We start from the raw sequence: 56463 nt of genomic DNA, 5'->3' as shown, positions 1-56463 counted from the left end.
GGAACTTCGGCGATCAGGCAGTCACCCGCGGGCCCGTAGACCCGGTAGCGCATGGTGATGACGGTCCGGGTCATCTTCCCTTCCCGCTCCTGGCGCTGCCCGGCGATGGTCGGCAGGACGAACACGCCGTGCGCCCGCATCGGGCCGGCCATCGCGCTCATGACGTCGTCGATGCCACGGAAGGCGTAGTTCTGCTGGGCGTTCTTCTGGTTCTTCCCCACGGGCATCGTGTCCCGCATCACCGAATTGATCGCGGCGAACACCCGCGGGGCGTCGGCCGGCGCACCCTCGGGGGCGGGCTCGTAGGTCGTGGGAGCGGGGGCCGGGAGCGCGACCGGACCGGTCACGGCCTCGATCAGGCGGGCGGCGAGCTCCGGCGAGACGCGGGGGTCGGTGAGCGGCGTGGGCAGAGTCGTCACGGTCACGGGCGCGGGTTCCTGTTCCGGGTGAGGCGGACATGAGCGGCGAACTTGGTGAGTCGGGTGGCGTAGGTGATCGCGTCGTCCGGGTCGAGGTAGGCGTCGACCTGCTCGGCCGCGGGCACCTCGTCGAGCAGGGCGTCGCGGCTTCCGTCGGCCTCGGCCGCGCGAATGCAGCGCTCGTACTCCGGCATGTCGGTGCTGTGCTGCGCGAAGTCGAGGCGCTCGACGTTGGCGGCGTGCGCGGCGAGCAGCCGGCCGACCTCGTCGGGGTGCTCGGCGTAGGCGACGGCGAGCTCGTCGACCAGGGGCGCGAGGCGGGCGGCGAGCGCCCACCGGATCCGGCCGTCCGGGGTGATCTGCGGGTGGATCATCGGCCGGCCCCGTCCGTGAGTTCACGGGGGCCGAACGGCGTCGCCAGGGGCACCAGACGGCCCGTGCGGACGTCGTAGCGGCGTTGGCACGTCCAGTCGGTGAGGGTGAACTGTTGGCGCAGCAGGGCGAGCGCGGCGCGGTGCGTCGCACGGTCCGCGGCGACGGGGCGGCCGTGCTCGTCGTCGAGGGTGACCAGCGTGGCCGTGCGAGGGCGGCCCGAAAAGTCGCTGTAGACGGGTGTGGTGCGCACGGTGGCGATGGCGGGGGACAGTGCAGCGAGGGCGCGGGCAAGGTGCACGGTGCGCACGGCGACGGTGGCGCGAGGGGCGCGGCGCGGCTGCGGGGTAGCGTTGGGGGACACGTCCAGTCCTTTCATGTGGTGGGCGTGTGGGCCGTCCCGGGTCAGCTCCGGGGCGGCCCGTCGTCGTCTTAGGCGGCGCGGCGCGCGGGTACGGCGCGGTGGGCGCGGTCGGTGGTGATGGCGGCGACCAGTTCGGCGAGCGAGGGACCGCCGGCGACGTGGCAGGCGCGGGCCGCGGCCTCGACGCTCATGCGGTCCATGGCCTCGCATCCCGTCCACCAGGTCCGGGCGGCGGCGCGTACGGCGTGCCGGCGGGTGAGATTGGGCGTGGTCACGCTGCATCCGCCATGGGCGTGATGAGTTGACGTGCTGTCACGCCGTAGTGCCGTTCAACTACCGCGGCCAGGGCGCCGGAAGGGACGTTGTGTCCGTTCCAGAGACGCCATGCGGTAGTTCGTGCAACCTTCATGCGCCTTGCGATGTCTGAGGGGGTGTGATCTCCCGCGGTGCGGGCCGCGGCGACGAGAACAGAGCGGTCATACACAGCGTCAACATCCTTCCGTGAGTGGATCGTTTCCGTCCACGAGTGGAACGTTAACACGATGATCTGACATCGGCGTGTCGGTTTTCGAGGTGTTCCGATTCGAACTAACCGCGTTGACAGTTGGCATATGCCCGGCAACAATCGGTCACCTGTTCGAGGTCAAGGGGGGCCGATTCGGATGATTCGGGCGGAGCGTGTCCTGATTCCAGCGTTCGTGTATGACGTACCGTCCACGCGCGGTATGTTCCACCCATGGAACGAAGCACAAGGGCCACACCTGCGCAGTTCGCCGAGTGGCTACGGCAGCAGCTCACCGCACGGGGATACGACCTCCGACCTCGCGGCGGCGGGCAGACCAAATTCGCCGACGACTCCGGCATCGGGCGCGCCACGATCAGCCGCATTCTCGGCGGCCACGGAGCCACGGACACCCGCGTTCTCGCCCTGCTCGCCGAAGCCCTTGGGTCACCGCTGAGCGAGGTACTCGTACGCGCCGGCATCCTCGACGCGACCGAGCTAGACGCCGTCCAGAACCCGGGCACAACCGGCCGCCGCATCACGCCTGAACAGGCAGCGGACGAGCTAGGCATCAGGGACGAGCAGGCCCGCAGGGTCTTCCTGTCCATGACTGCGACGTTGCAACGGGAGACACCCCGAAAGAACGGCGAGGGGAACCTCGCATAGAACCAACCTGCACGGAGGCAAAGTGTTCAGCCGGTACCTGCCCGCAACGTCCCTCGCGCTTTTCAGCGTCGGAATCGCCGCGGGCATCCTCGGCATGCTCCGCAACCACGACAACCTGATGCGTACCGCGATCTTCCTGGTCCTGCTCGCCATGCCTCTGATCGTCGTCCGCACCATCCGCCAGGCACACGAAGTCAGTGCCGAACAGCTCGCCGACGCCGAGAACACCGGTTACCGCCGAGCGCTCGATCACGTCGCTCGCGGTCTGCTCGACCAGGACACCGCGCCGTGCCCCAGCCCCGGGGTACGCAAAGGCGTCGAGCCGGCCGCGGGCAACGTGATCCGCATTCGCCCGCTCCCCGACGGAGAGGAACGGAAGGCATTGTGACCATCACGCAGACACCTGCCACGTTCCAGGGCTCGCGAGGCAATCGCGAGCCCTGGGTCGGTTACATCAGGGTCAGCACCTACTACGAAGACAAGATCAGCCCCGACATTCAGCGCGCGGCCATCAAGGCATGGGCCGACCGTACGAACCGGTATATCGCCGAGTGGGTCGAAGACCTCGACGTCAGCGGCCGGACGTTCAAGCGCAAAATCATGATCGGCATCAAGACCGTCGAGGAGAAGCGCGCGCGCGGCATCGCCGTATGGCGATACTCCCGATTCGGCCGCTCCCGTCACGGCAACGCGGTGAACCTCGCCAGGCTCGAACAGGTCGGGGGGCGACTGGAGTCCGCGACCGAGTCGGCTGACACAACCACCGCATTCGGACGCCTGCAAATGGGCATGGCGTTCAAGTTCGCCGAGTTCGAAAGCGACCGCATCGGCGAGCAGTGGGCCGAGACCCGCGAGCACCGCCGCGCCCACGGCCTACCGGCCACAGGCGGACGACGCTGGGGCTTCATCTGGCACAGGCGCCGCCTCGACGAGGAAGGGGTCATCCACCCGGAGACCTACGAGCCGGCCGAAGACCTGGGCCTGGTCGTTGGGGATCTCTACGAGCGAGCGGCCGACGGACAGAGCATGAACTCGCTCACCCAGTGGCTCGGGCGCAACGGCTACATCGGCACGAAGGGGAAGCCCTGGCACCAGACCGGACTCAGCAAGTACATGGACAGCGGCTTTCCTGCCGGGTGGCTCCGGTACCACCCGGACGACTGTGACTGTCCCCCCGCCGATCCGGACGGCAACGCGCACCGGTCCGCCCTGTGCGTGAAGAAGGTGTTCATGCCCGGGGCGCAAACCCTGATCGTGAAAGAGGACGTGTGGGAGGAGTACCAGCGCAAGCGCAAGCTTGCCCAGGACCGGCCTGCCCGCAACCGCGCCGCGGTCTACCCGTCATCAGGGCTGGCCGTCTGCGGACGCTGCGGAGGCGCCACCACCGCAGGGAACAGCAGCACCAGGGGCGCCGGCGGAGTGCTCATCAGCAAGCCCGGATATCTGTTCCGGTGCAGCGCCCGGAAGGATAACGGCACCTGCGATGGCGTCTACATCCTCCGGTCGATCGTCGAGGCCGCGATCCTCGAACGACTTGGCGAGCTCGAAGTCGAGATCGAGACGGAGGCGGCCAAGATCGCCGAGGAAGCAGCCAAGCAACCGAAGAAGAGAGGCGAGGAGCCGGCCACCACCGCCGGACGTCTGGAGCAAGCACGCAAGCAGCACGGGGCACGTCTCGCCCAGATTCAGCAAGAGCTCGACACCCAGACGAGCTTGGTCTCGCGCGGCATCATCCCCGAGGACTCCTACGTACGCGAGCGCAACCGGCTCACGGCCGAACAAGAGTCGGTCGCGGCCGAGCTCGCCGAGCTCGACAACAACGCAGGGAAGCAAGAAGCGGACCGAGGCGAGTACCTGCCCGTAATCCGCGGACTCATCACCCGATGGGCCATCACGCCTGTGGCCACACGCCGGGCCCTGCTGCGCACGTTGCTGCGCGGAGTGTGGGCGTACCCGGAGGGAACCGGCCCGAAGGCTGACGCGAGCGGGGCGTACGCCGTCGCTGTCGCCATCTGGGAAGAGGCGCCGGCCCCGGTCGGGCGCCGCGCCGCGGCATAGCCGCAGGTCAAAGGACGAGCGTCCTTCTATCGCCTAGCTGAGCAGATTGGCCAGGCTTTCATTGCTCACGACATCTCCCTTTCCCAGGGTGTCCGTTGTGTCCCCGGGCATAGCTCATCAGTCGGCGGCCCGGGTGGCAAGGGGCAGCCGGGAATTGGTTTAGACCTATATCACGGCCGGACCCACGTACGAGTGGCCCCCTCTCGCCGCAGGGAGCGAGAAGGGGCCACTTCGTGGCACGGATATCGGAGGGTATCGGTTCAGCCGGGCATGTGATCCGGGACGGGGTGCGCGGGAGGTTCAGACGCGCTGACCGACGCTGTCGAAGACGCGGCAGTCGAAGAAGTCCTCGCCCTCCGAGAGCAGATACGCCTGCGCCTCGCCCACGTGGAAGTACATGCCGTGCAGTTCCAGAGTGCCCTCGGCGAGCCGGCGGGCGACCGATTCGTGCGCCCGCAGGTGCTCCAACTGCTGCACCACGTTGGTCAGACACAACTGTTCCACGGCGTCGGCCGGGAGCCGGCCCGCGATCCGGGCCCACGCGTGATGACGGCTGGCCATCCGCTCCAGGCTGGGCAGGCCGTGCCGCAACCAGCGGCGCAGCGGGGTCATGGGAGTGCCGGGGTGGGAGTTCAGCAGGGCCTGCATGGCCCCGCAGCCCGAGTGGCCGCACACCGTGATGCTGTCCACCTGGAGCACGTCCACGGCGTACTCGATCGCCGCGGCGACCGAATCGTCCGTGGACTCGGCGCCGGGCAACGGCACCAGGTTGCCGACGTTGCGCACGGTGAACAGGTCGCCGGGGCCGCTGGCCGTGATCATGCTGGTCACCAGGCGGGAATCCGCGCAGGTGAGGAAGAGCTGCGTTGGCCGCTGCCCCTCGCGCGCCAGTCGAGCCAGTTCATCACGGACATGGGGGGCGGTGTCGCGCTGGAACGCGCTGATGCCGTTGGCCAGCCGGCCCGCTCCGCGCCGCCGGGGCTCGACCGCGGAACCGGCCGTGCCGGCGCCGGGGCTCGTACGCTCCTGCGCGCCCGTGGATTCGCCCGAACCGATGTCGGCCCGATGGTCGCAGTGGTTCTGCCAGGGGGTCCAGGGGCGGCAGCACTGGTGGGTTCCGCGCTGGCCCGTACCGGGGCCCTTGCCTCGGTCCGCCATGCCGCGGTCGGTCTCGGGGGTCCGGTTGTGGGAGCGGCCGGTGACCTCCACCGAACCGCCGTGCGCCCGATGGGAGTCCTGCCAGTCGTGCAGGGTCTCGTAGGCCGCGTGGTCCATGAACGAGCCGTCCAACTCGATCACCGCGGGCCGGTCGTGCGGGATCTGGTTCAGCACCCGACTCAACCGGGGTACCGCGAGGAAGGTCAACTGGCCTCGTGCCCATACGCGATGGACCCCGTCGATCACCTCCACCGTGATCCGGGTCCGCGCGAGACGGTGCAGGGCCAGGCCCACGGCCACCGCCACGCCGACGGCGACCCCCTCCAGCACCCCACCGAGCACCACGGCCACGATCGTCGTCGCGTAGACCAGGACTTCACGGTGTCGGGTGACGGTGCGCAGGTGCGTGATGCTGACCATCTGAACGCCCACCGCCATCACCAGGGCGGCCAGCGCGGCGAGCGGGATCAAGTCGAGGACCGGGACGAGCAGCGCGGCCGCGATCAGTACCCAGAGGCCGTGCATCATCGAGGAATTGCGGCTGGTGGCACCGGCTTTGACGTTGGCGACGCTACGGACCGCCACGCCCGTGACGGGCAGCCCGCCCAGCGCCCCGGACACGATGTTCGCCGCGCCCTGTCCGCGCAGTTCACGGTTGAGGTCGACGCGCGGCGGACGGTTGTCCGTACCCCGCTCGGAGGCGATCAGCTTGTCCGTGGCGACCGCGGACAGCAGCGACTCCACGCTGCCGACCAACGTGATGGTCAGCACCGCGGCGAGGAGGCCGAGGACCGGGCCCTCGGGCAGCTCGGGCAGTGCGTGGCTGCGCCAGGACGGCAGGTCCACCCGGGGCAGGCTGAGGCCGGCCAGGGCGGCGAACGCGGTGGCCGTGGCGACGGCCGCGAGCGCGGCGGGAACCCTGCGCACGTTCCGGCCGATCCGGCCCGGCAGCCGCGGCCAACCGAGCAGGACGACCAGGGTGAGCGCGCTGATCCCCAGCGCGACCGGATGCAGGTCGGCCAACTGGCCGGGCAGACCCCGGACGTTGGCCACGGCGGAGCTCTGCGGGGTGCCGCCGAGAACGATGTGCAACTGCGCCAGCGCGATGGTCACGCCGATGCCGGCGAGCATGCCGTGCACGATCGCCGGGCTCACCATCAGCGCGGACCGGGCCGTACGCAGGAAGGCGAGCCCGAGCTGGCAGCAGCCGGCGAGCACGGTGATGGCGCAGGTGGTGCGCCATCCGTAGCGCTGGATCAGTTCGGCGGTGACCACCGTGAGGCCTGCGGCGGGGCCGCTGACCTGAAGCGGCGCGCCCCCGAGCCGGCCGGCCACGATCCCGCCGACGGCCGCGGCCACCAGCCCCGCCTGGAGCGGGGCGCCCGTGGCCAGGGCGATGCCCAGGGAAAGCGGCAGGGCGATCAGGAAGACGGCGATGGAGGCGGACAGGTCCGCCGGGAAGCTCTTGACGGAAACGGGAGGTACGGGAGGTCGGGTGGACGCTGGGGGCGAGAGGGCGGCGCCCGGGGAGTCTTCGGCGGCGCCTTCAGTGGTGGCTGTCATGGGTTCCCGTCTCCTCTGAGGAGGGATGAAGCGGCGGGAGTCTCAACACTCGGTAAATGAACGGTAATGGAGAGTAAAGAGAGGTGGTGAGAAATGGGAGTAAATGGCCTAGGAATTAGCTCCCAGGAGTGATTAAGCATTTTGTCCGGCTTGTCATACCTTCCTCAAACCTGACCGCATGGGACGTTGCGGCGCGGAAGTCCTGCGATGGAACTGCGAGGGAGAGGTGTGCGGATGATCGCCGCCACGAAGAAGATCGCCGGCGGCCTGGTCGCCACGGCCCTGGTCCTGGGCGCTGCCGGGTGCTCCTCGGAACCCGCCAAGCCCGCGCCCGGTGGCCAGAACGCCAGGAAGGGCGCCGCCGCACCGGAGGCCCCGGGCAGTGTGAAGCGGCTCATCGGGGACGGCTCGACCGCGTACACCGGCCTCCAGCCGAACGTCGTGAAGCCGCAGCGGATGAAGCCCGGTGAGAAGCCCCCGCAGTTCGTCGTCTTCTCGTGGGACGGCGCCGGCGAGGACAGCCAGAAGCTCTTCTCGCACTTCCGTGAGGTCGGCAAGGAGTACAACGCCCGAATGACCTACTTCCTCAGCGGCGTGTACATGCTGCCGGAGGAGAAGGCCTCGCTCTACACCGCTCCGCAGCACTCGCCGGGGCGTTCCGACATCGGTTTCGGCGACCTCCAGGGCATCAAGGACACCGCCACCCAGGTCCGCGCGGCCTGGCAGGAGGGCAACGAGATCGGCACCCACTTCAACGGCCACTTCTGCGGCCCCGAAGGCGGTGTCGGCACCTGGTCCGTCGAGGAGTGGAAGAGCGAGATCAACCAGGCCAAGTCGTTCGTCAAGAACTGGAAGACGAACACCCCGGCGCTGAAGGGTCTGGAGCCGCTCCCGTTCGACTACGAGAAGGAGTTGATCGGCGCCCGCACCCCCTGCCTCGAAGGCCAGAAGAACTTCATGCTGGCGGCCAAGGACATGGGCTTCCGCTACGACTCCAGCGGCATCAGCAAGCAGATCTGGCCCAAGAAGACCGACGGGCTCTGGGACCTTCCCCTGCAACTGGTGCCCATGCCGGGGCGTGCCTTCGACACCCTGAGCATGGACTACAACTACATGGTCAACCAGTCCGGGACGACCACCCAGGGAGACCCCTCGCAGCACGCCTACTGGGGCGAGCAGATGCGCGACGGCCTTCAGAAGGCCTTCGACCGGGTCTACCAGGGCAACCGGGCACCGCTGATCATCGGCAACCACTTCGAGTCCTGGAACGGCGGCACCTATATGAAGGCCGTCGAGGACTCCATCAAGTCCATGTGCACCCAGAAGGAGGTCCGCTGCGTGCCGTTCCGCGAGCTGGCCGACTGGCTGGACGCCCAGGAACCGAAGACGCTGGCGTGGATGCGCGGCCTCGACGTCGGTGAGGCCCCGAAGGCCGGCTGGAGCAAGTTCCTCACCGCGGGGCCGCCGGCAGCGCCGGCCGCCCCCGGTTCCCCGGCCGGGGTCAAGCCGGCTGCGGAGTCGGCCGAGTCAGGGTCGGACGAGGGCTGACCACCTCCGCGCTCGGGGTCTCGCGGAGGACGAAATCGGGGTCGACCTGTTCCGCCAGGTCGACCCCGGTCTTCGCGTTCCCCCAGCTCTCGGCGTTCCGCAGGTGGAAGTGGACCATCTGCTCCGTGTACCGGGCCCAGTCGCGGTCGGCGTACGAGTCCTCGGCGGCGTCCTGGAGCGCCTGCAGCGCGAGCCGGTTGGTCGCCTCCAGCAGCTCGAACCGGGCGGGGCGTCCCTTTTCCATCGACCGCACCCAGTCCGAATGCCCGACGGTGACCAGCAGGTCGTCGCCGACCTCGTCCTGGAGGAACTCGATGTCCTCCGGCCCCTGCACCTTGTTGCCGATCACCTTGAGCGCGATCCCGAAGTCCCGGGCGTACTCCTTGTACTGGCGGTAGACGGAGACGCCCTTGCGGGTCGGCTCGGCCACCAGGAAGGTCATGTCGAAGCGGGTGAACATGCCCGACGCGAAGGAGTCCGAACCCGCGGTCATGTCGACGACCACGTACTCGTCCGGACCGTCGACCAGATGATTGAGGCAGAGTTCGACCGCCCCGACCTTCGAGTGGTAGCAGGCCACGCCCAGGTCCGCCTCGGTGAACGGCCCGGTGGCCATGAGGCGGACGGGCTCGCCGTCGAGCATCAGCGTGCGCGCGCACGCCTCGTACACCGGGTTGTCCTCGGTGACCCGCAACAGGCGCGACCCGGTCCCGGGCGGAGTGGTCTTGATCATGGCGTCGGCGGACGCGATGCGCGGGTTCGATCCGCGCAGGTAGTCCTTGATGAGCGACAGGTGCGCGCCCAGGGCGGGCAGCTCGGCGGCCTCGTCCTCGCCGAGCCCGAGGGCCGCGCCGAGATGCTGGTTGATGTCGGCGTCCACCGCGACGACGGGGGCTTCATTGGCGGCAAGGTGGCGGATGAAGAGGGAGGACAGCGTGGTCTTGCCGCTGCCGCCCTTTCCCACGAAAGCGATCTTCATGTTCACCAAGCGTAGTGGGTTGATAGCGCTAAGTGGTCTACCTGAGTGAAGAAGACCACTCCAAGGAGGGGTCGGTGCTATGCGCGCGCAGTGCGTAGGCTCCCTACTTATGAGTAGCGCTGCTGACCCGCTGGCCCCACTGGCCGGGCTGCCGGGTGTCTCCGATTCCGTGGATTCCGTACGCAAGGCCGTGGACCGGGTCTACGGGCACCGGGTGATGCGTCGCCGCAGCGGGGAGATCGCCTCGGAGGCGGCGCTGCGCGGCGCGCGCGGGAGCGCGGCCCTGTCGGGCGCCGACTGGGCCCTGGAAGAGGTGCGTCGCCGGACCGACTTCGGTTCGGAGTCGCAGGCGCGGGCGGTGGGTGCGGCTTTGCGCCTGACGGCCGAGGCCGGGCAGCTCCTGAGCATCTGGCGGCAGTCCCCGATGCGTGTCCTCGCGCGCCTGCACCTGGTCGCGTCGGGTTCGACGGCGGCGGCTCCGGACGCGTCCGCGCCGCCGGCGGTGGAGGGCGACACGGTGGGGCGGCCTCGTCTGGCGGGTGAACCGGTGGACGAGCCGCTGATCGACCTGCCGCTTCCGAGTGCCGAGGAGGTCGCGGGCCGGCTGGACGGGCTGTCGCGGCTGATCATCGCGGGAGGCTCTTCGCCGGCGCTGATCACGGCATCGGTGGTGCACGGCGAACTGCTGGCCCTGCGCCCCTTCGGGACCTACAACGGTCTGGTGGCGCGGGCGGCCGAACGGATCGTGCTGATCAACAGCGGGCTCGACCCGAAGGCCATCTGCCCGGCCGAGGTCGGGCACGCGGAGCAGGGTGCGCAGGCGTACGTCGCGGCTTTCGAGGGGTACGTGTCCGGAACCGCGGAGGGCATGGCCGCCTGGATCGCACACTGCGGCCGGGCGATCGAGCTGGGTTCCCGGGAATCGATGGCGGTCTGCGAGGCGCTCCAGCGCGGCGCGGCCTGAACGCGGGTTGCGGCGACACCGTCTTGCCTTGGTGTCGCCGCTGGCACTCGCGCCCAGTTACCAAGCGTCCTCGAATGTATGCCCATCAGGTCGGGAACTTTGCCCGTCACCTGGTGCGGCTGGCCCGTAATCGACGGGTCGACGTCGCGTGGGTGCTCGGCGTTCATGCTTCGGTCCGTGGGCCTTACTGCGTTTTAAAGATGATCCTCTCGGATGTTCTTTGGTCTCGCGGGCCGTTGACTCCTTTGTACTCCGCTTCGGAGACAAGCGAAACCCCTGGCTCCACTTCTTTACTTTTCCGGGCGAGCGTGGACGATCCGGACATTCGATTTCCAGGCGCGGTGTTGTTCCGACGCGGCCGTGCAGCGCCGCAGCGCGGGCCGCGGAGCGGGTCCTGGAGCGGGTCCTGGAGCGGCGGGGGCTCGCGGGACTACACGGCGGAGGTGCCCGCCCGCCGCCGGCTCGCGTACCAGACGAGCCCGGCCGTGGCGGCGGCCGCGCCGACCGCCGCGGCGGCCACCAGGGCCGGTCGGGACGTCATGGACCCCGGCAGCCGCTGCTTCAGCCGCACGGGCCTGTTGAACACCAGCACCGGCCACTCCCGCGCGACCGCCTCGCGGCGCAACGCCCGGTCGGGATTGACGGCATGGGGGTGTCCCACCGCCTCCAGCATCGGCACGTCGGTGATCGAGTCGCTGTACGCGTAACACCGCGCGAGGTCGTACCCCTCCGACTCGGCGAGCTCGCGTACGGCCTCCGCCTTCGTGGGTCCGTAGGCGTAGTACTCGATCTCGCCCGTGAAGCAGCCGTCGTCGCCGACCACCATCCGGGTGGCCACGACACGGTCCGCGCCGAGCATCTCGCCGATCGGCTCGACCACTTCGGCGCCGGAGGTCGACACGATCACCACGTCACGGCCGGCCGTGTGGTGGGCCTCGATGAGGGACGCGGCCTCGTCGTAGATGATCGGGTCGATGAGGTCGTGCAGCGCTTCGGCGACGATCTCGCGCACCTGCTGGACGTTCCACCCCTTGCAGAGGGCGGACAGGTACTCCCGCATCCGCTCCATCTGATCGTGGTCGGCGCCGCCGACCAAGAAGAAGAACTGGGTGTAAGCGGTGCGCAGTACGGCCCGCCGGTTGATCAGGCCACCCTGGTAGAAGGACTTGCTGAACGTCAGAGTGCTCGACTTCGCAATGACCGTCTTGTCCAGGTCGAAGAAGGCAGCGGTCCGAGGCGAGGAGTGCGGCAAGGGCTGATTTTCCACGCCCCGAGCATATGCGCCCACCATTCGGCGTAAGGTGTGGCGCGTGGGTTTGCCTGAGAGGGCTCTCGGGTACACCATGGAAGTCACGGATCGTTCGCGACCGTGCTAACCCGGTCTGGCTCCTCCCCCCCCGAGTCGGACCGTGGGGACGACCCCCGCTCTCCCCCCCGGCGGGGGTCGTCGCATGTCCGGACGCGGTTTGCGTCCCTTGCCTTCGGCCCGTGGTGACCATTTCCCCGGCCCCTCCTCTTCGGCGGCCTTGCGTCGCGAAGGCCCTCACCTCCTTGAACTCGTGACTGTGTGTAGTGGTTCCGCCGCGCTCTGAACTCACACGATGGGGTGGCGGAGTTATTCACAGAGGGCTTCTTGTCCACAGTTTTCGAGCAAGATCCACTTCATTTCCCGGATCCCTGCACGGTGATTCCAGCCGCGAAGTCCGCGGTGCCTGGATTCGCAGTGAGAAGGGGGCGAGATCGTGGCTGGATCGGCTGGATCGAAGTCGTGTGAAGCACCGGAGTCCGAGCTGTCCGGTGGGGGAAGGCCGTCGAAGCGGGCGGAAGAGGTCGTGCCCGGTGGTGGCCGGCCGCTGATCATCACCGAGGACCCCCTGCTGCTCGACGACCTGCTGCGGCTGTGCGCCGCCGCGGGCGCCGAACCGCACGTCCACCACGCGGTGCCCGAACCGGGCGGAGCCGGGGTCCCGGCGGAAGGCGACGGAGAGAACGTCGATCTCCCCATGTCGACGTCCGGCAGCGTCGGTTGGGACTCCGCCCCGCTCGTGCTCGTCGGGGACGACGCGGCACGCCGGGTCCGCGGCGCGCCCCGCCGGGACGCGGTCCTTCTCGTCGGCCGGGATCTGGACGACCCGCTGGTGTGGCAGCGGGCGTTGGAGATCGGCGCCGAGGAGGTGCTGAGGCTCCCCGACGCGGAGAGCCGACTCGTCGACCGCATTGCCGACGTGGTGGAAGGGGCCGGCCGGCCCGCCCTCGCGGTCGGCGTGATCGGAGGCAGTGGCGGCGCCGGCGCGTCGACGCTGGCCTGCGCGCTCGCGGTACGGGCCGCGCGCGCCGGCGAACGCACCATCCTCATCGACGGGGACCCCCTCGGCGGGGGCATGGACGTACTGCTCGGGGGCGAGGGCGCCGAAGGGCTGCGCTGGCCGGACTTCGCGGCCTCGCGGGGCCGGGTCGGGGCCGGGGCACTGGAGGAGTCCCTGCCGGAACTGCACGCGCTCCGGGTGCTCAGCTGGGACCGAGGGGACCGGGTCGTGGTGCCGCCCGCAGCGATGCGCTCGGTGATCGCCGCGGCCCGCCGCCGTGGCGGCGTGGTCGTCGTCGATCTGCCCCGGCGGGTGGACGAGGCGGTGGCCGAGGTGCTGGCCCAGTTGGATCTCGTACTGATGGTGGTGCCGGGTGAGTTGAGGGCCGTGGCCGCAGCCGGGCGGGTGGCGGCAGGGGTGCGGATGGTCGCCCGGGACGTCCGCGTGGTCGTACGGGGGCGCTGTCCCGAGGGGCTCGACGCCGAAGCCGTGGCCCGACTGCTGGGAGCACCCCTGGCCGGCGAGGTGCCGGTCGAGGTGGGACTGCCGGGACGGGTGGCCGAGGGGGAACCGCCGGGGTCCCGCGGGCGGGGCGCCCTGGCCCGCTTCTGCGACGGCTTCTGGCGGCGGGCCCTCGGATCCGCACAAGGGGTGCCGGCATGAGCGCGCTGCTCCTGGACGCGGTGCGGCAACGGCTCGCGGAGAGCGGAGCGGAGCCGACCCCGGCCAGGGTCGCGGCGGCCCTGCGGGCTCAGGGCCGGCTGCTCGGAGACGCGGAAGTGCTCGGTGCGGCGGCCGAGTTACGGTCGGAACTGGTCGGCGCCGGCCCGCTGGAGGCGCTCCTCGCCGACCCCGAGGTCACCGACGTGCTGGTGGCGGCACCCGACCGGGTGTGGGTGGACCGCGGAGGAGGGCTGGAACTCACCGGGGTGACCTTCGCCGACGCCGCGGCGGTGCGCAGGCTCGCGCAACGGCTGGCCGCCGTGGCGGGACGGCGCCTCGACGACGCCCGGCCCTGGGTGGACGCCCGTATGCCGGACGGCACCCGGCTGCATGCCGTGCTGCCACCGGTCGCCGTCGGATCCGCCTGCCTGTCACTGCGGGTCGTCCGGCCGAGAGCCTTCACATTGGACGAGTTGGTGACCGCGGGGACCCTGCCGCCGGGCGGGCACGAGCTGCTCCGGGCGATGGTCGAGGCCCGGCTCTCCTTCCTCGTCTCCGGAGGCACCGGAACGGGCAAGACCACCCTGCTGAGCGCCCTGTTGGGCCTGGTCGGGCCGGGTGAACGGATCGTCCTGGCCGAGGACTCGGCCGAGCTGCGCCCCGACCATCCACACGTCGTGCGGCTGGAGACCCGGCCCGCGAATCAGGAGGGAGCAGGTCTCGTCACCCTGGCGGACCTGGTCCGGCAGGCGTTGAGGATGCGCCCCGATCGGCTGGTGGTCGGGGAAGTGCGGGGCCCGGAGGTGGCGGACCTGCTGGCCGCCCTCAATACGGGCCACGAAGGGGGCTGTGGCACGGTTCATGCCAATGCGGCAGCTCATGTGCCGGCGCGGTTGGAGGCGCTCGGTACGACTGCGGGGCTCGATCGTGCCGCTCTGCACAGCCAGTTGGCGGCCGCGCTGACCCTGGTGGTTCACCTGGTTCGGGACCGGGCCGGGCGCCGCCGGGTGGCCGAGGTGCACGTCCTCGAACGGGACCCGGCCGGGCTGGTGGTGACGGTGCCCGCGTTGCTCTGGTCGGCGCGGGGGTTCGTACGGGAAAGGGGCTGGGCCCGGCTCGGTCCGCTGTTGGAGGTTTCCCGATGAGCGCCGGGACGGTCGGGGTGGCGGGCTCCGCGCCGGTGCTCGCCGGTGTGCTCTGCGCGGGGGCCGCCGCCTGGATGTTGGCCGGAGGCGATCAGGTGTCCCGACGGGCCCGGTTGTTGCCGATCGGCGGCGCTCCGGCGGTGTCGGCAGGATCAGCGCGTCGGGAGCGGCTGCTGATCGCGGTCCGGGTGCGGGCCGCGCGATGGCGGGAGTGGTCCGGCGCCGGGGTCGGGGTGCTGGTGGCGTTGTTCGGCGGTTCCGTGCTTCCGCTGGCGCTGGGGGCGGCCTCGGTGCCGCTGCTGAGGAAATGGTTGAGGGGCAGGGATCGGGAACGGTCCAGGGAGGCCCGGGCCGCCGACGTGATGGCGTTGTGCGGGGTCACCGTGGGGGAACTGAGGGCGGGTGCGCAGCCCGGCCGGGCCCTGGGCGCGGCGCTGAGACGCACCACTACGGGCACCGGTGGTCTGGGTGCGGTGGAGGCCGGGGTGCTGGCCGCCGCGGCTTTCGGGGGCGATGTCGCCCTGGCACTGCGCGAGGCGTCGCGGGAGCCGGGCGCGGAGGGGCTGGCCGGGATGGCGGCCTGCTGGCGGGTCTCCGTGGACGGGGGCGCCGGCCTGGCAGCCGGACTGGACCGACTCGAGGGGGCGTTGAGAGCGGAGCGGGACCGGGAGGAGTCGCTGCGGGCCCAGTTGGCCGGAGCTCGCTCGACGGCGGTGGTGCTGGCCTTGTTGCCCCTGGTGGGGCTGGTGATCGGTACCGGCCTCGGGGCGGACCCGCTCGCGGTCCTGCTGCACACCCCGATGGGGTGGGGCTGCCTGGTGGCGGGCGCGGTGCTGGAGGCGCTGGGGATGTTGTGGTGCCGCCGGATCGTACGGGCGGGGGAGCGGTGATGGATGAGGCGTGGGTCCACCGGTTGGGGGTGGCGTTGTGCCTCGCGGTGGCGGTGTCGTGCGTGGGATCGGCGGCCGCGTCAGGAGTACGGCGGCGGAAGACCCGGCGGCGGATCAGGGCACTGCTGAGGGTGCGAACAGTTCCGCGCGGGCCGCTGTTCGGGCCTCGGGCGCGGGATCGGGTCGTCACGTGGTCGTGGCCGGCGGGCGCTCTGGTGGCGGCCTGGGTACTGGTCGGCGGTGTGACGGGTGTCCTGGTCGGGTGCGGCGCGGCGTACGCGGTGTGGCGCCTGCGATCGAGGGCCGCAGCGATGTCGGTCGGAGCGGACCCCCGTGAGGTGGAGCGGCAACTTCCCTTTGCGGCAGATCTGTTGGCTGCCTGCCTGGCGGCCGGAGCCGGCCCGGTGGAGGCGGCCGAGGTGGTCGGGGAGTCGCTGGGCGGCCCCGTGGGGGAGCGACTGGCGGTGGCCGGGGCGGAACTGCGGCTCGGTGGCGAACCGGGTGCGGGGTGGGGGAGGTTGGCGGAGATACCGGGCGCCCGTGAGCTGGCGGAGTGCCTGGAGCGGGCCGCTCGTACGGGGGCTCCGGCCGCCGAACCGGTCTCCCGCCTGGCGTCGGCCCTCAGGGCGGACCGGGCCCGACAGGCCACTACCCGGGCACAGCGGGCCGCCGTACTCGTCACCGCACCTGTGGGGCTGTGTTTCCTCCCCGCATTTCTTGTGGTGGGAGTGGCTCCAGTGGTGATTGGGATGGCTGCTGGTCTTCTCTCGGGCACTTGAAATCAAAACCTGAAATCACATCAAGAGTGAAATCAAACAGGAGGTTGTCATGAGGATCATCTGGTTTCGAGTGCGGTCCGCGCTCAGTGGCCGCGGTCGCGATGCCGGGATGTCGACTTCGGAATACGCCATGGGCACGATCGCGGCCTGTGCGTTCGCTGCCGTTCTGTACAAGGTGGTCACGAGCGACGTGGTGTCGACGGCCCTTCAGTCCACCATCGGGAAGGCGCTCGATGTGCCGTTCTGAGGAAAGCCCGGGCGGAAAGGGCGACCGCGGATATGTGACCGCGGAGGCGGCTCTGGTGATCCCGGCGCTGGTGTTGTTCGCGGCGCTGCTGGTGTGGGCGCTGATGGCGGCGGCCGCGCAGATCCGGTGCGTGGACGCGGCCCGGGCGGGGGCGCGGGCCGCGGCCCGCTCGGAGTCGGCGGAGGTCGTGGTGGCGGCGGCCGGGGCCGCCGCCCCGCGGGGAGCGGAGGTGCGGTTGGAGCGGGTGGGGGACCTGTGGAGGGTTCGGGTCGCGGCGCCGGCGCCCGGGCCGGGCGGGCTGCCGGTACGTCTCGGCGCCCAGGCGGTGGCCTTGGCGGAGGACAGTGTGGGGCCGCCGCCGTGAGGCGGGACCGGGGCTCCGCCACCGTGTGGGCGGCGTTGGTGACGACGGTGCTGGCGGCGGTGTTCGGGGGTGTCCTGCTGCTCGGTCAGGCCGTCGTGGCGCGGCACCGGGCGGCTGCGGCCGCGGACCTGGCGGCCCTCGCCGCGGCGGCGACCTGGGCGCACGGCCCCGAGGCTGCCTGTGCGACGGCGGTGCGGGTGGCGCGGGCACAGGGCGCGAGTCTGACCGCCTGCGACGTTCACGGTGAGGTCGCCGAGGTCGTGGCCCGTGCCCCGACCGGCCCCTTCGCTCCCACGCTCGCGTCCCGGGCGGGCCCTCCGCTCCCGCCTTCCCAGGCCCGGGGGCCGGCCGGTCCGTCCTCTCCAGGCCGAGGGCCGGCCGACCCGTGAGTCCGGCCCGCGATCCGTGAGCCCTGCCCGGGGGCAGCCGGTCCGTGGGCCCTGCCCGGTGCGGCGGTTCCGGCGGGCACCACACGGTCACCGCACCGGTGGTTGCCGGGGTCGCCCCAAGGCTTGGTCCCGGGTGGGCAGGGCCGTGGTGTCCGGGCCCCCGGGAAGGCGCCGGGGCGGCGGCTCGGGACCGTGCGCGACCCGTTCGGCCCATCGGCTCCCGTCGGATTTCCGGGGCGCCGGGGCCGGGCGCGCGGAGGCGGACCGGACGGGGGCACGATGCGTCTCCAGGACGTGGCGTTCGGGCCGCCGCCCTCGGCTGGGCCGCCTCACTGCCCGCCGGGCCGCCGTGACCGGGCCGGGCCGGGCCGGCCCGCGCCGGCCCGCACCCGGGGTCCTCCCTGCCCGCCTGCCTGCCCGCCCGGTCCTGTCCGGCCCCGCCCCGCCGTGCCCGGTCCGCTCCGGGGCTGGTTCGTCGGTGTTTCGTTCGGTGCGGTTCGTCCGGCGTGGCCTGGGCGGGACGCGGGTGCCGGTTCAGCTCTCCGGGGCGTCGGCGAGCAGACGGGTGAGCAGACGGATGGCGCCGCGTTTGTGGAGGGGGTCGTTGCCATTGCCGCACTTGGGCGACTGGATGCAGGAGGGGCAGCCCGCCTCGCATTCGCAGGCCGCGATGGCGTCGCGGGTGGCCGTCAGCCAGCTGCGGGCCGTGTGGAAGGCGCGTTCCGCGAACCCGGCGCCGCCGGGGTGGCCGTCGTAGACGAACACCGTGGGCAGCAGGGTGTCGGGGTGCAGCGGGACGGAGACCCCGCCGATGTCCCAGCGGTCGCAGGTGGCGAACAGCGGGAGCAGACCGATGGAGGCGTGCTCGGCGGCGTGCAGGGCGCCGCCGAGGATCTCCGGGTTGATCCGGGCCTCGTCGAGCTGGTCCTCGGTGACCGTCCACCAGACGGCCCGGGTGCGCAGGGTGCGCGGCGGCAGGTCGAGCTTGGCCTCGCCGAGCACCTCGCCGGAGATCAGCTTGCGCCGCAGGTAGGAGACGACCTGGTTGGTGACCTCGACGGAGCCGAAACAGAGCCTGCCCTGACCCCACGGGATCTCGCTCTCGGTCTCCAGCACCGCGATGGACGTGGTGTCGCGCGCGGTGGTGGAGAAGGGCGGATCGGCCTGCTCCACCAGTGCGACCGAGTCCTCCAGGTCGAGGTGTTTCACCAGGTAGGTGCGGCCCTGGTGGAGATGAACGGCCCCGTCGTGAACGGCCGTGTGGGAGGCCGACTCGTCGACGGTGCCGAGCAGCCGGCCGGTGGCCGCCTCCACGATCTGCACGGGACGGCCCCCGCCGCCCCGGATGTCGGTCAGGTCCGAGGCGCGTTCCCGGCGGGTCCAGTGCCAGGCCGTGGCCCGGCGGCGCAGCAGTTTCGCCGCCTCCAGCTGCGGGAGGAGGCCGCCGGCCGCCGGTCCGAAGAGGTCGAGGTCCGCCTCGGTCAGCGGGAGCTCGGCGGCTGCCGCGCACAGGTGCGGGGCGAGCACGTACGGGTTGTCCGGATCCAGCACGGTGGCCTCCACGGGCTGCCGGAACAGCGCCTCGGGGTGGTGGACCAGGTAGGTGTCCAGCGGGTCGTCACGGGCCACCAGGACGGCCAGGGCGCCCTGTCCCGAGCGGCCGGCCCGCCCTGCCTGCTGCCACAGGGAGGCCCGCGTGCCCGGATAGCCGGTGATCAGCACCGCGTCCAGGCCGGAGACGTCCACGCCGAGTTCCAGGGCGGTGGTGGCGGCCAGCCCCAGCAGTTGCCCGGAGTGCAGGGCCCGCTCCAGGGCGCGCCGCTCCTCGGGCAGGTAACCGCCCCGGTACGCGGCCACCCGCCGCGGCAGGGACCGGTCCACCTCGGCGAGCCGCTCCTGGGCGATCACGGCGATCAGTTCCGCGCCGCGCCGTGATCGCACGAAAGCCACCGTGCGGACCCCCTGGACCACCAGGTCGGTCAGCAGGTCGGCGGTCTCGGCGGTGGCCGTACGGCGCACGGGAGCGCCCTTCTCGCCCTTCATGTCGGTCAGCGGGGGCTCCCACAGGGCGAAGACCACCTCGCCCCGCGGGGAGGCGTCGTCGGCGACCTCCACGACCTTCAGGCCGGTCAGCCGGGACGCGGAGGTCGCCGGGTCGCTGGAGGTCGCGGAGGCCAGCAGGAAGACGGGTTCCGAGCCGTAACGGGCACACAGCCGCCGCAGCCGCCGCAGTACCTGGGCCACGTGGGAGCCGAAAACCCCCCGGTAGCTGTGGCACTCGTCGATCACCACGTAGCGCAGCGCCTTCAGGAACGATGACCAGCGCGGGTGGGCGGGGAGGATCCCGCGGTGCAGCATGTCGGGGTTGGTGAGCACGTAGTTCGCGTACTGGCGCACCCACTCGCGTTCCTCGACGGGGGTGTCCCCGTCGTAGACGGCGGGCCGGATCGCGTTGCCCAGCGGGCTCGCCAGCTCCCGTACGGCGCGCCGCTGGTCGGCCGCCAGGGCCTTGGTGGGGGCCAGGTACAGGGCGGTCGCGCCCCGGCCGTTGGGGGCCTCGGCGCCGTCCGCGAGGGCGGAGAGCACGGGGGCCAGGTAGGCCAGGGATTTGCCCGAGGCGGTGCCGGTGGCCACGACCACGGACGTGCCGTCCAGGGCGTGCTCGGCCGCCGCGGCCTGGTGTTCCCACGGATGTTCGATTCCGGCGGCCTGAATGGCGGCCACGACATCAGTTCGGATGCGGTCGGGCCAGACCGCATGACGACCCGCCCGAGGGGGCAAGTGCTCCGTATGGGTGATGCGCGCAGCTCGAGAAGGCCCCCGTGCCAGCCGGTCCAGGACCGTGCTCGGAGTGGGTCGAGAGTCCGCGGCTGCCGTGGGCCGACCGGGACGGTGAGTATTGGCCATTGGAACCGAGTGTGTCACCGGCGTGCGGGACAATGGACCCAAGGCGTCGTGCGCGCCTGCCGGTAAGTGATTGAATGCCATCGCGGCAGCCGATCCCTCTCCTACCTTCGGATGGGGAGGCCCCTGGGGGGCGCCGCTCGATAGCAAGGTGCTGGAGGATCCGTGGACCTGTCCCTGTCGACTCGCACTGTCGGCGACCGCACGGTCGTAGAGGTCGGTGGCGAGATTGATGTGTATACCGCGCCCAAGCTGCGCGAGCAGTTGGTGGAGTTGGTGAACGACGGCAGCTACCACTTGGTTGTCGACATGGAGCGAGTGGACTTCCTCGACTCCACCGGCCTCGGTGTGCTCGTGGGAGGCCTCAAGCGTGTTCGTGCGCACGAGGGCTCGCTGCGTCTGGTCTGCAACCAGGAGCGCATCCTGAAAATCTTCCGTATCACCGGTCTGACCAAGGTGTTCCCGATCCACACGACCGTGGAAGACGCCGTCAACGCCACCGACTGACGGTTTCCGGCGGCCGAAACGCCGTCAGAAGCCGACGAGGAGCGGGGGGTACCGGACCATGGTCGGTCCGGGCCCCTGTCAAGGCGCGCCCGTTGGTCCGCGCCCAGAGTCCGAGGGGGACGCGCATGGCCACCGTTGAACTGCGCTTCAGCGCCCAGCCCGAACACGTCCGGACGGCCCGCCTGGTCGCGGCCGCCGTGGCGCGCCGGGCCGGGGTGGAGGAAGCCGTCCTCGACGAGGTTCGCCTCGCCGTGGGTGAGGCCTGCTCGCGCGCCGTCGGGCTGCACCGCAACAACGGGCTGACCGGTCCGGTCCGGGTGGTCCTGACCGAGGAGGAGAAAGTTTTCTCCATCGAGGTCGGCGATGACGTTCCCGGTCCGGCCGGCGGTTCGGCCGAGGCCGTGTCGGGCATCGCCGCCGCCTTGGACCCGGACAACGAGGGCGAGGACGAAATGGGCCTCGCCGTGATCAGTGGACTCGTCGACGATGTCGAGGTGACCAGCGGCGAAGGGGGCGGCACCATCCGGATGAGCTGGCCCGTGGCGAAGATCTCCGCACTCCCGTAGCGGTCCTTGGCAGGACCTCCGTCACCGGAACGGCCCCTCCGAGGTCGATTTTCGGCCGGCGCATCGGATCTTCAAGGTGCCCTGGTGCCGTATTCGCCTCGGTGCCCGGTCTGTACTGACGTCGCGTCCGCCCGTACGCCCTGGCCTTTCATGCCCTGGTCATGCCGCAGGCCTGCCGGGCGCCGGATCACGCACATCTCTCCCCTCCCCGCCGTGTCGCGTCCGGCGGGTGGCTCCGTACCGCGTCGCGTGCCGGACGAACGGCATCACGGTTCGGACGGTCCCCGGACGGGGTTGCTTTCACATCTTCCGATCTTCAAAGGCCCTGCTCCGCAGGGCCTTTTCTGCTGCCCGGACATGAATTTCCGGATCGATGACCATGCGTCAATGCCTTTGCCCCATTACCACTTTCGAGGGTATTGGAGTGACGTGATCTATTGCTGGGGAGCAAGAGCAGGCCAATTGCGTTTCCCGCCCACTGTTTTGATCAGGTCGCGCTCCCTACAATCCGTCCACATCTTGAGCTCATCACGTCAAGGAGGACGAATGACGGGGCTCTTCACCCCCAACGCGCCGATCGGCACCTCCGATCTGGCCGCCGCAGTACTCACCGATGACAATCGGCTCATCGTGATCGTGATTGCAGCGGTCGCACTTCTCGCACTCGTCGTCGCGCAAGTCCTGGTCCGCCAGGTGCTCGCCGCCGACGAGGGCACCACCGGCATGAAGGAGATCGCCGCCGCCGTTCAGGAAGGCGCCAACGCCTACCTCGGACGGCAACTGCGCACCCTCGGCGTCTTCGCCGTCGTGGTGTTCTTCCTGCTCTTCCTGCTCCCCGCCGACGACTGGTCGCAGCGGGCGGGCCGTTCCGCCTTCTTCCTCGTCGGCGCGCTCTTCTCGGCCGCCACCGGCTACATCGGCATGCGCCTCGCGGTCCGCGCGAACGTTCGCGTGGCCGCCGCCGCGCGGGAGGCGACCCCTGCCGAGGGCGAACCCGCCAAGGACCTGACCGAAGTGGCCCACAAGGCCATGAGGATCGCCTTCCGCACCGGTGGCGTGGTCGGCATGTTCACCGTCGGCCTCGGCCTGCTCGGCGCCTCCTGCGTCGTGCTCGTCTACGCCGCCGACGCCCCCAAGGTCCTGGAGGGCTTCGGGCTCGGCGCCGCGCTGATCGCCATGTTCATGCGTGTCGGTGGCGGCATCTTCACCAAGGCCGCCGACGTCGGCGCCGACCTGGTCGGCAAGGTCGAGCAGGGCATTCCGGAGGACGACCCCCGCAATGCCGCGACCATCGCCGACAACGTGGGCGACAACGTCGGCGACTGCGCCGGCATGGCGGCCGACCTCTTCGAGTCCTACGCCGTCACCCTCGTGGCCGCGCTGATCCTCGGCAAGGCCGCCTTCGGTGACCTGGGTCTGGCGTTCCCGCTGATCGTTCCCGCGATCGGCGTCGTCACCGCCATGATCGGCATCTTCGCGGTGTCCCCGCGCCGATCCGACCGCAGCGGGATGACCGCCATCAACCGCGGCTTCTTCATCTCCGCCGCGATCTCCCTGGTGCTCGTCGGGATCGCCGTCTACGCGTACCTGCCGGCCACCTACAAGGAGCTCGTCGGCGTCGAGGACCCGGCGATCCTCAACCACTCCGGAGACCCGCGGATCCTGGCCGTCGTCGCCGTCGCCATCGGCATCGTGCTCGCCGCCCTGATCCAGCAGTTGACCGGCTACTTCACCGAGACCAGCCGGCGCCCCGTACGGGACATCGGCAAGTCCTCGCTGACCGGCGCGGCCACCGTCGTCCTCGCCGGGATCTCGGTGGGCCTGGAGTCCGCCGTCTACACCGCGCTGCTCATCGGCCTCGGCGTGTACGGGGCCTTCCTGCTCGGCGGCACCTCGATCATGCTGGCGCTCTTCGCGGTGGCCCTGGCCGGCACCGGCCTGCTGACCACGGTCGGCGTCATCGTCGCCATGGACACCTTCGGACCGGTGTCGGACAACGCGCAGGGCATCGCCGAGATGTCCGGTGACGTCGAAGGCGCCGGCGCGCGGGTCCTGACCGACCTGGACGCCGTCGGCAACACCACCAAGGCCATCACCAAGGGCATCGCGATCGCCACCGCCGTGCTCGCCGCCGCCGCGCTCTTCGGCTCGTACAACGACGCCATCGCCACCGCGGTCAAGCAAGTCGGTGCCAAGGCCGGGGAGATGAACCTCAGCCTCGACATCGCGCAGCCCAACAACCTGGTCGGCCTGATCCTCGGCGCGGCCGTCGTGTTCCTGTTCTCCGGACTCGCCATCAACGCCGTCTCCCGCTCCGCGGGCGCCGTCGTCTACGAGGTGCGTCGGCAGTTCCGCGAGCACCCCGGGATCATGGACTACACCGAGAAGCCCGAGTACGGGCGCGTCGTGGACATCTGCACCAAGGACGCGCTGCGCGAACTCGCCACGCCCGGCCTACTCGCCGTGCTCACCCCGATCGCGGTGGGCTTCTCGCTCGGTGTCGGCGCGCTCGGCTCGTTCCTCGCCGGTGCCATCGGCACCGGCACCCTGATGGCGGTCTTCCTCGCCAACTCCGGCGGCGCCTGGGACAACGCGAAGAAGCTCGTCGAGGACGGCCACCACGGGGGCAAGGGCAGCGAGGCCCACGCCGCCGTCGTCATCGGCGACACCGTCGGCGACCCGTTCAAGGACACCGCCGGCCCGGCCATCAACCCGCTGCTCAAGGTGATGAACCTGGTGGCCCTGCTGATCGCCCCGGCCATCGTGCAGTTCAGCTACGGCGACGACACCAGCCCGACCGTGCGGGCGATCGTCGCGGTCCTGGCCATCACCGTCATCATCGTCGCGGTGTACGTGTCCAAGCGGCGCGGCATCGCCGTGGGTGACGAGGGCGAGGACGGCGCGGCCGAGCGAGTGGCGCAGCCCACAGATCCGGCGGTGGTTTCCTGACCCTCTCCGTGCCGGGGCCCGAGCGGCTCCCGGCCGGTGCCCCGAACGGCCTGCGGCCCTGTTCCGCACGGGGTTCGGGGGTACGCCCGAACGGCGGACGGGCGGCGCGGACTGACGCGCCGCCCGTCCGCCTTTCCGTGTCCGCCCAGGGTGGGCGTGTATCTTCCGGGCCGAGAGTCTTCGAAGGGACCAATCCGGTGAACAAGAAGTTTGCGGCCGCAGTGTCCGGCGGTGCGGTGCTGATGCTCGTGCTGTCCGGATGCGGCGGCGAGGACGACGGGCAGAAGAAGACCGACGCGTGGGCCAAGAAGGTCTGTGACGCGTGGGGACCCCAACTCAAGAAGATCGAAAGCTCCAACGTCGACATCAAGCGCGTGGCCACGGAGAGCAGCAAGCCGGAGGAGGTCCAACAGACCGACTCGGCGGCGTTCCAGGTCATGTCCGAGGCGTACAAGTCCATGGGGACCGCTCTGACCGGGGCGGGAGTCCCGCCGGTCAAGGGTGGCGAGGAGACGCAGAACGCCGCTGTCCAGGGCTTCGCGGCGACCTCCAAGGGCTATGCCGACCTCAAGGTGAAGATGGACGCCCTCGACGTCAAGGACCAGACGAAGTTCGCCGAGGGCCTCAAGGACGTGGCCGGCGGACTGGAGGCGGCGACCCAGGGCGGCAAGCAGGCCCTGGACAAGCTGAAGACGGGTGGCCTGGACAAGGCGATGAACGGTCAGCCGGGCTGCCAGGTCCAGACGACGACGGCCGGTTAGCGCGCAGCGGCGGGCCGGTGGGTGACCCCGGCCCCACCGCCGTCGCGTGCGCGGACGCACGTCGACCGGGGCGGGCGGGGTCCTCGACGGACACCGCCCGCCCCGTCGGCGTTTCCCGCACGGTTCCGTTCCTGACGGTCCCTGACCGTCCCGACCGCGGCCTGATCGCGGTCCGGGCGCTGCCCGTGGGGGCTCCGGGCGCTGCCCGATCGGGGTCCGGGCGCGTGGTGCGCACCGAATGCCCGGGGTGGGCCGCCGCGATTGCCGGGGGCAGCGGCCACAATGGACGCGTGAGTACCACCAGCCTTCCCTCGCCCGACCGTGCCGCCGCGCTCCGCGCCGCCCTGCTGGCCGTCGGCTTCACCGCCGACGGGCTGCTCGACCTGCTCGGCGCCCCCGCCTACGCCGCGTTGGCCCGCAGCGAGACCGTCCCCGCCCTGCGCGCCACCCGAGGCCGCGCGGACGACCCGCTCGCCGGCCTGGTTCGGCTGTTCCTGCTCCGGCAGTCCGTGCCGTACGGACACGCCGGCGCGGCGCTGCCCGTCGACGCGGCGTTGGAGGACGGCTGGCTGCGGCGGGAGGGCGACGAGGTGTACGCCACCGTCGACGTGCGCCCGTACGGCGGACCGGACGGCGAGGACTGGTTCATCGTCTCCGACCTGGGGTGCGCCGTGGGCGGGGCCGGCGGCATCGGCCGTCGTGAGGAGGGCGTGGTGCTGGGAGTCGGCGGCGCCTCCACGACATTGGCCGGCATCACCGTCCGCGCCCCCGTGGGTTCGGCGCTCGACGTCGGCACCGGATCGGGCATCCAGGCCCTGCACGCGTCCCGGCACGCGACACGGGTCACGGCCACCGACGTCAACCCGAGGGCCCTGGAGTTCACCCGTTTGACGTTGGCGTTGTCCGGGGAGGCCGAGGCCGAACTGCTCGCCGGTTCCCTCTTCGAGCCGGTCGGCGAGACCACATACGACCTGATCGTGTCGAACCCGCCCTTCGTGATCTCCCCCGGCGCCCGCCTCACGTACCGCGACGGCGGCATGGGCGGGGACGACCTGTGCCGGACCCTGGTCCAGCAGGCCGGCGAGCACCTGAACCCGGGCGGGTACGCGCAGTTCCTCGGCAACTGGCAGCACGTGGAGGGCGAGGACTGGCACGACCGGCTCCGCTCCTGGGTGCCGCGCGGCTGCGACGCGTGGATCGTGCAGCGCGACGTGCAGGACGTGACGCAGTACGCGGAACTGTGGCTGAGGGACGCGGGCGACCACCGCAGCGATCCCGCCGAGTACGAGCGCCGCTACGCGGACTGGCTGGACGAGTTCGAGGCCCGCAAGACCAAGGCGGTCGGCTTCGGTTGGATCACGCTGCGCCGTACGGACGCGGCCGAGCCGTCGATCGTGGTCGAGGAATGGCCGCACTCGGTCGAGCAGCCGCTGGGCGAGGCCGTCCTGGCGCATTTCGCCCGCCAGGACTACCTGCGCGAGCACGACGACGCGGCGCTGCTGTCGGGGTACTTCGTCCTGGCCGAGGAGATCGTCCAGGAGCAGGTCGGCGCGCCCGGCGCGGAGGACCCCGAGCACGTCGTGCTCCGGCAGAACCGCGGAATGCGCCGGGCCACGAAGGTGGACACCGTCGGGGCCGGGTTCGCCGGAGTGTGTGACGGCTCACTCAGCGCGGGCCGGATCCTGGACGCCATCGCCCAGCTGATGCAGGAGGACCCGGTGGTACTGCGGGACCGGACCCCGGAGGCGATCCGGATGCTGGTGGAGCAGGGCTTCCTGGACCCCGTGCGCGCTCCCGCGCCGTAGCCCGGGGCGGGCGTGGCCGGGGGTCGGCGGGCGCAGCCGGGCTGCGGGCGCCGATGCCGAAGCCGTGATGTAACCCGGGGTTCGCCTGCCGTACCTCCTCGGCCGGCAGGCTCCCGGGAAGCGGGATCCGGGGGGATCCCGGAGCGGCCCGGAAGCAAGGGGGGAACGGCATGGAACGCGGTCCGGCGATCTTCTCCGCGCTCGTGTTCCTGCTGTTCGGAGCCGCTCTGATCGGCTGGACGGGAGCGCGTGCCCTGCACCGTGCGCCGGTGGCCGAGGGCGTACGCCCCGCCGTCGCCGTGCCCCTCGCGCTCCTGTCCGGAGCCGGCTCGCTGGCCCTCGGCGTCTGGTGCCTCCAGCGGTTCTGAGGCGGCCGTCGCGGAAGATGTTCCTCGGAGTGGGAAACCCGACGTCGGAAAGGTCCGTCGGCGGTGCGCGGGCCGGGGCCAGACGGCCCCCAGGCCACTCTGCCCGGTGACCGTGAGGGGTCCGCCGTGGCATCCGGGCGGCAGAAACGGCACTTGTCGGGTTACCGTTCGAGTGGCCGTTGCGGGCTTGTGCCGTTTGACACGGGTGCGGGTTGTACCGTCACACTCCGCAGCGTCGCCGTACCGCGACCGAGTGCCGACCGGAGAGAAGAGCCAAGTTGTCCCCGACTAGCGAGACCGCAAAGGGCGGCCGCCGACTCGTCATCGTCGAGTCCCCTGCCAAGGCGAAGACGATCAAGGGCTATCTCGGCCCCGGGTACGTCGTCGAGGCGAGCGTCGGGCACATCCGCGACCTCCCCAGCGGCGCGGCCGAGGTCCCCGACAAGTACACCGGTGAGGTCCGTCGCCTCGGCGTGGACGTCGAGCACGACTTCGCGCCGATCTACGTCGTCAACGCCGACAAGAAGGCCCAGGTCAGGAAGCTCAAGGAGCTGCTGGCCGAGTCCGACGAACTCTTCCTCGCCACCGATGAGGACCGCGAGGGCGAAGCCATCGCGTGGCACCTGCAGGAAGTCCTCAAGCCCAAGGTCCCCGTCCACCGGATGGTCTTCCACGAGATCACCAAGGACGCGATCCGCGACGCCGTCGCCAACCCGCGCGAGCTCAACCAGCGCATGGTCGACGCCCAGGAGACCCGACGCATCCTCGACCGCCTCTACGGCTACGAGGTCTCGCCGGTCCTGTGGAAGAAGGTCATGCCGAAGCTGTCGGCGGGCCGCGTCCAGTCGGTGGCCACGCGCATGGTCGTCGAGAAGGAACGCGAGCGCATCGCCTTCCGCACCGCCGAGTACTGGGACCTGACCGGCACCTTCTCCACCGGCCGGGTCGGCGACGCGTCCGACCCGTCGACGCTGGTGGCCCGCCTGAACACGGTGGACGGCAAGCGCGTCGCCCAGGGCCGTGACTTCGGTTCGAACGGCAAGCTCAAGAGCGAGGTCCTGCACCTCGACGAGGCCGGCGCCCGGGCGCTCGCCGCCGCGCTGGAGAGCGCTTCGTTCGCCGTCCGCTCGGTCGAGTCGAAGCCGTACCGCCGCTCCCCGTACGCACCGTTCCGCACGACGACGCTCCAGCAGGAGGCCTCGCGCAAGCTCGGCTTCGGTGCGAAGGCGACGATGCAGGTGGCGCAGAAGCTGTACGAGAACGGCTTCATCACCTATATGCGTACCGACTCCACGACGCTCTCCGACACCGCGGTGAACGCGGCGCGGGCGCAGGTCACCCAGCTCTACGGAGCCGACTACCTGCCGGAGAAGCCGCGCGTGTACGCAGGCAAGGTCAAGAACGCGCAGGAGGCGCACGAGGCGATCCGACCCTCGGGTGATCGTTTCCGCACTCCGGCCGAGACCGGCCTGACCGGCGACCAGTTCCGTCTGTACGAACTCATCTGGAAGCGGACCGTCGCCTCCCAGATGAAGGACGCGGTCGGAAACTCCGTGACCGTGAAGATCGGTGGACGAGCCACCGACGGCCGGGACGCCGAGTTCAGCGCGTCCGGCAAGACGATCACCTTCCACGGTTTCATGAAGGCCTACGTCGAGGGCGCGGACGACCCGAACGCGGAGCTCGACGACCGTGAGAAGCGGCTGCCGCAGGTCGCCGAGGGCGACGCGCTGTCGGCCGAGGAGATCACGGTGGACGGCCACTCGACCAAGCCGCCGGCCCGGTACACCGAGGCCTCGCTGGTCAAGGAGCTGGAAGAGCGCGAGATCGGCCGCCCCTCGACCTACGCGTCGATCATCGGCACCATCCTCGACCGCGGCTACGTCTTCAAGAAGGGCACGGCCCTCGTGCCGTCCTTCCTGTCGTTCGCCGTGGTCAACCTGCTGGAGACGCACTTCGGCCGGCTCGTCGACTACGACTTCACGGCCAAGATGGAGGACGACCTCGACCGCATCGCGCGGGGCGAGGCCCAATCCGTGCCGTGGCTGAAGCGGTTCTACTTCGGTGCCGAGGACGCGTCCGAGGTCGTACCGGCCGACGGCGACCACCTCGGTGGCCTCAAGGAACTCGTCACGGATCTCGGTGCCATCGACGCTCGGGAGATCTCCTCCTTCCCCGTCGGCGAGGGAATCGTGCTGCGCGTCGGCCGCTACGGGCCGTACGTGGAGCGCGGAGAGAAGGACGCCGAAGGCCACCAGCGCGCCGACGTCCCGGACGACATGGCCCCCGACGAGCTGACGGTGGAGTACGCGGAGGAACTCTTCGCGAAGCCGAGCGGCGAGTTCGAGCTGGGCACCGACCCCGTCAGCGGGAACCAGATCGTCGCGAAGGACGGCCGCTACGGGCCGTACGTGACGGAGATCCTGCCCGAGGGCACGCCGAAGACCGGCAAGAACGCGGTCAAGCCGCGGACGGCCTCCCTGTTCCAGTCGATGAGCCTGGACACGGTCACCCTGGACGAGGCGCTCAAGCTGATGTCCCTGCCCAGGGTCGTCGGAGTCGACGCGGAGGGCGTGGAGATCACGGCCCAGAACGGCCGCTACGGCCCGTACCTGAAGAAGGGCACGGACTCGCGGTCCCTGGAGACCGAGGGCCAGCTGTTCTCGATCACGCTGGACGAGGCGCTCGCCATCTACGCGCAGCCCAAGCAGCGCGGACGGGCCGCGGCCAAGCCCCCGCTCAAGGAACTGGGCACGGACCCGGTGAGCGAGAAGCCGGTGGTGGTCAAGGACGGCCGCTTCGGTCCGTACGTGACGGACGGCGAGACGAACGCGACGCTGCGGCGGGACGACGACGTCGAGACGATCACGCCGGAGCGCGGCTACGAACTGCTCGCGGAGAAGCGGGCCAAGGGGCCGGCGAAGAAGACGGCCAAGAAGGCCCCGGCGAAGAAGGCGCCCGCCAAGAAGGCCACGACGACGACCGCCAAGAAGACGGCGGCCAAGAAGACGACGACGGCGAAGAAGGCCACGGCGACCAAGAAGACGGCCGCGAAGAAGACGGTGGCGAAGAAGGCGACGACCGCTCCGGCGGCGTCGGACGACTAGCCGCGGCCGACCGGGTATGCCGGTCGTCGAAGGCCCCCGCGCATGCTGCGCGGGGGCCTTCGTGTTGCCCGGGAGGGGCGGGTGCCGGGGCCGGGTGGAGGGGTGGGCGCGGGGGCACACCCGGGGTTGTCCACAGGCCTCCGCAGCCACGAAGCACAGCGGATAGGCTGGGCGGATGACGCGAGCCGAGCAGCCGACGGTCGTGACCGACGCCGAGACCGCCGACGAGAACACCACCTACGACGAAGCCCTGGCCGCGGACTCCCGCGAGCGCGCGGTGCATGCCCTGCTGCGCACCCCCAGACTGCGGCGTTTGTGGAGTGCCCAGTTGGTGAGCGGCATCGGTGATGCCCTCGCCCTGTTGGTCCTGGTGTTGCTCGCCTATCAGGCGGCGATCTCCGAGGAAACGTTCGGGGACGGATACCGCGGAGCGGCCCTGGCCGTCGCGGCCGTGTTCGGGGTCCGGGTCGTGGCCACCGTGCTCTTCGGGGCCGTCCTCCTCGGGCCGCTCGCCAAGCTGACCGCCGCCGGGGGCAAGCTCGACCGCCGTTGGACGATGGTCGGCGCCGACGGGGTCCGGATCGCACTGTTCGTCGTCGCCCCGCTCTGGCTGGACTGGATCCCGGCGCACGCCATGACCGCGCTGCTGGCCACCGTCTTCGTGTCCGGGGCCGCCGAACGCCTGTGGACGCTGGCCAAGGACAGCGCGGCTCCGGCCCTGCTGCCCCCGCCGCCGCCGGAGGGGGCGACCGTACGGCCGCTCCCGGACCACCTCGACACGCTGCGGCGCCTGACCCTGCGCACCGCCTTCGCGGCGCTGCCCGTCGCGGCAGCCGCGCTGCTCGCCTCGACGCTGATCGGCCGTGCGCTCGGCCTCGGCGTGGAATGGTTCGCCGCGAACCAGGCCGCCCTGGGGTCCTACGTGGCCGCCGGTCTGTTCGCCGCGTCCGTGTCGCTGCTGCTCCCCCTGATCCTGCCCGGCACGAAGACCCCGCGCCCGCGCTCCCCGCTGGAGGGACTGCGCGCCCCCAAGGCGGGCGACCGTCCCGACAAGGGCCGTACGGGCGCCGTCCCGCTGCTCGTCCTGGCGTCCGCCGCCATCGCCGGAGCGGTGGCCTCCGCCGCCTCCGTATCCGTACTGCACGGCTTCGACCTGGGCGGCGGACCCGCTTCGTACGCCCTGCTGGTCCTCGCGCTGGTCGGTGGCACCGGCCTCGGCATCCGCGCGACCCAGGCCGGCAAGATCCTCCCCGCCCTGTCACGGCGCAGGCTGCTCGCCCTCGCCATAGCGGTGACGGGGCTCGCGCTGCTGCTCGTCGGGCTGGTCCCGGACATGGCGACCGGGCTGTTCCTGGCCCTGCTCGCGGGCACTGCCGCCGGTACCGCCGCCCATACCGCGCACACCCTGCTGGACCAGGAGACCGAGGAGTTCCGTCGGGCCCGGGTCACCGAGCACCTCCAGGCCGTCGTGCGGGTGGCCGTGGCCGTCGGGGCGGTGGCCGCCCCGCTGCTGGCCGCCGCGATCGGTCCGCACCGGCTGACCGGCGGCGAGGTCGTCTTCTCGCACGGCGGCGCGGCCTTCACCCTGATGCTGATCGGCGCCCTGCTGCTGCCCGTCGCCGTGGTGGTGCTGACCAAGGCCGACGACCGCGGCGGAGTACCGCTGCGCCGCGACCTGCGCGAGGCGCTGCGCGGCGGGGAACCGCTCCAGGCCGCCTCCACCACCGGCTTCTTCATCGCCCTGGAAGGCGGTGACGGCGCCGGCAAGTCCACCCAGGTGGAGGCGCTGGCCGACTGGATACGGGGCAAGGGCCACGAGGTCGTCGTCACGCGCGAGCCGGGAGCCACCCCGGTCGGCAAGCGGCTGCGCTCGATCCTGCTCGACGTGTCCTCGGCCGGGCTGTCGAACCGCGCCGAGGCGCTGCTCTACGCCGCCGACCGCGCCGAGCACGTGGACACCGTGGTCCGGCCCGCCCTGGAGCGGGGCGCCGTGGTCATCTCCGACCGCTACATCGACTCCTCGGTGGCCTACCAGGGCGCCGGCCGTGACCTGTCCCCGACCGAGATCGCCCGGATCTCCCGCTGGGCCACGGGTGGACTCGTACCGAACCTGACCGTCCTGCTCGACGTGTCGCCGGAGACGGCCCGGGAGCGGTTCACCGAAGCGCCGGACCGGCTGGAGTCGGAGCCCGCGGAGTTCCACCGGCGCGTGCGCTCCGGTTTCCTGACGCTGGCCGCGGCCGACCCCGGGCGCTACCTGGTGGTGGACGCGGGCCAGGACCCGGGCTCGGTGACCACCGTCGTCCGGCACCGCCTCGACCGGATGCTGCCGCTCTCCGAGCAGGAGATCGCCGCGCAGCTCGAAGCCCGACGGCTCGCCGAGGCCGAGGCGAAGCGCAAGGCGGAGGAAGAAGCGGCGCGCAAGGCCGAGGAAGAGCGGTTGCGCGTCGAGACGGAGGCCCGCAAGGCCCGCGAGGCCGAGGAGGCCCGCGTCAAGGCCGAGGCCGAGGCGGCGGAGGCACGGCGACTCGCCGAGGCCGAGGCCGTCCGCAAGGCGGAAGAAGAGCGGCGGCGCGTCGCCGAGGAAGCCCGGGCCCGGGCCGAGATCGAGCGACTGCGCGCGGAAGCCGAGGAGAAGGCCCGCGCGGCGGAGGCCGAGCGGCTGCGCGCCCAGGCGGAGGAGGAGGCCAGGCAACGCGCCGAGGCCGAGGACCGCCGGCTGGAGAAGCAGCGCCGTGCCGAGGAAGCCCTGCTCAGGGCCGAGGAGGCACGCCGGTTGGCGGAGGCGTCGGCCGCCGCCTCGGCGGCTCGGGCGGCTGCCCGGGCCGCTGCCGCTCCGCCGCCCGCCGATATCCCGGCGGAGGCACCCGCGTCGAAGGTCGGGATGCGCAAGAACCCGCACCCGGACGACGCCATCACCGTCGAGACCCCTGTGGTCAAGCGGTTCGTGCAGCCCGACGACGTCACCCAGACGGTCCCCGTGCCGAAGGTCGACCCGGCCGCGGAGACCTCGGTGCTGCCGGCGGTCCGCGACGCGGGCCCGGCCGAGGGCTCCGACCGATCGGCGCCGACCTCCTCCGGCTCCTCCGGTCAAAGCCCTTCCGCTTCCCGGCCGACGGCTCGCCGACCCCAGGAGAACCCCACCGACCGGGTGCCCTCGGACATCTTCCGGGAGTCGGGGAACCGCGGCCGGGGCGCGGCCCCGGACCGCGAGGACGACGTGACCCGCGAGCTTCCCGTCGTCGACGACGAGGGGCGGCCGCGTCGGGCGCCGTCGGACTGGGCCGAGGCGACCCCGATGGACGACCTGCCGACCCTGGCGGACGAACTCCTGGGCTCGCGCAAGGACGACGAGGACGACGAGGACCGCCGGGGTCGTCGCCGCTGAGCGGGCCCCGGGCGTCTGCCTCGACCCTCGGGCGTCTGCCTCGGCGCTCGGCCCTCGGGCCGAGTGGGCGCTGACGGGGGTGGTGCGGGCGCCGTCGGTGTCAGTGCCGTCGGTGCGGGCGCCGTCGGTGTCAGTGGCGTCCGTCAGAATGTGCAGAGGTACGCACGGACAGTGAAAGGTGGTGGGCGGGATGCCCGTATGGGACGACCTGGTGGGTCAGGAGCGCGTGCAGACGCAACTCGCTTCCGCCGCCCGTGACGCCGACGCGCAGGTCACGGCCACGTCGGAGGGGACACCGCTGCCCGCCGGCTCCAGGATGACCCACGCCTGGCTGTTCACCGGCCCGCCGGGATCGGGGCGGGCCACCGCCGCCCGCGCCTTCGCGGCGGCCCTCCAGTGCACCAGCCCCGACCGTGCCCTCGGCGGGGAACCGGGCTGCGGCTTCTGCGACGGCTGCCACACCACCGTGATCGGGACGCACGCCGATGTGGAGATCGTCCGTACCGACCTGCTGTCCATCGGTGTGAAGGAGACCCGGGCCCTGGTCCGCCGGGCCCAGCTGTCGCCGGCCGTCGGGCGTTGGCAGGTCATCGTCCTGGAGGACGCCGACCGACTCACCGAGGGCGCCGGCAACGTCCTGCTCAAGGCCGTGGAGGAACCGGCTCCGCGGACGGTGTGGCTGCTGTGCGCGCCCTCCCTGGAGGACGTGCTGCCCACCATCCGTTCCCGCTGCCGGCACCTGACGCTGCGCACCCCACCCGTGGCCGCCGTCGCCGAGGTGCTGATGCGCCGTGACGGCATCGAGCCCGCCCTCGCCGCCGCCGCCGCCCGCGCGACCCAGGGTCACATCGGCCGGGCCCGCCGACTGGCCACCGACGAGGCCGCCCGAACACGGCGCAACGCCGTGCTCAGGCTGCCGCTCCGGGTGGACGACGTGGGCGACTGCCTCAAGGCCGCCCAGGAGCTCGTCGACGCCGCCGCCGAGGACGCCAAGTACCTCGCGGAGGAGGTCGACACCAAGGAGACCGAGGAACTGCGGGCCGCGCTCGGGGCAGGAGCGGGCGCGGGCAGCAGGATGCCCAGGGGGACCGCGGGCGTCATGAAGGAGCTGGAGGACCGGCAGAAGCGCCGCCGCACCCGCACCCAGCGCGACAGCCTCGACCTGGCGCTCACCGACCTCACCGGCTTCTACCGGGACGTGCTGGCCCTCCAACTCGGCTCGGGCCTCGCCATCGCCAACGAGGAGATACGGGCCGACCTGGACCGGATCGCCCGGGACTCGGGCCCGGAGCGCACACTCCGGCGCATCGAGGCGATCATCGGTTGCCGGGAGGCCCTCGACCGGAACGTGGCCCCGCTGCTCGCCGTCGAGGCCATGACGATGGCGCTGCGCGCGGGCTGAACGCCGGCCGGACGGCGCCGGTGGGTGTTCGTCGCCCACCGTCCGTTGACCTGTTCACCCGTACGAGCGTTCCTGCGCGGCGGCCGGGACGCTCCGGGCCCGTGCCGGGGCGGTGGTCCGTGCCCGGACGGCGATCGGCCGGCCGGCCCGGCGGAGCCCGGCCGGGTGCTCCGCCAGGCCTTAGGCTCGCCGCATGGACACCAGTCGCCTGCTGCGCACCACCGGAACCGTGATCGCAGCCGCCGGGCTGCTGCTTGCCGGGTGCACCTCGGAGGGTTCCGGGGGAACCCGCGCCGCCGCGTCCTCGTCCGGGAACTCCACGCCGAAATCCACGGCGGGGACGGCCACGCCGGCCGCCGTCCCGGCCGCGCTGCGTCCGTACTACGAACAGAAGCTGAGCTGGCGCGACTGCGGTGTCCCCGGCTTCCAGTGCTCCACCATGAAGGCACCGCTGGACTACGCGAACCCGGGCACCCCCGGTTCGGCGCAGTCCATCGACATCGCGGTGGCCCGCCGCGTGGCCACCGGCCCGGGCAAGCGGCTCGGCTCGCTCGTCGTCAATCCGGGCGGGCCCGGCGGGTCGGGCATCGGGTACCTCCAGGCGTACGCGGGCATCGGCTACCCGGCGGCCGTACGGGCCCGGTACGACATGGTGTCCTTCGACCCGCGCGGGGTGGAGCGCAGCAGCCCCGTCGAGTGCCTGTCCGGACCGGAGATGGACCGGTTCACCCAGGTGGACCAGACGCCGGACGACAAGGCCGAGCAGGCCCTGCTGGTGGCGGCGTTCAAGAAGTTCGCGGCGGGCTGCAAGACGCGCTCGCAGCGGGTCCTGCCGCACGTCTCCACCGTCGACGCCGCACGGGACATGGACATCCTCAGAGCGACGCTGGGCGACGAGAAGCTGTCGTACGTCGGTGCCTCGTACGGCACGTTCCTGGGAGCGACGTACGCGGACCTCTTCCCGGGCCGGGTCGGCCGGCTGGTCCTGGACGGGGCCATGGACCCGTCCAGGCCCGCGCTCGAACTCAACCGGGACCAGACGGCCGGGTTCGAGACCGCCTTCCGCTCCTTCGCCAAGGACTGCGCGAAGCAGCCGGAGTGCCCGCTCGGCTCGGGGGACCCGGACGCGGTGGCACAGCGCCTGAACGAGTTCTTCCGCAAGCTGGACGCCCAGCCGGTGCCTTCGGGAGACCCGACCCGGCCCCTCGGGGAGTCCCTGGCCACGACCGGGGTGATCGCCGCGCTGTACGACGAGAGCGCGTGGCCCCAGCTGCGCGAGGCGCTCACCTCCGCGATGAACGGCGACGGGGCCGGCCTGCTGGCGCTCGCCGACAGCTACTACGAGCGCGAGGCGGACGGGACGTACGCGAACCTGATGTTCGCCAACGCCGCCGTGAACTGCCTCGACCAGCCGCCTGCCTTCTCCGGTCCGGAGGCGGTCCAGGCGGCGCTGCCCTCCTTCCAGAAGGCCTCCCCGGTCTTCGGAGCGGGGCTGGCCTGGGCCTCGCTGAACTGCGCGTACTGGCCGGTCAAGGCGACCGGGTCGGCGCGGGCGCTGGAGGCCAAGGGCGCCGCACCGATCGTGGTGGTGGGCACCACCAGGGACCCGGCGACCCCGTACAAGTGGGCGCAGGCACTGGCGGGACAGCTCGACTCGGGCACGCTCCTGACGTACGACGGCGACGGGCACACGGCGTACGGGCGCGGCAGTGACTGCATCGACAAGGCGATCAACACGTACCTGCTGGAGGGCAAGGCGCCGAAGGACGGCACCAAGTGCTGACGAGCCCGCGCACGGCTCATCGACCCTCCGTGGCAGTGGTTTCGTCCGGGTTTGTGGACATTTTCTGAACCCTGGACTACCCGGTTCAGGGCACCCGGTTCAACCCTGTAGACTTGGCGCCGCTGCTGATGAGAGCGTCCCTCCGGGGGAATTCTTGTCTCCCAGTGGTGCCGCCTTAGCTCAGTTGGCCAGAGCAACGCACTCGTAATGCGTAGGTCTCGGGTTCGAATCCCGAAGGCGGCTCGGATTAGCCCCAGGACTCACTCGCCGTGACCTGGGGCTTTTTCCTTTTCTTGACCTTACTTCTGTTGGTGTGTCAGCCCCAAGGCTCCGAAATGCGGCCCCCGGTGGCCGACCGGTGGCCAAACGTGCAAACGGTGTGCATCGGCGGTGGCCGAGAGCGGGCGGGCAGCGGTCCTGTTGTTGTTCCATCCCTACAAGCCGTCGTCCAACAGAGCCGTCGGCGAGAGCTTCGGTCAGGTCCAGTAGCCCTGGCGTGGGCGTGCATAGGGACAGGTGGCGTGGTTCCGAGTCGCCGCCAAGCGGCCTTCTTCGTGTCCGGCTGCACCGATGCTGGGCCGCACCTTCGGCCGTGGCGGCAGCGGATGGAGTGCGAGGGAGCGAGGTAAGCCAGGGTCTGCGGGAAGCCGGTGCGCTGGCAGGCTCGCCCAAAGCGGCTCGGTGGTCGCCAGGGGCATCCCCGCTATGGAAGCCCGCTCGGAACGGCGGCACCTAAAGAGGAAGATGGTCACGCTATGCGATCAATCGCGGCCAACTACACCTAGTGCGTGACGTTCATCACATGCCGGAGCCCCGGTCAGATTCCCGCTGACCGGGGCTCCTTCTCGCCTGAATCAGGCGGAGCGTTCCTCTTTGCCCTTTTCGCTCTTGCGAGGAGGCGTCATCCTGGGCCGGCGGGGAGAGGCTGTCGGCTTCCCGTCCTTCACCGCCGCCAAGGGCCTCCGGGCGTGCGGGACGAGCTGTACGACCTTCTCGGCGGCGTCACGAGCGAGGTCGTCCAGGACCGACTGGTAGATGTCCCGGGTGATCCGCGTGTCCGAGTGGCCCAGCGTTTCGGAGACCACCTTGATGTCGACCCCGGCAGCGAGCATCAGCGTCGCTGCGACGTGGCGAAGATCGTGGAGGCGGATCGGAGGGAGACCAGCGGCCTCCACCAGACGCTCGAAAAGGTCGCTGACCTTGCCAGGGTGAAGAAGGGAGCCATCCTCCTGGGTGAAGATTCGGCCGGTGTCCTGCCACCCCTCGCCCCATGCCTCCCGTTCCCGTTGCTGGCGGGCCTTGTGAGACAGGAGGTCCTGGTTCGTCTCCTCGTCGAGGGCGATCAGCCGAATGCCGCTGTCGGTCTTGGGGGCGCCCTCGTGGACCTCCCAGCCGTCCTGCACGAGCTGGGTGGCAATGGCAAGCGAGCGAGCCTTGGCCGAGTGGTCTTCCCAGCGGACGCCGCACCCTTCGCCGCGTCGTGTCCCCCGGAAGGCGATGAGCCGCCAGAGCACGTACAGCCGGTCCTGCTCGACGAAGTCGAGGAACGCGGCCGTCTGCTCGGGGGTCCAGACCATGACCGGCGAAGGCTTCTCGCCGGTCTCCTTCCAGCGCGCAATGCGCTCGTCGCTCCAGACGAGGGCCTTCGGGCTCGTGCCCGGTAGCAACTCGACGTGCGCCGCCGGGTTGAAGGCGGGCATCACCTGCTGGGCGATGGCGACGTTCAGCGCGGCACGCAGGGTGTCCCGGATGTGGGGCTGGGTGTTGAGGCCGGTAATCCGTCGGAAGGGAGGCATCGCGTCGAGCTGGGCCTGCAGCCAACGGCGGCGTGCGCGGTTCTCGGCACCCTTGTTCGGCGTGGCCTTGAGATCGTCGCGTACGACGCGCCGCTGGGCGTTCTGTTCCTGGACCTCGATGTTGCGCTCGTTGATCGCGTCGAACATCGAGTCGATGTGGTGGACACGGAGCTTGTCGAGGCGCAGATGCCCGAGGTGAGGCTTCAGGTGGACGCGGATATCGCACTCGTAGCGGGCCGCTCCACCGCGCCGCAGACGCTTGCGTCCCGCCAGCCAGGAATCGAGCCACTCCGCCACGGTGACCTTGGAGTTCAGGGACTGCCCCGTCTTGAAGCGGCGGCGGGTCTCGTCGTAGTCCGGGACGGGGTCCTTGTCCTTGACGCAGTTCTCCAGGAGGTCACTGATCTGGGTTTTACCCCACGCGTCGTCCTCCTCGGGGATGGCCATGAGGGCACGGACCTTGTCCAGCTCCTCCTGGGCCTTGGTGGACGTCTCGAAGCCGCCACGGCGGAACCGCCTGCGGTCGCCGTTCTGGCTGGGTTCGAGTTCCTGGACGGCGGTCCAAGTGCCATGTCGGCGCGAAGACTTGAGCTTGGGGCAGGAAGCGCCGTATTCCTTGTTGGTCTTCGGGTCCGTGCAGCGGCACCGTCGTATGAGGTTGCCGTTCTTCACTCGCTGTCCTCCGAGGGGGTTGATGTTTCGGGCTGGTCGACGAAGGCCAGCTCGTCAGGCAGGGACGGAGGTGCCAGCTCGCGGTCGCGCATCCGGCCACGGAACGTGCGTAGTTCCTGGCAGTCCTCGAACGCGTGCTCCTCGTAGCCTTCGGCGCGCTGCAGGAGGGTGGCTCTGCGGGAACGGTCCAGGGTGGTGCTGGCCGCCCGCCGCCTTTCCCTGGCCAAGGCGTGGGAGGACATCGCGGCAGCCACCAGATCACCGTGCTGGCGGAAGAGGCCGAGAAGGTCCCGAGCGGAGCCCTCGGGAGCGGGTTCGGCCGAGGATGACTCGCCGGTAAACCATGCGAGCGCATCCCACGTAGAGACTTCGCGACCGGGCAGGACCTCGACCGTGGCTGAGGAGCCGAGCGGGAAGAGGAGGGTCACCGGGGGGACGCCGAGGACGTCGGCAAGCACGACGACCTCCGCGACAGTGATGCTCGTCTTGCGTCCCGACTCCAGATTTTTCATCGAGTGCTCGGTGAACTCCGGCACGCCGCGCTCAGCACAGCCCTGGGCGACCTCGGCCATCGTGAGGCCGGCGGCCTTACGTGAGTCCCGCAGGCGCCGGGCGATCCGACCGGTGAACGATGTCGACCATTGATCAGGTGTCATGGTGACACTTTAGGCAGCCAAAAGGCGCTGCCGCAACTTCGTGATACTTCTACGACGTCACAGCAACACCAGATTTTCTCAGGAGGGCACCATGGCGGCATCGGATTCGTCCCGTGAGGCGCGAGGACTGACGGGCGACGAGCTGCTTGCCCTTCCTGTTGTCATCGACCTCGACACCTCAAACCGAGCGCTGATGATCGGCCGATCAACGGGATACGGACTCGCGAAGCAGGGGGAGTATCCGGTCAAGGTGCTGCGCCTCGGCAACGCCTACCGGGTGGTGACGGCCGACCTGCTGAAGTTGCTGGGCCTGGAGCGCCCGCAGGCAGGTGGAGATCAGGGCGACGACAGAAGCGAGCATCACGGCCTCGCCGCTTAGAGGCGTCAACCGAGCGATGTGCCGACCTCGACCTGTGCGACGGCGGGCCCCCGACCGACGGTCGGGGGCCCGCCGTCGTCGCTCACGCGAGCTGTTAATTAGCGGAGAGCCCAAGTAGGTCTGGTACCTATTGCTATCGTCGAGGCCATGACACCTGAGCAGTTCATGGAGACGCACGCCGAGGCCCTCGACAAGCGCCTCCAGGCCCACAAAGTCAGCCTCATCCGGATGCAGGATGAGGAGAAGGCGGCGGGACGCACTGAGGCGGTTCGCGTCCTGGGTGCCGAGATCGACTCAGTGAACGAGATCCAGAACGACCTCGGCCAGATCACGCGCGCCGAGAGCGTGAAGTAGCCCGTCGAGCGGGGCCGGCGTCCACCCTCGCCCGGTCTCATAGCCGTCGGCAGTTTGCCATTGAACCTCGCCGGTGACCGTTCAGCCGCCCCGGAGAATCTCGTTGCGCAGTCCGCGCAGCAGGGTCAGGGCGCCGGACTCGTCGGCGTCAGTGAACGCGTGGACCGCACCCAGGACCGAGATCCCGATCCGCTTGGCCGTAGCCAGGTCGTCGCCGACCAAAGCCGCCTGCTGGCGGAGGGCCTCGGTTAGCAGGAAGGTAAGGCGGGCCTGCGGATCGGCGTTCAGCTCCGCGACGAGCCGACTGAATTCGCCGCCGCCCGTGCTCGCGTTGATGCCGAACGCCGCGACCAGAATCCGCTCCAGCGTGTGCCTACCGTACTCGGCGAGGAGCGCTGGCAGAGGCCGCTCTCCCTCACCCCTCGATCCCAGGGCTGCAAGGCCCGCGTCGTTGTTGCCGACGATGGCCTCCAGTGCCGCTAGGGCTCGTAGATGCTCATCGTCAGTCAGCTCGATCCCCATAGCACCGCAGGCTAGGCCAGCGCCAACAACCTTCTGAGGCGTTCGCCTCCAAACCACCCGCCAGCGTCTCGTAGTGGTCTCCTGACTCTGCCGGGGCGAGGATACTGCCTTGCGGTCCAGCTAGGCGTCGCTCGTCCGGATCTGAGCCCCATGCTCGTTCCGCTCGTACGTCCGTCGCGTGTTCTTTTCGATCTTGCGAGCGACCTCGGAGTCCAGGTCCACGCCGTTCATCTCGGCCAGGGCTGTCAGGTAGAGGAAGATGTCGGCCAGTTCCTCACCAAGATCGGGAAGGCTCTTGCGCCAAGCCGTGAAGGCTTCGCCGACCTCGGCGGTGAGGAGACCGAACTCCATAGCCACGTCAGTGGTGTTGAACCCCTTGAGGGTCTTGTTTTCCCAGGCGAGCTTCTGGGCGGACCCGATCTCCAAGACTCCTCCAGCGGTGGTACAGCAGGTGCCTTGGAAGCCTAGCGGGAGCAGCGGGTCGGCGTGATGGCTTCGGCAGGCCGTCACCCAGCCGAAGGAAGTTCGAGAGCCGTGGTGTCGATGGTGAGCACGCGAGCGTAGTCAGCGAGGGTGGAGAAGACCCTGTCGTACCCCGTCACCAGCGCGGACACCTCCTCCAGGCTGACCGCCTCGCCGTCGCGCTGAAGGAGTCGCTGGCGTATGACGGCCGGCGGCGCGGTCAGGTGGATGAGCACGCCGGAACGCTCGATGACGCTCTCGGCCAGGTCGATCGCCTGGCTCCAGTTGATCCGGGACCGGCCCCGATGAAGGGGGCCGTAGACGAGTTCACTGATGAAGCACCGGTCGAAGAGGATCCGTCCAGGGCCCGCGAGGATGTTCCTGTAGCGGGTGGCCAGGTCGAGATGGTCGGGCGTCTTCGGGGAGTGCACTACGACGAATCCGTGGTCTGTCGATAGGCGCTCACCGAGCGTGCTCTTGCCGACGCCGTCGCAGCCTTCCAGGACCAGGGTCTGGTACTCGCCGACGATCTTGTCAAGGTTCATGCGGCCAGCCAGGACAGGACTGCGTCGCCGTTGTCGAGGTGAGCGTCGACGGCGTACTGGATCATGAGGTTCCGCCAGTTCGGCTCGCGGCCATGGGCGTGCGTGAACGTCGGGCGCGGTTGGAACGCTGCGATCCGTACCCCGCTGGCCGCAGCCGCACCTATGAGCAGGGCGGTTCCGGGTGGTGTTTCCGCCCCGGAGACGTCGGCCAGTAGCCGAGCAGCCGAGCACACCGCGGTCAGGTCGGCCAGGGCCCCTGCTACCGGGTCCGACGCGGTGAAGCGCTGGGGCACCATCACTGTGTGGCCGGCGTCGACGCACGCCTTGGCCAGGTGATCTCGTCCCCATGCCGTGTAGGGCGACGCCTCGACATAGACGGGTGCGCCGATCACGGAAGGTGCCCCTACCAGGCGGGGAGCGCGATCCGGGAGGTCGAGTAGCGCGTCGACGGCCGCATCGAGTGCTGTGTTCGTCTGGGCCACGTTGCGTGCTTGGAAGCCAGGGAAACGGGACTGCGGCGGGGTCGACGGCAGAGTTGGCGGTCCGAGCTGGGTGACGCGCACGACGCGCGTGGCCACGGCTTGGAGGAGAGGGTCGGGGAATTCGAGGCGAGGGCCGGCCTCGGTCAGCGAGTAGGTCTGGAAGTCGGTGGTGAGCACGATGACCGGGACGCCCGAAGCAGCGGCGTATCCGATCTCCATGCAGACCCCGTCGTCAAGGCTCGGGCCATGCAGGATGGCGATCATGGCGTCGAGGCGGCCGAGGCGTTCCCGGTCCAGCTCGAACAGGCGGCGGCCTTTGACCTCGGCGACCAGGTCCTCCTCGTCTGTGTCGCAGAACGGCAGGAAGACTCGATCGGGGCCGACCTTCGCGGCGAGCCGATCGGCCAGGTCGGCGGCGAGAGCGCGGTCATGCGCGGCAAAGAGCCGGTGGGCTACGTAGACGGACACCGGGAGAGGCCCCCAAGTCGTGAGGTTAGCCGCGTCGGGGCGCGGGGATCGGAAGGGACGGGGCCGCGACGTACCGGGCTGCGGCTGAGGTCGCCTCCGCCAGTGCCTGGGCGGCCGTCGCGCCCTGCGATCGATGGGCCAGAAAGGTCCCGGCCAAGGTGTCTCCGGCACCAGAGACTTCCCGCGGTGGGCTCGGCGGAGGCACGGCGGAGGCGACCTGACGCCCGAAGCGGTGAACCACTGCGGCCCGGGGGCCATCGGTGACGACCACCTCCGGGAGCGCACCGGAGTCGATCACTTGCTCCAGGAGCTGGTACTCGGCGGCGTTGACGAACAGCGTGGTCGCCTTCGGCAGCCAGGGAGCGGCGACGCGGATCATGTCCTCCGCGCTCGGCAGGAAGAAGTCCACGCTGAAGCCGCTCCCGTACGCGGCGAGTCGGTCGAGCACGGCCGCCACGTCCAGAGGCCGGCGGCAGCAGACGTGGTAGGTGCCACCCGGGTGCTGGTCCACATGCCTGAGCGCATGCTCGGTCAGACCCTCGGCCACGCCGTACTCCGTGCCTACTCCCACCAACTCGCCATGCACGTCGTACTCCAAGTCGAAGGTGGTGGAAGCTCCTTCGACCTGGATACGGGCCGTCCAGTCGAGCGTGCCCAGCACCGGCGACTCCGGGAGATGGGCGAGATCGTCCCCGAGAACGCAGACCGGAGCCGCCCGGCGGCCAGCCCTTGCCGCCGCCAGAGACAGGAACAGAGCCGCGCCACCGAGCCGGTACCCACCACGGCGATCGGGGTAGCGGGTCCGGTCCCGGCTGATGTTGCCGATCACGTCGAGCCGTTCCACGGAGTCCTCCAGAAGGTCAGGCACGGCGGGCACGATGTGCGCAGTCGACGACCTTCGAGCAGACCGGTCGCCGACGGCAGAGCTGCTGAGCGGGACCGTTCAGGTACAGGCGCTTGAAGTAGATCAAGACGAGGTGTGCGAACCAGGTTGGCTCCGACCCCTCGGGGATTGTCACCTGGTACTCGTTGTCGGTGGCCAGCGAGCGGAACTCGGCTGAGCGGGCGTGCACGGCCGCTTCAAGGACGTGCCGCATACGTTCGTGTGCCACGGCTCCCGTCGGAAGGGCGAGGCCCAATGCGGGTGCGAGCTTGGTGACCATGCCGGAATCCACGGGGATGATGCCGCAGTGATACCCGCGGGCGGTGAGCAGTGCGCACTGAGCGACCTTGTAGGACGCACCTCGCACCCGCGTGGCGAAGTCCAGGATCAAGGCATCGCAGTCGGCTACATCCCCAGTCGGGTCGGTCCCCTCCTTCTCCCAGCCACGGAGAAGCTCCGCGAGGGAGCGCAGATAGTCGATCCGGGTCTGCGGCAGGCCGATGGGGTGTACAAGCGCTGCAAGCTCGGCGTCGGAGGCGGCAACGAGGTTCTCGAAACCACGAACGTTCGCCGAGGCGATCACTCGGGCGTACGTCTCCACCATTCGATAGGAGACTCGGGTGGACCAGCCAGCGGCGAGCATCCGTACCCGTGGATCGCTGATCGACGTCGGCCACCACCGGTTCTCGTCGTGATTGGCCTCCACCTCGGCCTGCACATCCGGGAGACCGGCGGCACAGGCCACCAGCCGGTGGACGCGCCGGATCTCAAACGGGGTCGCCTTCGCTCTCTCGATCGTCATGAACAGACTCCAGCACGGGCTCGGGTTGCCAGAAGTGCCATGGCGAGGTTGGACGAGAAAACCGGCTTCCCGAACCGGTGCTCCAGTTCAGCGATCACCGGCAGGGTGTGCCATCCGGTGCACGAGAAGACCACCGCTTCGGCAGCCCCGATCGCTTCCTGTGGTAACTGCTCCACCAGGGACAGGATCTGATCCGGGGTGATCGCGGGATAGCCGTCGGACAGGCCCAGGCTCGCATGAGCCAAGACCTCCACGCCGGCCTCGGCAAACGCTGTCGACTCCGCTTCGGTCACCAGGGCGGGGTAGGGCGTAACCAGTACCACCCGCACCACGGCTGCCTCGGCGAGAGCCCGCAGAAGGGCGTCGAAAGCGGTGAACACTCCGCCCGGTAGCGGCGGACCATCGGTGAAGCCTGCTGACGTGCAGGCCAGCATCACTGCGTCGAGGGGAATGTGGGACAAGGAGTCCAGTGCCTGCGCTGACGCTTCACGCAGCCCGAGCCAGAATAAGGCGTCGATCGCCGTCGTCCTGGACGCGGGCACGAGCCGCGCATGGTGGAAGACCGTGTGGCGCAGGCCGAGGCGGGTCAATTCGGTCTCCACGGCGACGTTGGCCCAGGGCAGCAGCAGCCCTGCACGGATGGTGCGATCCGCCGCCGCATCCAGGGCTGCCAACGTCGCGAGCGTCCCGTCAGGAAGCTGATGCAACACGTTCTCCGTAGATCATGCGAGGCGCGTGGCCGGTCACCACCAGGTCGCCGGTAGTGCCGAGCGGCACCGCCGCGTCGCGCTCGACGATCTGGATCGAATACGAGCCCAGCCGTCGCCACCAGGTGCCGCCCTGCCCGATGAAGTAGCTGTGAAGGCCGGGCACGCGTAGACCGGTCGGGTACACCCGCTCTTTCATCGGCTGGTCCCAGGTGAAGTCGATGTCCGCCTTCCAGGAGGGGAAGTGCTCCGCCGAGGGCAGGGGCTCCAGCTCGCCGAGCGCGGCCAGCGGTGTACCGGGGAAGGCCCGTGCCAGGCGGACGTTCGTCCGATGGCACAGAAGGCCGGCATCGAGAATCTCCGCCAGGCCCCGGAGATTTGCCACGTGGGTGCCGTGGGTCTCGCCGGGCAGACCGTAGATCAGGTTCAGGCCCGGAAGCAGCATCGGCAGACCACCGGGACCACGGGCGGCGCCCGCCTCGTTCACGTGCTCGACCGCACGGGTCAGAATCTCGGGCGTGCAGGTGAGGGTGTTCCTCGCGATGACTACCGGGTCGAAGCTTTCGATGCCCATCGGCGCGCAGTTGCCCTCGGTGCAGTAGTCCGCCACCAGCTTGGCGATGCGCAGGCCAACCGGTGCGGCCACAGCGAGGGGGTCCGCGTTGTCGATGTGAAGCACTTCCAGCTCGGGGCAGCGTTCCCGGATACCGCCGAGCAGGGCGCGGATCGCGTCTTCATCCCGGTTGCGGTAGGAGAAGAAGCAGGTCTGCTGCCCGAGTCGGAAGTTCCGGACGCCAGCGGCGTAGAGCTGGGCAGCCTCGGCGACTACATCGTCGACCTCGCGGAAGGCGACGAGAGGGGACTTCGCTGGCTCGTTGCAGAAGTCGCAGAATTTGCGCCGGGTGCAGCCGCGGTACAGCTCCAGCTCGGCGATCGGCCGCCAGGGCATCTGCTCGACGAGGCCGGTGAAGGAGTCGCGCTCGTGCTGCATCTGCCCGTAAGCGGCGGGGCGGTTGCTACCGAGCAGGAGGTCGCCGGACGTCACCGTGTGGGTGTGGACAGCGTCGAACAGCCCGGCGTACTCCGCAGGAGCGGCCAGGGCGTAGGTGGACAACGGCCCGAGGAGATACCGACGGCCTCGTGCACAGGCGAGCGCGCGGGCGATCTCCGCGAACGACCCGTTCACAGCGTGCAGATGGACGGAGGGAACGGCGTCTCCGGCGATGACGACCACGATCTCGGCATCCCGCAGAAGCTGAATGGCGGAGTCCCGGTTGACGGTGGTCGAGTACGTGAACGGATCGCTCTGGGGCGGTTCGACGGTGGGCCTTCCGCCCGCGAGACACCAGCGGACGTCGTCGATGGTCACATACCGGACGTCCGCCTCCGGCCTTGCCCGACGCAGTGCCGACCAGGCGTTCCGGACGTAGGTCGACAGGTACGGCGGTACGCCGAGACCGCTCGGTTCGACGGTGAAGCAGTCCAACACGACTACTGGCTGCATGGTGTTCTCCCTCCGGTGCTGAGGGCATCGGCGACGTCCAGCAGCGTCCCCGCTGGGAGGGGCGGTCGGCCCGCAGCCCTTCCAGTCTCAGTGCTGTCACCGGTCCCGAGGAGGGGGCAGCGGGGTTGTTCGGTTGTACGGGGGTTGTTCTTTCATGCCCCTGTGTCGAAAGGCTGGGACAGAGCGTGATCGACAAGGCATCATCGACGCATGGGAAGTGCAAGGGGAGCCGGCGGGACCAACGCCGCGCTGGCGGCTGTGATCTCGGAGGCCGGCCGTTCGCATGCCGCCCTTGCCCGAACGGTCAACGAACTGGCCGCGCTGCAGGGCGTGGTCACGCGTTACGACAAGGCGTCCGTGACCCGGTGGTTGCAGGGTATGACGCCTCGTGATCGTGCCCCGGAATTCATCGCCGCTGCCTTGGCCGGTTTCTTAGGACGCCCCATCGCGCCCGCCGACATCGGGTTCTCGGAGCAGGGCCAGCGTCCGGTCGTTGCAAGGGCCTTGACGTACCGTGAAGACGTGGGTGAAACACTGCACACGCTCGCGGAGCTCGGCTCCACCGACATCTCGCGGCGCAGCCTGCTCGGGGCCGTGCCGTTCGTCGCGACGGCCCTCATGGACCCCCAGCGGCAGTGGCTTCTCTGGCTCCTTGAGGACGATCAGGCTCCACGCCTAGCCGCTGTCGCCGACGGAGGACCCGTCGAGCAGGTCCAGGCGATGATCGAGATGTTCGACGAGATGGACAACCGCTTCGGCGGCGGAGGAGTCCGAGCGAGCATCGTGCACTACCTGAGCACCCAGCTCGCACCGATGCTGCAACAGCGCAACATGCCCAGCCACCAGCGTCGGCTCCTGTACACGTCGGCCGCGAAGATGGCGGCGACCGCTGGCTGGTGTTCGTACGATACCGCCGACTACGGGCTCGCTGAGCGGTACATGATCCAGGCACTCAGGCTGTGCGCCGAGGGCGGCGACCGGGTGCTCGGCGGACAGATCCTGGCGGGCATGTCCCACCTCGCCACCAGCCTCGGCAACCCCGCTGAAGGCGTTTCGCTCGCCCGAGCGGGCATCGCGACCGCCAAGTCGTCGGGCAGCCCGCTGGGGCTCATGCGGTTGTACGCCATGGCCGCCCGCGGTTACGCCGCTCTCGGTGACACCCGACAGGCCACGGCTGCCCTACACGCGGCTGGCAGGGGCCTGGAGATCAGCCGGGGGCCGGCCGAGGAATCTCCGTGGGTCCGCTTCCTGGACCACCACTATCTCGAAGCCGAGGCCGCCCTGGTCCACCGTGACCTCGGCGAGGCAGCCCAGGCCGAGCGCCTCGCGAGCGCGTCGGTGGAGGCAAACAGCGACCGGCGCCGCCGCCAGGCGATCAGCCGCTCGGTACTCGCCACAGCGTTCCTCCAGCAGGACAGGCTGGACGAGGCAGTCGGCACCGCCAGCAACGCCCTGGATCTACTCAGCGGTGTCCACAGCGAGCGATCAGTCCAGGCACTGCGCGACTTCCGCACGCGACTTGCTCCTCACCGAGGCGAGCCGATCGTGCGCGGATTCGAACTCAGGGCTAGGCCCATACTCGGCACTGCGGCCTGACCCGCTGAGTCAGTACCCTTCCGGAGTCGGCGCGTTCTGCCCCTTGTCGACAGGGAGATTGACTCCCGTCACCGCCCGGGACGCGTCCGAAAGCAAGAACGCGATCACGTCCGCAACCTCCTCCGGACGCACCAGCTCGCCCCCGGGAAACTCGGCGCGGAACCGGTCGAAGGCCGATGGGTCCTCGTGGCGCATCCGATCCCATCGCTTGCCCGGGATGAGCATCGACCCGGGCGAGACCGCGTTCACGCGGATGCCGTCTGTGGCCAGCTCCCTCGCCAACGACGACACCATGTGGATCTGGGCCGCCTTCGCCGAGCCGTACTGAGCCTGTGGACCCGGCTTCCAACCGGAGACCGAGGCCACCACGACGATCGGGCCGCCACCAGCAGTCCGCAGGTGCGGTGCACCCGTGGCGACCAGCCGCGCGACATGGCCGACGTTCATCTCCCACGTTGCCGACCAGTCTTGAACCGTTGCCTCGGCGATACCCCGACCACGTGCGCCACCCGCGCAAGCGACCACACCGTCCAGGCCCCCAAGCGCTGACGCGGCATCGTCCACAAACCGTTCCAGCAGTTCCGGCGCAGCGACGTCCAAAGGCCGCGCGAACAGTGCGTCGGGCGAATCGAGTGAACTACGAAGCGCCTCCAGTGGCTCGGGCTTCCGCGCACAGGTCGCCACTCGTGCTCCTTCCGACAGCAGTAGGCGCACGACGTGCTCGCCCAGCCCCCTGGAACCCCCCGTCACCAAAATTCGCCGGCCCTCGAAACGCCCCGTCGCCGCTTGCTTCTCCTGGTCACGTTCTGTGCTCGTCATCCGTACAACCCCTCAACAACCGTGCCGACCCGTGTGGCCAGAGACATCCTCCGTGCTCCCTTCTTACCGGGGAGCTGGAGCGGTTCTCTTATGGACGTACCCGGCCCGGGGACAACCGTGCAGTCGGCGATCAGTCGACATCGGTCCCGCGGATCCGGAGACGGCGCGAGCCCGGGATGCCGTCTGTCGCTACTCAAACGTCGAGCCCGGGTTCGGCGGTCCCATCACGAAACGAGCGAGAGCCAGCGAACGCACCCCGCGCTCCTCTCCCAACTCGGGAGGTACACCGTGTCCCAGGCACCACATCCGTGTAACAGCCTCACGTTGGCCGACATCCCCAACGCCGTCGGTTTGGCGCGGTTGCACACCGCAGACGTTCTGTCCCGCTGGGGCGTGCACGCCGGCATCGTCGAGACCGTGCAGCTTTTGGTGTCGGAGCTGGCCACGAACGCCGTCCGGCACCCCAAGGAGGGTGAGGAGGACACCTCCCTGTTCTCGGTGCGGAACACGGTGCAGACCTTCGAACTCACGCTGGAGATCCTCGGCGACGCGGTGAGGGTATCGGTGTGGGATCGCGACACGAGGCCACCGGTGCTGAAACAGGTCGGCGTGGAGGCGACGGGGGGCCGGGGCATCTTCATCGTTGCAGTGATGAGCAGGCGCTGGGGTCACTATCCGGCGCGCGGTATGCCCGGCAAGGTGGTGTGGGCCGAGATCGGTCTCAACCCCGCCAACCGAGTTGGTGAAGACGAGAGGTCGGCGCGCTCTCCGGACCGGCCTCCAACTGGCGGCCCCGGGAAGCTGAGAGCACCACGAGTCGATCCGAACCTGATTGGCCGCGTGCTCGTAGGAGTCGGGCGCATCTGAGCCGTGGACGAGACAGAAGAAGTCAGCCCGGCGCCCAAGCTCGGCAGGGAGCTTTCCTCCTGGGAACAACGTCTCTTCGACGGAGTGCGCATGGTGAGCGCCGACGAGCAGGCGGAGATAGCGGCGACGCCCCGCCACCGCCCGGACGGTTCCATTCGAGCCGCGTCGCCTGATGAGTCCCACTGGTAGGGCCAACGGCTGAGTGGCACGGCCAGCGATCGGCGCGACACGGAGTAGTCGTCCGCCAGGCCCCCACAGATCGCCGACAGCTCTCCCAGACGAGCCTTCCCCGGTTGACCGCGGTTCCGGTGATGGCAGTCAAACACCTGACCCCGATCCCGACATATGGAGGCATGCCCATGTCGCCGCACGATCAAAAACCGCATGCGTCAGCCGCGCCGACGCATACGGTCCACCGCGAAGCGGTGCTGGAGATGCCGGTTTCCAGCGACTGGATGGACGTCGACAACGCAGCGATCCGAAGGTGGCACCACGGCGCTCCGCTGGTGCGCCCGTCCCGCAGCGGACAACTCTGTCGGCTCCGTCAGCAGTTTCGTCTGGAGGCGAACGAACGACACGCTCGTGGAGCCGGCGATCGGCAACTTCGGTTGTTGGCATACAGCTTGGTCCTGAGCGCGGGGGCCAGCCCCGACGAGGACTGGAACACCCTTCAGGTCGAGGCTGAGCAGCACGGTTATGCGATAGGAGCCAGGCTCCACGACGTGGCCGTCCCTGTGGCGATGGGCTACTTCCCTGACACGCGTGACAGCCGTGGCGTCTACACGCCTCCCTGGAAGCGCCCCGGTTGGGGCGAAGTGGAGCGCTTGATCCGGGGTGGATTCGCGACCGGCGTGATCGTGCTCGATCGGCACAACATCAGCTCTGATGACGACGAGTACCACGCCGTGATCAGGCACCTCGGCGAGCGATGCCAAGCGTTCATACATCTCGTCATTCCCGAGGAGCCTGCCGTACCGACTTGAAGGCGTCCGCTGCGCTGGATGGACGCTAAGGGGTGGGGCTGGAGACAGGCCAGCGCCCAGGTCCTCCTGGTCCTCGCCATGTTTGCCGTGTTTGCCATCGCCTACCGCTCGACCTGATCTGGGGGACGCTATGACGTTCGAGGAACACATCGAGGGGCCACCGGTCCTGCTCCCGCACCGCGAGCAAGGCGAGGCCCTGCTCGCCATCCATGAGGGCACTCCGGAACTACCCAGCGAGGCCGGCATCGATCTCTTCGCCGTGCCCGCTGGCGAGGTTCGGGGGAGCGGCTTCGACCTATCCCGCTTCCACCGCCTCTCTCGCCTGCCTGCTGCCGGGAATCCGACGCCTCCCGTTTCGCCTGACGACCCGCAGGACGCGGCATGACGACGGTCACGGACACCCCCACCCACGAGCAAGTGAGGTAGCAGATGAACCGTTCCGTTCTCGCTCTGGCCGCCACCGTTGCCATCGCGTCCGCGGTGCACACCGCCCAGCGGCACCTGCAGCACCGACAGCTCCTGGAGCTGGAGATGCACAAGGCACACGGCCGCATGCTCGAAGTCGCCACGACCCATCCGGACGTGGACCCGATCTGGGTGCGGAACCACCCCGATCACGTCAAGGAGGACGAGTCCGGTCCGCTGCTGATGTGCCAGTGGTGGCTTGAGTTCTGGCGCACCGGACTCAACCTCGGGGTGTACACGTCGGCCGTGCTGCGGCAGAACGCCAAGAACTTCATGAACGACCCCGTGGCCCTCAAGGCGTGGGCCCTGACCCGCCACGGACGCGCCCGGCAATCCAGAAACCGCCGCGACCGCATGCACGTGGCGTTGCTGAATGCGGCGTTCGAGGAGGCCGGCGGGCCCAGCCAGTACCCCGAGTGCGAACTCGACCCGGTCTCGGCCCTTTGAGTCTCGCCGCCCCGCTGCCATTAGCCCCCTGACGAGGAGGACGACCATGACCGTTCCCGCCCCGATAGCTCTACCGGCTCCGGCCGCATCTGAAAGTAAGGTCGGCGAGCGCCGGCAACCCGGCCGCGCGCAGCGTGCTCTTCTCCTCGACCTCGACGGCGTCCTGCTCGACACCCGCCCGGTGATGCAGAAGGCGTGGCGGAAGGTCCAGGAGGACCACGGCGTAACCCTTCCGTTCACCGACTACGAGCGTCACCTTGGGCGTGAGTTCAGCGACATCATGCAGCGGCTGAGCATCGCCGACATCGACGCGGTCCGCCGGACGTACGAAACGGAATCCGTCGCCGCCGCACACCTCGCGCACGAATTCACCGGCATCGTCGAAGTGCTCCACGCCTTCGTGGCCGCTGACTGGCGGCTAGGCGTCGTGACGTCGAAGCACGTCGATCGCGCCGCGCCGCTCCTCGCCCACCTCGGCTGCCCCTTCGCCACCGTCCGCACCCCCGCTGGAGCGGGCCGGGCGAAGCCGGCCCCCGATCCGCTCCTCCTGGCCCTGGTCGACCTCGGAGTCGACCCTGCCGCAGCCGTGTACGTGGGGGACATGGCCGTCGACCAGGAAGCGGCGGCCCGCGCCGGTGTCGCTTACGTCCACGCGGGGTGGGGATATGGGCAGCCCACCTCTCCCGCACCCGAGGTCGTCGCCGCGCCACGGGAGCTGCTGCAACTCCTGCGTCCCGGAACGCCGTTCGTCGAGGGGGGCCTGGGGTGAGCACCCACTCGACCAGTGGCCTGGGCTTGGTCCGGTCCGACTTCGCAAGCCAGCCCCGATGGGCTCTCGTCGGCAGCGCCGCCCTGGCCCAGGTGAAGACCGACCACATCCGGACCGGGGATCTGGAGTCGCTCCCCATCGACCGGAAGGAGCTGCGCGCCGTCGTCGAGGACGTCATGGACGCCCTGGAACGCTACGGTAGCTCGTTCGTGTCCACACCCGGCGGAGCTGGCTGGCTTCACGTGCAGCACGTTCCCGTGCGGCGCTTCGTGGCCGAGATCCTGCGCAAGCTGCTGGCCCTCGATGCCTGGGCACCGTTCGCGTCGGCTCCGGGGCCCCTGGCTCTCGCCCCGTACGAGGGGCGCGTCGGCCTGCGTCCGAGCAGCTCACGGGAGTACCTCGCGTACACCGTCACCTGGTCCGGCATCGCCTACCTGCTCGGAGCAGACGCCCCGTACAACCCCACCCGCTCCGCCCAGTTACGCAACCGGGCCCGTGTCAGCACGGCGAACACGGAGCCGAGCCCGCTCCCGGCGGGCCTGCAGCAGCGAGACGTCGTGGCACTGTCCTGGACCTCCCGCCATGCCGCCACCCTGATGCCGGTGCTCGCTGAGCTGGAGCGCGACGGAGGTACGAGCCTTCTGCTCGACCTCGCCACCGACCCTGCTGAGCGGTGCCCCGCACCGACGGCTACGGGCATCGACCTGCGCTCGGCGCCGAGCGACCTCTTCACCCTCTCCGGCACCACAGAGGACCTACACCCGGCGGACGACGAGCACGTCGTCCGCGTCAAGGGCCACAGCCTCCAACTCGCCCGGCTCGTCATGCTCTTGTCCGTGCTCCTCGAAACCAGTGGCGGGTGCACGCAGCCGTCGTGGCGGACCATGCTCGGCGCAGAGCGCTGGCTCGACGGCGTCCTGGCCGCGACCCAGCCGCACACCGTGCTGTTGAGCAACGACACCAGCCCGCTGGGCGCACTGGCCGCGCACGCAGCCGAGCGGCACAGCGCGAACACGGTCCACGTCCAGCACGGGGCATGGACGGCAGAGTCGGTCGCCTGGCCAGCCCTGCACAGCCGCGACATCGTCGTCATGGGCGAACGGGACGTTCCTCTGGCCCGCGCGTGGGTGCGCCACCCTGACGCCGAGGTGCACGTGCTGGGACAGCCCCGCTTCGATGCCCTGGCCGCCCTCGGCCGCGACGCACAGCGGCGGTACCTGGAGAAGGTGCTCGCGCCGGGCAACCGCCGTGCCCCCGCCCGGATCGCGGTGTGGGCCTGCCAGCCGTTCAGCCCCGGCCACCTCAAGGACCAGGCGGACCTCCTCCTGGAGGGCCTGAGTGCGGCGGAAGGCGACTGGGGTCTCGTCATCGCTCCGCACCCGGCGCAGGGCGCCGATGCCTTCGCCGCGCTACTGAAGCGGAACGGCGGCCCGCCGGTGGTCGTCGCCGACCCGCGGGTCGGCGCTCGGGGCTGCCTCGCCGGGGCCGATGCGCTGGCGAGCGCGTACTCGACGTGCGGGATCGAGGCTGCGCTGCTCGGCGTCCCGGTCCTCGAAATCGGCTCGCCGGGCGAACGCACGCTGGACCTGGCCGGCCACGGCCTCGCGACCCGTTGCCACAACACCGCTGACGTCGCCGAAGCGCTCGACGCCCTGCGTGACCCGGGCCCGCCCGTCGCGAAGACGGCCCTGGACGCGGTGTGCCGGTGGCGCGGTGACAGCGCGGCCCAAGTCGCCCGCCTCATCACCCAGCGCGCCGAAACCGGCGCCAGATCATCCGAACCCGTCCACCACGATGCCCCGAGCGCGGCCTCTGCGTCGCCCCAGGGCGAAGGAGCTCCTGCCCGATGACACACCTCACCGCCGACAGCATCGCCGAGCTGTTCTCCGGCGCCATCATGCTGGCCAAGTCCGGCGAGCAGGTCAGCCCCCGAGGCATGGCCACCCGCGAAGTCCGCGACGTCCACATGCTGCTCACCCAACCGCGCGCCCGCCTGCTCTACGCACCCCCGGCCCGGATCGTGAACCCGGCCTTCGCGGTCGCCGAGACCGTCTGGCACCTGTCCGGTTCCGACGCCCCGTGGATCTTCGATTACAACGCGCGGCTGCGGCAGTACGCCGACGACGGCGTCCTTCTCGGCGCGTACGGGCCCAGGATGCGGAACTGGGGCGGCAAGGTAGATCAACTGGCCCGCGTCGTGGAGATCCTCAAGGAGGACCCCGACTCCCGGCGGGCCCTGATCCAGCTCTACGACCCGGCCCAGGACGCCGCCGGGCACAAGGACGTCCCCTGCACCCTCACCTTCCGCTTTCACCTGCGGGCCGGCCGTCTCCACATGGCGACCGTGATGCGCGGCCAGGACGTGTGGATCGGCATGCCGTACGACGTGTTCTTCTACACCGTGCTGCACGAGCTGGTCGCCGGATGGCTCGACGCGGAGCTGGGCGAGTTCCACCTGCACGTCGGCTCGCTTCACGTCTACGAGGAGCACGTCGAGCGGGCCGAGGAGCTGACCTCGCTGGTGGCGAGCCCGGTCATGCCCGACCTGCGAACGCCGTGGACGGGCTTCGACGCCCTGCTCGACCAGGTCGAGGCCCGAGACGTGACCGGCCACCCCGGCTGGGACGCGATGGCGGAGACGCTGCGCAGCTACCGGCTGTGGAAGGACGGGCAGCGCCAGCAGGCGTGGCGGGCGGCCGACGGGATCGACTGTCCTCTCGGCCAGGCCCTCACCGCCTGGTACGGCGAGCTGGAGCGCCGCTCGTCGAAGCCCGCCGCGACCGCCGGGTCGAGGTGACGGCCGCCGTGAAGCGCACCCCTTCGGTCGTCCTCGGCCTGTGCTCGTTCACCCACGACTCGTCGGCGGCCCTGCTGGTGGACGGCGAACTGATCGGCTTCGTTGAGGAGGAACGCCTCTCCGAGCAGAAGCACACCAAGCTCTACCCGGCCCGCGCCATCGAGTGGCTGCTCGGCCAGGCCAAGCTCACCGCCGCCGACGTGGACGCCGTCGCCTACAACTTCCAGCCCGCCCGCTACCTCGCCGAGTCGCCCGCCGCCCTGCGGCTGGCGCTCTCACCGGCGACCCGCGGACGGGCCCTGGCCCGAGCCCACGGATTCGCCAAGGTGGCTCTGCGCACCCAGCTCCGCCTGCGTGTGATCGGCCGGCAGTTCCCCGCCGCCCGCGTCGTGCCGGTCCTGCACCACCGCGCTCACCAGCTCACCGCTTTCGCAGCCTCGGGCTGGGAGGAGGCAGCCGTACTCGTCGTCGACAGCCTCGGCGAGCGGCAGACCACCACGATCGCCCACGGGCACACCGCGATCCGCCCAGTCACCCACACTCTGGAAGCGATCAACGACCCGGCCTCGCTC

Annotated in this window: 53 protein-coding genes and 1 tRNA gene (2 of these 54 running past the window's edge); 35 read left to right on the top strand and 19 right to left on the bottom strand. The window is 70.3% G+C overall.

Annotated elements, in window-relative coordinates:
* The 4 genes from ACQEVM_RS33220 to ACQEVM_RS33205 form a co-directional block, all read right to left on the bottom strand.
* Positions 1-425, bottom strand: the beginning of a protein-coding gene (locus tag ACQEVM_RS33220; RefSeq protein ID WP_433085191.1) for an ERF family protein. The gene continues 634 nt to the left of window position 1, outside the view; 425 of the gene's 1059 nt are visible here — the first part of the coding sequence; its start codon is at positions 423-425; its stop codon lies off the left edge, out of view.
* Positions 422-793: a hypothetical protein gene (locus ACQEVM_RS33215; protein ID WP_433085190.1), complete on the bottom strand. Its 372-nt coding sequence runs from the start codon at positions 791-793 to the stop codon at positions 422-424. Before ACQEVM_RS33215 ends, ACQEVM_RS33220 begins: the two co-directional genes overlap by 4 nt.
* Positions 790-1155 carry a hypothetical protein gene (locus tag ACQEVM_RS33210; RefSeq protein ID WP_433085188.1) on the bottom strand — a complete coding sequence of 122 codons (366 nt, stop codon included), beginning with the start codon at positions 1153-1155 and terminating at the stop codon, positions 790-792. Before ACQEVM_RS33210 ends, ACQEVM_RS33215 begins: the two co-directional genes overlap by 4 nt.
* A 68-nt stretch (positions 1156-1223) precedes the next feature.
* Positions 1224-1430 carry a hypothetical protein gene (locus ACQEVM_RS33205; protein ID WP_433085186.1) on the bottom strand — a complete coding sequence of 69 codons (207 nt, stop codon included), beginning with the start codon at positions 1428-1430 and terminating at the stop codon, positions 1224-1226.
* 461 nt (positions 1431-1891) lie between these two features.
* On the opposite strand from ACQEVM_RS33205, the gene ACQEVM_RS33200 reads away from it, so the two are divergent.
* From ACQEVM_RS33200 to ACQEVM_RS33190, 3 genes are read left to right on the top strand one after another with little or no spacing between them, the layout of a single operon-like run.
* A complete protein-coding gene (locus ACQEVM_RS33200) occupies positions 1892-2323 on the top strand; it encodes a helix-turn-helix domain-containing protein (protein ID WP_433085184.1) in 432 nt (143 codons plus the stop codon).
* 22 nt (positions 2324-2345) lie between these two features.
* Positions 2346-2711, top strand: a complete 366-nt coding sequence (locus ACQEVM_RS33195; protein WP_433085182.1) for a hypothetical protein — start codon at positions 2346-2348, stop codon at positions 2709-2711.
* Positions 2708-4381, top strand: a complete 1674-nt coding sequence (locus ACQEVM_RS33190; RefSeq protein WP_433085180.1) for a recombinase family protein — start codon at positions 2708-2710, stop codon at positions 4379-4381. Before ACQEVM_RS33195 ends, ACQEVM_RS33190 begins: the two co-directional genes overlap by 4 nt.
* A gap of 300 nt (positions 4382-4681) precedes the next feature.
* Here ACQEVM_RS33190 and ACQEVM_RS33185 read toward each other — a convergent pair whose 3' ends face one another.
* On the bottom strand, positions 4682-7102 hold the full coding sequence (locus ACQEVM_RS33185; RefSeq protein WP_433085178.1) for a SulP family inorganic anion transporter: 2421 nt from the start codon (positions 7100-7102) through the stop codon (positions 4682-4684).
* Positions 7103-7336: 234 nt separating this feature from the next.
* On the opposite strand from ACQEVM_RS33185, the gene ACQEVM_RS33180 reads away from it, so the two are divergent.
* Positions 7337-8650, top strand: coding sequence for a hypothetical protein (locus tag ACQEVM_RS33180; protein WP_433085176.1), 1314 nt, complete (start codon positions 7337-7339; stop codon positions 8648-8650).
* Here ACQEVM_RS33180 and ACQEVM_RS33175 read toward each other — a convergent pair.
* Positions 8604-9629 (bottom strand): ATP-binding protein, encoded by a 1026-nt coding sequence (locus ACQEVM_RS33175; protein ID WP_433085174.1) that lies wholly within the window; start codon positions 9627-9629, stop codon positions 8604-8606. The two genes, ACQEVM_RS33180 and ACQEVM_RS33175, sit on opposite strands and share 47 nt — an antisense overlap.
* Positions 9630-9738: 109 nt before the next feature.
* On the opposite strand from ACQEVM_RS33175, the gene ACQEVM_RS33170 reads away from it, so the two are divergent.
* Entirely contained in the window at positions 9739-10593 is an 855-nt protein-coding gene (locus ACQEVM_RS33170) for an oxidoreductase (protein ID WP_433085172.1), read from the top strand.
* A gap of 430 nt (positions 10594-11023) precedes the next feature.
* Here the strand turns inward: ACQEVM_RS33170 and ACQEVM_RS33165 are convergent, their stop codons facing one another.
* Complete coding sequence (locus tag ACQEVM_RS33165; protein WP_433085170.1) at positions 11024-11884, bottom strand: HAD family hydrolase; 861 nt, start codon at positions 11882-11884, stop codon at positions 11024-11026.
* Positions 11885-12383: 499 nt separating this feature from the next.
* Here ACQEVM_RS33165 and ssd point away from each other — a divergent pair, with 499 nt between their 5' ends.
* The 7 genes from ssd to ACQEVM_RS33130 are packed head-to-tail and all read left to right on the top strand — an operon-like array spanning position 12384 to position 17376.
* Positions 12384-13562, top strand: a complete 1179-nt coding sequence (ssd, locus tag ACQEVM_RS33160; RefSeq protein ID WP_433085527.1) for a septum site-determining protein Ssd — start codon at positions 12384-12386, stop codon at positions 13560-13562.
* The gene (locus tag ACQEVM_RS33155; protein WP_433085168.1) at positions 13559-14707 is read left to right on the top strand and encodes a TadA family conjugal transfer-associated ATPase; all 1149 of its coding nucleotides are present in this window, start codon (positions 13559-13561) and stop codon (positions 14705-14707) included. Before ssd ends, ACQEVM_RS33155 begins: the two co-directional genes overlap by 4 nt.
* On the top strand, positions 14704-15597 hold the full coding sequence (locus ACQEVM_RS33150; protein WP_433085166.1) for a type II secretion system F family protein: 894 nt from the start codon (positions 14704-14706) through the stop codon (positions 15595-15597). The genes ACQEVM_RS33155 and ACQEVM_RS33150 overlap by 4 nt, the downstream gene beginning before the upstream one ends.
* On the top strand, positions 15597-16376 hold the full coding sequence (locus ACQEVM_RS33145; protein ID WP_433085164.1) for a type II secretion system F family protein: 780 nt from the start codon (positions 15597-15599) through the stop codon (positions 16374-16376). The genes ACQEVM_RS33150 and ACQEVM_RS33145 overlap by 1 nt, the downstream gene beginning before the upstream one ends.
* A 49-nt stretch (positions 16377-16425) precedes the next feature.
* Positions 16426-16623 carry a DUF4244 domain-containing protein gene (locus tag ACQEVM_RS33140; protein WP_053676892.1) on the top strand — a complete coding sequence of 66 codons (198 nt, stop codon included), beginning with the start codon at positions 16426-16428 and terminating at the stop codon, positions 16621-16623.
* Positions 16610-16987, top strand: coding sequence for a TadE family type IV pilus minor pilin (locus ACQEVM_RS33135; RefSeq protein WP_433085161.1), 378 nt, complete (start codon positions 16610-16612; stop codon positions 16985-16987). Before ACQEVM_RS33140 ends, ACQEVM_RS33135 begins: the two co-directional genes overlap by 14 nt.
* The gene (locus tag ACQEVM_RS33130; RefSeq protein WP_433085159.1) at positions 16984-17376 is read left to right on the top strand and encodes an Rv3654c family TadE-like protein; all 393 of its coding nucleotides are present in this window, start codon (positions 16984-16986) and stop codon (positions 17374-17376) included. The genes ACQEVM_RS33135 and ACQEVM_RS33130 overlap by 4 nt, the downstream gene beginning before the upstream one ends.
* Positions 17377-17910: 534 nt before the next feature.
* On the opposite strand, the gene ACQEVM_RS33125 is transcribed toward ACQEVM_RS33130, so the two are convergent.
* Complete coding sequence (locus ACQEVM_RS33125) at positions 17911-20364, bottom strand: DEAD/DEAH box helicase (RefSeq protein WP_433085157.1); 2454 nt, start codon at positions 20362-20364, stop codon at positions 17911-17913.
* 81 nt (positions 20365-20445) lie between these two features.
* Here ACQEVM_RS33125 and bldG point away from each other — a divergent pair, with 81 nt between their 5' ends.
* From bldG to ACQEVM_RS33070, 11 genes are all read left to right on the top strand, one after another.
* Positions 20446-20787 (top strand): anti-sigma factor antagonist BldG, encoded by a 342-nt coding sequence (bldG, locus tag ACQEVM_RS33120; protein ID WP_008743037.1) that lies wholly within the window; start codon positions 20446-20448, stop codon positions 20785-20787.
* 125 nt (positions 20788-20912) lie between these two features.
* The gene (locus tag ACQEVM_RS33115) at positions 20913-21353 is read left to right on the top strand and encodes an ATP-binding protein (protein ID WP_433085155.1); all 441 of its coding nucleotides are present in this window, start codon (positions 20913-20915) and stop codon (positions 21351-21353) included.
* Positions 21354-21899: 546 nt separating this feature from the next.
* On the top strand, positions 21900-24302 hold the full coding sequence (locus tag ACQEVM_RS33110; protein WP_433085153.1) for a sodium-translocating pyrophosphatase: 2403 nt from the start codon (positions 21900-21902) through the stop codon (positions 24300-24302).
* A gap of 197 nt (positions 24303-24499) precedes the next feature.
* Complete coding sequence (locus ACQEVM_RS33105; protein WP_433085151.1) at positions 24500-25063, top strand: small secreted protein; 564 nt, start codon at positions 24500-24502, stop codon at positions 25061-25063.
* Between the two features lie 290 nt (positions 25064-25353).
* Positions 25354-26868: a DUF7059 domain-containing protein gene (locus tag ACQEVM_RS33100; RefSeq protein ID WP_433085149.1), complete on the top strand. Its 1515-nt coding sequence runs from the start codon at positions 25354-25356 to the stop codon at positions 26866-26868.
* A 170-nt stretch (positions 26869-27038) separates the two neighbouring features.
* Positions 27039-27236: a hypothetical protein gene (locus tag ACQEVM_RS33095; RefSeq protein ID WP_351371914.1), complete on the top strand. Its 198-nt coding sequence runs from the start codon at positions 27039-27041 to the stop codon at positions 27234-27236.
* A gap of 278 nt (positions 27237-27514) precedes the next feature.
* On the top strand, positions 27515-30343 hold the full coding sequence (gene topA / locus ACQEVM_RS33090) for a type I DNA topoisomerase (RefSeq protein WP_433085146.1): 2829 nt from the start codon (positions 27515-27517) through the stop codon (positions 30341-30343).
* Positions 30344-30518: 175 nt separating this feature from the next.
* Complete coding sequence (gene tmk, locus ACQEVM_RS33085) at positions 30519-33731, top strand: dTMP kinase (RefSeq protein ID WP_433085144.1); 3213 nt, start codon at positions 30519-30521, stop codon at positions 33729-33731.
* A gap of 190 nt (positions 33732-33921) precedes the next feature.
* The gene (locus tag ACQEVM_RS33080) at positions 33922-35133 is read left to right on the top strand and encodes a DNA polymerase III subunit delta' (protein WP_433085143.1); all 1212 of its coding nucleotides are present in this window, start codon (positions 33922-33924) and stop codon (positions 35131-35133) included.
* Between the two features lie 193 nt (positions 35134-35326).
* Positions 35327-36916, top strand: coding sequence for an alpha/beta hydrolase (locus ACQEVM_RS33075; protein ID WP_433085141.1), 1590 nt, complete (start codon positions 35327-35329; stop codon positions 36914-36916).
* Positions 36917-37085: 169 nt separating this feature from the next.
* Positions 37086-37159: transfer RNA gene (locus tag ACQEVM_RS33070), tRNA-Thr, on the top strand.
* Positions 37160-37770: 611 nt separating this feature from the next.
* Here the strand turns inward: ACQEVM_RS33070 and ACQEVM_RS33065 are convergent.
* Positions 37771-39384 (bottom strand): tyrosine-type recombinase/integrase, encoded by a 1614-nt coding sequence (locus ACQEVM_RS33065; RefSeq protein ID WP_433085139.1) that lies wholly within the window; start codon positions 39382-39384, stop codon positions 37771-37773.
* The gene (locus ACQEVM_RS33060; RefSeq protein ID WP_433085137.1) at positions 39381-40040 is read right to left on the bottom strand and encodes a helix-turn-helix domain-containing protein; all 660 of its coding nucleotides are present in this window, start codon (positions 40038-40040) and stop codon (positions 39381-39383) included. The genes ACQEVM_RS33065 and ACQEVM_RS33060 overlap by 4 nt, the downstream gene beginning before the upstream one ends.
* A gap of 91 nt (positions 40041-40131) precedes the next feature.
* Between ACQEVM_RS33060 and ACQEVM_RS33055 the strand changes: the two genes are divergently transcribed.
* Both ACQEVM_RS33055 and ACQEVM_RS33050 read left to right on the top strand, forming a co-directional pair.
* Positions 40132-40419 carry a hypothetical protein gene (locus tag ACQEVM_RS33055; RefSeq protein ID WP_433085135.1) on the top strand — a complete coding sequence of 96 codons (288 nt, stop codon included), beginning with the start codon at positions 40132-40134 and terminating at the stop codon, positions 40417-40419.
* Positions 40420-40566: 147 nt separating this feature from the next.
* Complete coding sequence (locus ACQEVM_RS33050) at positions 40567-40773, top strand: hypothetical protein (RefSeq protein ID WP_433085133.1); 207 nt, start codon at positions 40567-40569, stop codon at positions 40771-40773.
* A gap of 81 nt (positions 40774-40854) precedes the next feature.
* On the opposite strand, the gene ACQEVM_RS33045 is transcribed toward ACQEVM_RS33050, so the two are convergent.
* The 8 genes from ACQEVM_RS33045 to ACQEVM_RS33010 all read right to left on the bottom strand — a co-directional run bounded on the left by ACQEVM_RS33045 (position 40855) and on the right by ACQEVM_RS33010 (position 47013).
* Positions 40855-41295 carry a hypothetical protein gene (locus ACQEVM_RS33045; protein WP_433085131.1) on the bottom strand — a complete coding sequence of 147 codons (441 nt, stop codon included), beginning with the start codon at positions 41293-41295 and terminating at the stop codon, positions 40855-40857.
* A gap of 120 nt (positions 41296-41415) precedes the next feature.
* Entirely contained in the window at positions 41416-41721 is a 306-nt protein-coding gene (locus ACQEVM_RS33040; protein WP_433085129.1) for a MazG-like family protein, read from the bottom strand.
* A gap of 80 nt (positions 41722-41801) precedes the next feature.
* A complete protein-coding gene (locus tag ACQEVM_RS33035; RefSeq protein WP_433085127.1) occupies positions 41802-42302 on the bottom strand; it encodes a hypothetical protein in 501 nt (166 codons plus the stop codon).
* Complete coding sequence (locus ACQEVM_RS33030; RefSeq protein ID WP_433085125.1) at positions 42299-43252, bottom strand: nucleoside 2-deoxyribosyltransferase; 954 nt, start codon at positions 43250-43252, stop codon at positions 42299-42301. The genes ACQEVM_RS33035 and ACQEVM_RS33030 overlap by 4 nt, the downstream gene beginning before the upstream one ends.
* Before the next feature lie 25 nt (positions 43253-43277).
* Positions 43278-44120, bottom strand: a complete 843-nt coding sequence (locus tag ACQEVM_RS33025) for a PfkB family carbohydrate kinase (protein WP_433085123.1) — start codon at positions 44118-44120, stop codon at positions 43278-43280.
* On the bottom strand, positions 44113-44937 hold the full coding sequence (locus tag ACQEVM_RS33020) for a hypothetical protein (protein WP_433085121.1): 825 nt from the start codon (positions 44935-44937) through the stop codon (positions 44113-44115). The genes ACQEVM_RS33025 and ACQEVM_RS33020 overlap by 8 nt, the downstream gene beginning before the upstream one ends.
* Entirely contained in the window at positions 44934-45644 is a 711-nt protein-coding gene (locus tag ACQEVM_RS33015) for a hypothetical protein (protein WP_433085119.1), read from the bottom strand. Before ACQEVM_RS33015 ends, ACQEVM_RS33020 begins: the two co-directional genes overlap by 4 nt.
* Complete coding sequence (locus ACQEVM_RS33010; RefSeq protein ID WP_433085117.1) at positions 45628-47013, bottom strand: radical SAM protein; 1386 nt, start codon at positions 47011-47013, stop codon at positions 45628-45630. The genes ACQEVM_RS33015 and ACQEVM_RS33010 overlap by 17 nt, the downstream gene beginning before the upstream one ends.
* A gap of 345 nt (positions 47014-47358) precedes the next feature.
* On the opposite strand from ACQEVM_RS33010, the gene ACQEVM_RS33005 reads away from it, so the two are divergent.
* Complete coding sequence (locus tag ACQEVM_RS33005) at positions 47359-48744, top strand: hypothetical protein (protein WP_433085115.1); 1386 nt, start codon at positions 47359-47361, stop codon at positions 48742-48744.
* A 9-nt stretch (positions 48745-48753) separates the two neighbouring features.
* Here the strand turns inward: ACQEVM_RS33005 and ACQEVM_RS33000 are convergent, their stop codons facing one another.
* Positions 48754-49563 (bottom strand): SDR family NAD(P)-dependent oxidoreductase, encoded by an 810-nt coding sequence (locus ACQEVM_RS33000; RefSeq protein WP_433085113.1) that lies wholly within the window; start codon positions 49561-49563, stop codon positions 48754-48756.
* Between the two features lie 324 nt (positions 49564-49887).
* On the opposite strand from ACQEVM_RS33000, the gene ACQEVM_RS32995 reads away from it, so the two are divergent.
* From ACQEVM_RS32995 to ACQEVM_RS32955, 9 genes are all read left to right on the top strand, one after another.
* On the top strand, positions 49888-50430 hold the full coding sequence (locus ACQEVM_RS32995; RefSeq protein ID WP_433085111.1) for an ATP-binding protein: 543 nt from the start codon (positions 49888-49890) through the stop codon (positions 50428-50430).
* 3 nt (positions 50431-50433) lie between these two features.
* Entirely contained in the window at positions 50434-50619 is a 186-nt protein-coding gene (locus tag ACQEVM_RS32990) for a hypothetical protein (protein ID WP_433085109.1), read from the top strand.
* 170 nt (positions 50620-50789) lie between these two features.
* Entirely contained in the window at positions 50790-51413 is a 624-nt protein-coding gene (locus tag ACQEVM_RS32985) for a hypothetical protein (RefSeq protein WP_433085107.1), read from the top strand.
* Positions 51414-51543: 130 nt separating this feature from the next.
* The gene (locus ACQEVM_RS32980; protein ID WP_433085105.1) at positions 51544-51798 is read left to right on the top strand and encodes a hypothetical protein; all 255 of its coding nucleotides are present in this window, start codon (positions 51544-51546) and stop codon (positions 51796-51798) included.
* Positions 51799-51842: 44 nt separating this feature from the next.
* A complete protein-coding gene (locus ACQEVM_RS32975) occupies positions 51843-52325 on the top strand; it encodes a DUF6082 family protein (protein ID WP_433085103.1) in 483 nt (160 codons plus the stop codon).
* Between the two features lie 46 nt (positions 52326-52371).
* Positions 52372-53094, top strand: coding sequence for an HAD family hydrolase (locus tag ACQEVM_RS32970; RefSeq protein WP_433085101.1), 723 nt, complete (start codon positions 52372-52374; stop codon positions 53092-53094).
* Entirely contained in the window at positions 53091-54944 is a 1854-nt protein-coding gene (locus ACQEVM_RS32965) for a hypothetical protein (protein WP_433085099.1), read from the top strand. The genes ACQEVM_RS32970 and ACQEVM_RS32965 overlap by 4 nt, the downstream gene beginning before the upstream one ends.
* Entirely contained in the window at positions 54941-55891 is a 951-nt protein-coding gene (locus tag ACQEVM_RS32960; RefSeq protein ID WP_433085097.1) for a thymidylate synthase, read from the top strand. Before ACQEVM_RS32965 ends, ACQEVM_RS32960 begins: the two co-directional genes overlap by 4 nt.
* 8 nt (positions 55892-55899) lie before the next feature.
* Positions 55900-56463: the 5' portion of a carbamoyltransferase family protein gene (locus ACQEVM_RS32955; protein ID WP_433085095.1), read on the top strand. The gene runs 1155 nt beyond the window's last position; 564 of the gene's 1719 nt are visible here — the first part of the coding sequence; its start codon is at positions 55900-55902; its stop codon lies beyond the right edge, outside the window.

The organism is Streptomyces sp. CA-243310 (assembly GCF_050936775.1).
GTDB lineage: Bacteria > Actinomycetota > Actinomycetes > Streptomycetales > Streptomycetaceae > Streptomyces.
Note: the sequence above shows the minus strand (reverse complement) of the source record. Positions and strands in the feature narration are given on the sequence as shown.

What these genes read in the sequence shown, in the direction of transcription:
- ACQEVM_RS33045 (WP_433085131.1), bottom strand. Translation starts at nt 41,295, where the DNA reads ATGGGGATCGAGCTGACTGACGATGAGCATCTACGAGCCCTAGCGGCA.
- ACQEVM_RS33140 (WP_053676892.1), top strand. Translation starts at nt 16,426, where the DNA reads ATGAGGATCATCTGGTTTCGAGTGCGGTCCGCGCTCAGTGGCCGCGGT.
- ACQEVM_RS33175 (WP_433085174.1), bottom strand. Translation starts at nt 9,629, where the DNA reads ATGAAGATCGCTTTCGTGGGAAAGGGCGGCAGCGGCAAGACCACGCTG.
- ACQEVM_RS33020 (WP_433085121.1), bottom strand. Translation starts at nt 44,937, where the DNA reads ATGACGATCGAGAGAGCGAAGGCGACCCCGTTTGAGATCCGGCGCGTC.
- ACQEVM_RS32970 (WP_433085101.1), top strand. Translation starts at nt 52,372, where the DNA reads ATGACCGTTCCCGCCCCGATAGCTCTACCGGCTCCGGCCGCATCTGAA.
- ACQEVM_RS32960 (WP_433085097.1), top strand. Translation starts at nt 54,941, where the DNA reads ATGACACACCTCACCGCCGACAGCATCGCCGAGCTGTTCTCCGGCGCC.
- ACQEVM_RS32985 (WP_433085107.1), top strand. Translation starts at nt 50,790, where the DNA reads ATGTCGCCGCACGATCAAAAACCGCATGCGTCAGCCGCGCCGACGCAT.
- ACQEVM_RS33035 (WP_433085127.1), bottom strand. Translation starts at nt 42,302, where the DNA reads ATGAACCTTGACAAGATCGTCGGCGAGTACCAGACCCTGGTCCTGGAA.
- ACQEVM_RS33200 (WP_433085184.1), top strand. Translation starts at nt 1,892, where the DNA reads ATGGAACGAAGCACAAGGGCCACACCTGCGCAGTTCGCCGAGTGGCTA.
- ACQEVM_RS33125 (WP_433085157.1), bottom strand. Translation starts at nt 20,364, where the DNA reads ATGGCATTCAATCACTTACCGGCAGGCGCGCACGACGCCTTGGGTCCA.
- ACQEVM_RS33115 (WP_433085155.1), top strand. Translation starts at nt 20,913, where the DNA reads ATGGCCACCGTTGAACTGCGCTTCAGCGCCCAGCCCGAACACGTCCGG.
- ACQEVM_RS33145 (WP_433085164.1), top strand. Translation starts at nt 15,597, where the DNA reads ATGGATGAGGCGTGGGTCCACCGGTTGGGGGTGGCGTTGTGCCTCGCG.
- ACQEVM_RS33215 (WP_433085190.1), bottom strand. Translation starts at nt 793, where the DNA reads ATGATCCACCCGCAGATCACCCCGGACGGCCGGATCCGGTGGGCGCTC.
- ACQEVM_RS33095 (WP_351371914.1), top strand. Translation starts at nt 27,039, where the DNA reads ATGGAACGCGGTCCGGCGATCTTCTCCGCGCTCGTGTTCCTGCTGTTC.
- ACQEVM_RS33165 (WP_433085170.1), bottom strand. Translation starts at nt 11,884, where the DNA reads ATGGTGGGCGCATATGCTCGGGGCGTGGAAAATCAGCCCTTGCCGCAC.
- ACQEVM_RS33155 (WP_433085168.1), top strand. Translation starts at nt 13,559, where the DNA reads ATGAGCGCGCTGCTCCTGGACGCGGTGCGGCAACGGCTCGCGGAGAGC.
- ACQEVM_RS33000 (WP_433085113.1), bottom strand. Translation starts at nt 49,563, where the DNA reads ATGACGAGCACAGAACGTGACCAGGAGAAGCAAGCGGCGACGGGGCGT.
- ACQEVM_RS32975 (WP_433085103.1), top strand. Translation starts at nt 51,843, where the DNA reads ATGAACCGTTCCGTTCTCGCTCTGGCCGCCACCGTTGCCATCGCGTCC.
- ACQEVM_RS33060 (WP_433085137.1), bottom strand. Translation starts at nt 40,040, where the DNA reads ATGACACCTGATCAATGGTCGACATCGTTCACCGGTCGGATCGCCCGG.
- tmk (WP_433085144.1), top strand. Translation starts at nt 30,519, where the DNA reads ATGACGCGAGCCGAGCAGCCGACGGTCGTGACCGACGCCGAGACCGCC.
- ACQEVM_RS33110 (WP_433085153.1), top strand. Translation starts at nt 21,900, where the DNA reads ATGACGGGGCTCTTCACCCCCAACGCGCCGATCGGCACCTCCGATCTG.
- ACQEVM_RS33055 (WP_433085135.1), top strand. Translation starts at nt 40,132, where the DNA reads ATGGCGGCATCGGATTCGTCCCGTGAGGCGCGAGGACTGACGGGCGAC.
- ACQEVM_RS33005 (WP_433085115.1), top strand. Translation starts at nt 47,359, where the DNA reads ATGGGAAGTGCAAGGGGAGCCGGCGGGACCAACGCCGCGCTGGCGGCT.
- ACQEVM_RS33135 (WP_433085161.1), top strand. Translation starts at nt 16,610, where the DNA reads ATGTGCCGTTCTGAGGAAAGCCCGGGCGGAAAGGGCGACCGCGGATAT.
- ACQEVM_RS33080 (WP_433085143.1), top strand. Translation starts at nt 33,922, where the DNA reads ATGCCCGTATGGGACGACCTGGTGGGTCAGGAGCGCGTGCAGACGCAA.
- ACQEVM_RS33050 (WP_433085133.1), top strand. Translation starts at nt 40,567, where the DNA reads ATGACACCTGAGCAGTTCATGGAGACGCACGCCGAGGCCCTCGACAAG.
- ACQEVM_RS33185 (WP_433085178.1), bottom strand. Translation starts at nt 7,102, where the DNA reads ATGACAGCCACCACTGAAGGCGCCGCCGAAGACTCCCCGGGCGCCGCC.
- ACQEVM_RS33075 (WP_433085141.1), top strand. Translation starts at nt 35,327, where the DNA reads ATGGACACCAGTCGCCTGCTGCGCACCACCGGAACCGTGATCGCAGCC.
- ACQEVM_RS33150 (WP_433085166.1), top strand. Translation starts at nt 14,704, where the DNA reads ATGAGCGCCGGGACGGTCGGGGTGGCGGGCTCCGCGCCGGTGCTCGCC.
- ACQEVM_RS33170 (WP_433085172.1), top strand. Translation starts at nt 9,739, where the DNA reads ATGAGTAGCGCTGCTGACCCGCTGGCCCCACTGGCCGGGCTGCCGGGT.
- ACQEVM_RS33180 (WP_433085176.1), top strand. Translation starts at nt 7,337, where the DNA reads ATGATCGCCGCCACGAAGAAGATCGCCGGCGGCCTGGTCGCCACGGCC.
- ACQEVM_RS32980 (WP_433085105.1), top strand. Translation starts at nt 51,544, where the DNA reads ATGACGTTCGAGGAACACATCGAGGGGCCACCGGTCCTGCTCCCGCAC.